This is a genomic window from Klebsiella sp. CN_Kp106 (assembly GCF_040064575.1).
In the GTDB taxonomy this organism is placed as follows: Bacteria; Pseudomonadota; Gammaproteobacteria; order Enterobacterales; family Enterobacteriaceae; genus Klebsiella; species Klebsiella michiganensis.
Genome location: NZ_JBEAIG010000060.1, coordinates 1 through 47913 on the forward strand (window position 1 = coordinate 1; position 47913 = coordinate 47913).

General features: G+C 56.6%; 42 protein-coding genes, 1 tRNA gene and 1 other RNA gene. 18 read left to right on the forward strand and 26 right to left on the reverse strand.

Translation table 11 applies throughout. The features are described 5' to 3' along the window. Positions 1 to 128: 128 nt before the first annotated feature. From araD to yiaK, 8 genes are all read right to left on the reverse strand, one after another. Positions 129 to 827 (reverse strand): L-ribulose-5-phosphate 4-epimerase, encoded by a 699-nt coding sequence (gene araD, locus ABLU96_RS20620; RefSeq protein ID WP_014839773.1) that lies wholly within the window; start codon positions 825 to 827, stop codon positions 129 to 131. Beyond that, on the reverse strand, positions 821 to 1681 hold the full coding sequence (locus tag ABLU96_RS20625) for an L-ribulose-5-phosphate 3-epimerase (RefSeq protein WP_009653713.1): 861 nt from the start codon (positions 1679 to 1681) through the stop codon (positions 821 to 823). Before ABLU96_RS20625 ends, araD begins: the two co-directional genes overlap by 7 nt. Beyond that, positions 1674 to 2336 (reverse strand): 3-keto-L-gulonate-6-phosphate decarboxylase UlaD, encoded by a 663-nt coding sequence (ulaD, locus tag ABLU96_RS20630; RefSeq protein WP_064406454.1) that lies wholly within the window; start codon positions 2334 to 2336, stop codon positions 1674 to 1676. The genes ABLU96_RS20625 and ulaD overlap by 8 nt, the downstream gene beginning before the upstream one ends. Then, positions 2333 to 3838, reverse strand: coding sequence for an FGGY-family carbohydrate kinase (locus ABLU96_RS20635; RefSeq protein WP_064406456.1), 1506 nt, complete (start codon positions 3836 to 3838; stop codon positions 2333 to 2335). Before ABLU96_RS20635 ends, ulaD begins: the two co-directional genes overlap by 4 nt. A gap of 77 nt (positions 3839 to 3915) precedes the next feature. Next, positions 3916 to 5235, reverse strand: coding sequence for an MFS transporter (locus ABLU96_RS20640; protein ID WP_014839769.1), 1320 nt, complete (start codon positions 5233 to 5235; stop codon positions 3916 to 3918). A gap of 52 nt (positions 5236 to 5287) precedes the next feature. Next, positions 5288 to 6217: a DUF4862 family protein gene (locus tag ABLU96_RS20645; RefSeq protein WP_064406457.1), complete on the reverse strand. Its 930-nt coding sequence runs from the start codon at positions 6215 to 6217 to the stop codon at positions 5288 to 5290. A 13-nt stretch (positions 6218 to 6230) separates the two neighbouring features. After that, positions 6231 to 6695, reverse strand: a complete 465-nt coding sequence (locus tag ABLU96_RS20650; protein ID WP_032718798.1) for a YhcH/YjgK/YiaL family protein — start codon at positions 6693 to 6695, stop codon at positions 6231 to 6233. Between the two features lie 11 nt (positions 6696 to 6706). After that, positions 6707 to 7705 (reverse strand): 3-dehydro-L-gulonate 2-dehydrogenase, encoded by a 999-nt coding sequence (yiaK, locus tag ABLU96_RS20655; RefSeq protein ID WP_014839766.1) that lies wholly within the window; start codon positions 7703 to 7705, stop codon positions 6707 to 6709. 218 nt (positions 7706 to 7923) lie between these two features. Here yiaK and yiaJ point away from each other — a divergent pair, with 218 nt between their 5' ends. Then, entirely contained in the window at positions 7924 to 8742 is an 819-nt protein-coding gene (yiaJ, locus tag ABLU96_RS20660) for an IclR family transcriptional regulator YiaJ (RefSeq protein ID WP_014839765.1), read from the forward strand. Between the two features lie 118 nt (positions 8743 to 8860). Next, positions 8861 to 9349 (forward strand): 4Fe-4S dicluster domain-containing protein, encoded by a 489-nt coding sequence (locus ABLU96_RS20665; RefSeq protein ID WP_014227212.1) that lies wholly within the window; start codon positions 8861 to 8863, stop codon positions 9347 to 9349. Between the two features lie 131 nt (positions 9350 to 9480). On the opposite strand, the gene avtA is transcribed toward ABLU96_RS20665, so the two are convergent. Further along, the gene (avtA, locus tag ABLU96_RS20670; RefSeq protein WP_014227211.1) at positions 9481 to 10737 is read right to left on the reverse strand and encodes a valine--pyruvate transaminase; all 1257 of its coding nucleotides are present in this window, start codon (positions 10735 to 10737) and stop codon (positions 9481 to 9483) included. A gap of 174 nt (positions 10738 to 10911) precedes the next feature. Further along, a complete protein-coding gene (locus tag ABLU96_RS20675) occupies positions 10912 to 12942 on the reverse strand; it encodes an alpha-amylase (protein ID WP_233933051.1) in 2031 nt (676 codons plus the stop codon). 315 nt (positions 12943 to 13257) lie between these two features. Between ABLU96_RS20675 and ABLU96_RS20680 the strand changes: the two genes are divergently transcribed. Next, positions 13258 to 14085 carry a protein bax gene (locus ABLU96_RS20680; protein WP_071530269.1) on the forward strand — a complete coding sequence of 276 codons (828 nt, stop codon included), beginning with the start codon at positions 13258 to 13260 and terminating at the stop codon, positions 14083 to 14085. Positions 14086 to 14145: 60 nt separating this feature from the next. Here ABLU96_RS20680 and xylR read toward each other — a convergent pair whose 3' ends face one another. The 4 genes from xylR to xylF form a co-directional block, all read right to left on the reverse strand. Next, positions 14146 to 15324 carry a D-xylose utilization transcriptional activator XylR gene (gene xylR / locus ABLU96_RS20685; protein WP_004126484.1) on the reverse strand — a complete coding sequence of 393 codons (1179 nt, stop codon included), beginning with the start codon at positions 15322 to 15324 and terminating at the stop codon, positions 14146 to 14148. 122 nt (positions 15325 to 15446) lie between these two features. Beyond that, positions 15447 to 16628 (reverse strand): xylose ABC transporter permease XylH, encoded by a 1182-nt coding sequence (gene xylH, locus ABLU96_RS20690; RefSeq protein ID WP_032751665.1) that lies wholly within the window; start codon positions 16626 to 16628, stop codon positions 15447 to 15449. Beyond that, positions 16606 to 18147 (reverse strand): xylose ABC transporter ATP-binding protein, encoded by a 1542-nt coding sequence (locus ABLU96_RS20695; RefSeq protein ID WP_046876786.1) that lies wholly within the window; start codon positions 18145 to 18147, stop codon positions 16606 to 16608. Before ABLU96_RS20695 ends, xylH begins: the two co-directional genes overlap by 23 nt. Before the next feature lie 64 nt (positions 18148 to 18211). Beyond that, on the reverse strand, positions 18212 to 19204 hold the full coding sequence (gene xylF, locus ABLU96_RS20700) for a D-xylose ABC transporter substrate-binding protein (RefSeq protein ID WP_014227205.1): 993 nt from the start codon (positions 19202 to 19204) through the stop codon (positions 18212 to 18214). Between the two features lie 374 nt (positions 19205 to 19578). Here xylF and xylA point away from each other — a divergent pair, with 374 nt between their 5' ends. The 3 genes from xylA (at position 19579) to yiaB (ending at position 22995) form a co-directional block, all read left to right on the forward strand. After that, positions 19579 to 20901, forward strand: coding sequence for a xylose isomerase (xylA, locus tag ABLU96_RS20705; RefSeq protein ID WP_025106783.1), 1323 nt, complete (start codon positions 19579 to 19581; stop codon positions 20899 to 20901). 96 nt (positions 20902 to 20997) lie between these two features. Further along, positions 20998 to 22452 (forward strand): xylulokinase, encoded by a 1455-nt coding sequence (gene xylB, locus ABLU96_RS20710; protein ID WP_014227203.1) that lies wholly within the window; start codon positions 20998 to 21000, stop codon positions 22450 to 22452. 168 nt (positions 22453 to 22620) lie between these two features. Next, entirely contained in the window at positions 22621 to 22995 is a 375-nt protein-coding gene (gene yiaB / locus ABLU96_RS20715; protein ID WP_064374928.1) for an inner membrane protein YiaB, read from the forward strand. Positions 22996 to 23088: 93 nt separating this feature from the next. Here yiaB and ABLU96_RS20720 read toward each other — a convergent pair whose 3' ends face one another. Further along, the gene (locus ABLU96_RS20720; RefSeq protein ID WP_025106787.1) at positions 23089 to 24084 is read right to left on the reverse strand and encodes an acyltransferase; all 996 of its coding nucleotides are present in this window, start codon (positions 24082 to 24084) and stop codon (positions 23089 to 23091) included. A 180-nt stretch (positions 24085 to 24264) separates the two neighbouring features. Between ABLU96_RS20720 and ABLU96_RS20725 the strand changes: the two genes are divergently transcribed. From ABLU96_RS20725 to ABLU96_RS20745, 5 genes are all read left to right on the forward strand, one after another. Then, positions 24265 to 24570: a YsaB family lipoprotein gene (locus tag ABLU96_RS20725; RefSeq protein ID WP_014227200.1), complete on the forward strand. Its 306-nt coding sequence runs from the start codon at positions 24265 to 24267 to the stop codon at positions 24568 to 24570. Between the two features lie 127 nt (positions 24571 to 24697). Continuing rightward, positions 24698 to 25609 (forward strand): glycine--tRNA ligase subunit alpha, encoded by a 912-nt coding sequence (gene glyQ / locus ABLU96_RS20730; RefSeq protein WP_004126458.1) that lies wholly within the window; start codon positions 24698 to 24700, stop codon positions 25607 to 25609. Between the two features lie 9 nt (positions 25610 to 25618). Then, positions 25619 to 27688 carry a glycine--tRNA ligase subunit beta gene (gene glyS, locus ABLU96_RS20735; RefSeq protein WP_025106788.1) on the forward strand — a complete coding sequence of 690 codons (2070 nt, stop codon included), beginning with the start codon at positions 25619 to 25621 and terminating at the stop codon, positions 27686 to 27688. A gap of 327 nt (positions 27689 to 28015) precedes the next feature. Next, the gene (hokA, locus tag ABLU96_RS20740; protein ID WP_004106778.1) at positions 28016 to 28168 is read left to right on the forward strand and encodes a type I toxin-antitoxin system toxin HokA; all 153 of its coding nucleotides are present in this window, start codon (positions 28016 to 28018) and stop codon (positions 28166 to 28168) included. Positions 28169 to 28470: 302 nt separating this feature from the next. Further along, positions 28471 to 30090, forward strand: coding sequence for an ATP-binding cassette domain-containing protein (locus tag ABLU96_RS20745; protein WP_064406165.1), 1620 nt, complete (start codon positions 28471 to 28473; stop codon positions 30088 to 30090). Positions 30091 to 30189: 99 nt separating this feature from the next. Here the strand turns inward: ABLU96_RS20745 and cspA are convergent, their stop codons facing one another. The 3 genes from cspA to ABLU96_RS20760 all read right to left on the reverse strand — a co-directional run bounded on the left by cspA (position 30190) and on the right by ABLU96_RS20760 (position 32551). Beyond that, complete coding sequence (gene cspA, locus ABLU96_RS20750; protein WP_004126446.1) at positions 30190 to 30402, reverse strand: RNA chaperone/antiterminator CspA; 213 nt, start codon at positions 30400 to 30402, stop codon at positions 30190 to 30192. A gap of 260 nt (positions 30403 to 30662) precedes the next feature. Beyond that, entirely contained in the window at positions 30663 to 30956 is a 294-nt protein-coding gene (locus ABLU96_RS20755; protein WP_004106774.1) for an HTH-type transcriptional regulator, read from the reverse strand. Positions 30957 to 31192: 236 nt separating this feature from the next. After that, on the reverse strand, positions 31193 to 32551 hold the full coding sequence (locus ABLU96_RS20760; RefSeq protein ID WP_004855352.1) for an MFS transporter: 1359 nt from the start codon (positions 32549 to 32551) through the stop codon (positions 31193 to 31195). A gap of 441 nt (positions 32552 to 32992) precedes the next feature. Here ABLU96_RS20760 and ABLU96_RS20765 point away from each other — a divergent pair, with 441 nt between their 5' ends. Continuing rightward, positions 32993 to 33703 (forward strand): DUF3053 domain-containing protein, encoded by a 711-nt coding sequence (locus tag ABLU96_RS20765; RefSeq protein WP_004126443.1) that lies wholly within the window; start codon positions 32993 to 32995, stop codon positions 33701 to 33703. Positions 33704 to 33760: 57 nt separating this feature from the next. Here ABLU96_RS20765 and ghrB read toward each other — a convergent pair whose 3' ends face one another. The 6 genes from ghrB to ABLU96_RS20795 all read right to left on the reverse strand — a co-directional run bounded on the left by ghrB (position 33761) and on the right by ABLU96_RS20795 (position 39711). Beyond that, the gene (ghrB, locus tag ABLU96_RS20770) at positions 33761 to 34732 is read right to left on the reverse strand and encodes a glyoxylate/hydroxypyruvate reductase GhrB (protein WP_009652700.1); all 972 of its coding nucleotides are present in this window, start codon (positions 34730 to 34732) and stop codon (positions 33761 to 33763) included. Positions 34733 to 34756: 24 nt separating this feature from the next. Next, a complete protein-coding gene (locus ABLU96_RS20775; RefSeq protein ID WP_004855346.1) occupies positions 34757 to 36037 on the reverse strand; it encodes an MFS transporter in 1281 nt (426 codons plus the stop codon). Positions 36038 to 36138: 101 nt separating this feature from the next. Then, positions 36139 to 37077 (reverse strand): sugar kinase, encoded by a 939-nt coding sequence (locus ABLU96_RS20780; protein WP_004855344.1) that lies wholly within the window; start codon positions 37075 to 37077, stop codon positions 36139 to 36141. Positions 37078 to 37080: 3 nt separating this feature from the next. Then, on the reverse strand, positions 37081 to 37830 hold the full coding sequence (locus ABLU96_RS20785; RefSeq protein ID WP_038423829.1) for a sugar phosphate isomerase/epimerase: 750 nt from the start codon (positions 37828 to 37830) through the stop codon (positions 37081 to 37083). 108 nt (positions 37831 to 37938) lie between these two features. Continuing rightward, entirely contained in the window at positions 37939 to 38955 is a 1017-nt protein-coding gene (locus ABLU96_RS20790; protein ID WP_004855337.1) for a LacI family DNA-binding transcriptional regulator, read from the reverse strand. A 93-nt stretch (positions 38956 to 39048) separates the two neighbouring features. Continuing rightward, positions 39049 to 39711 carry an OmpA family lipoprotein gene (locus tag ABLU96_RS20795; RefSeq protein WP_004855336.1) on the reverse strand — a complete coding sequence of 221 codons (663 nt, stop codon included), beginning with the start codon at positions 39709 to 39711 and terminating at the stop codon, positions 39049 to 39051. A 167-nt stretch (positions 39712 to 39878) separates the two neighbouring features. On the opposite strand from ABLU96_RS20795, the gene ABLU96_RS20800 reads away from it, so the two are divergent. After that, positions 39879 to 42209 carry a molybdopterin guanine dinucleotide-containing S/N-oxide reductase gene (locus tag ABLU96_RS20800; RefSeq protein ID WP_064406161.1) on the forward strand — a complete coding sequence of 777 codons (2331 nt, stop codon included), beginning with the start codon at positions 39879 to 39881 and terminating at the stop codon, positions 42207 to 42209. On the opposite strand, the gene ABLU96_RS20805 is transcribed toward ABLU96_RS20800, so the two are convergent. Both ABLU96_RS20805 and tag read right to left on the reverse strand, forming a co-directional pair. After that, entirely contained in the window at positions 42172 to 42618 is a 447-nt protein-coding gene (locus ABLU96_RS20805; protein ID WP_004137819.1) for an N-acetyltransferase, read from the reverse strand. The two genes, ABLU96_RS20800 and ABLU96_RS20805, sit on opposite strands and share 38 nt — an antisense overlap. Beyond that, positions 42608 to 43177 carry a DNA-3-methyladenine glycosylase I gene (gene tag / locus ABLU96_RS20810; protein WP_025106795.1) on the reverse strand — a complete coding sequence of 190 codons (570 nt, stop codon included), beginning with the start codon at positions 43175 to 43177 and terminating at the stop codon, positions 42608 to 42610. Before tag ends, ABLU96_RS20805 begins: the two co-directional genes overlap by 11 nt. A 160-nt stretch (positions 43178 to 43337) precedes the next feature. Between tag and ABLU96_RS20815 the strand changes: the two genes are divergently transcribed. The 5 genes from ABLU96_RS20815 to ABLU96_RS20835 all read left to right on the forward strand — a co-directional run bounded on the left by ABLU96_RS20815 (position 43338) and on the right by ABLU96_RS20835 (position 47789). Continuing rightward, positions 43338 to 43982 (forward strand): hypothetical protein, encoded by a 645-nt coding sequence (locus tag ABLU96_RS20815; RefSeq protein WP_064406158.1) that lies wholly within the window; start codon positions 43338 to 43340, stop codon positions 43980 to 43982. Positions 43983 to 44324: 342 nt separating this feature from the next. Further along, complete coding sequence (locus ABLU96_RS20820; RefSeq protein ID WP_064406156.1) at positions 44325 to 45527, forward strand: MFS transporter; 1203 nt, start codon at positions 44325 to 44327, stop codon at positions 45525 to 45527. Between the two features lie 241 nt (positions 45528 to 45768). Then, the gene (gene eptB, locus ABLU96_RS20825; RefSeq protein ID WP_004855325.1) at positions 45769 to 47457 is read left to right on the forward strand and encodes a kdo(2)-lipid A phosphoethanolamine 7''-transferase; all 1689 of its coding nucleotides are present in this window, start codon (positions 45769 to 45771) and stop codon (positions 47455 to 47457) included. 89 nt (positions 47458 to 47546) lie between these two features. Beyond that, positions 47547 to 47623: transfer RNA gene (locus tag ABLU96_RS20830), tRNA-Pro, on the forward strand. Between the two features lie 34 nt (positions 47624 to 47657). Next, positions 47658 to 47789: non-coding RNA, RtT sRNA (locus ABLU96_RS20835), on the forward strand. Positions 47790 to 47913: the final 124 nt, after the last annotated feature.

The following is a 47913-nucleotide window of genomic DNA, read 5'->3' on the forward strand; positions in this document are numbered from 1 at the left end:
CGGGAAAATTCTGCAACATCCTGCACGCTTCCCCCGGGGGCGGCGCAAAGCGCCTTGCCCGGGCTACGGGACCGCAGACCGCCGGTAGCCCGGATAAGGCGTTAGCCGCCATCCGGGAGTCCGCGGTGTTAGTTTTGCCCGTAATAGGCATTCGCGCCGTGTTTACGCAGGTAGTGTTTATCGAGCAGTTCAGACTGCATATCCGGCAGCTGTGGCGCCAGCTGGCGCGAGAACAGGCCCATATAGGCGCACTCTTCAAGTACCACGGCGTTATGTACGGCGTCGGCCGCATCTTTACCCCAGGCAAACGGGCCGTGCGAATGGACTAATACCGCCGGGATTTGCGCAGGATCCAGACCGCGCTGTTCAAAGGTTTTGATAATCACTTCGCCGGTCTGATACTCATACTCCCCGTTAATCTCCTCAACGGTCATCGGCCGGGTGCAGGGGATGGCGCCATAAAAATAGTCGGCGTGGGTGGTGCCCCAGGCGGGGAGATCGAGACCGGCCTGCGACCAGATCGTCGCATGGCGGGAGTGGGTATGCACGATCCCGCCGATCTGCGGATAGCGACGATAAAGGGCCAGATGCGTTGGCGTATCCGAAGAGGGTTTTTTAGCGCCTTCAACGATCTTACCGCTGGCGATCTCTACGACCACCATATCGTCGGCGGTCATCACCTCATATTCGACGCCGGAGGGCTTAATGACCATCAGACGGCGCGTTTCATCCACCGCGCTGACGTTGCCCCAGGTAAAGGTGACCAGCCGGTGCGCCGGGAGCGCCAGGTTTGCCGCCAGCACCTCGGCTTTCAGTTGCTCTAACATGTGAAACCTCCTTCCTGCATCCGTGATTCAATCCAGCGCCGGGCCTGGATAATCTCCAGCACCGGTTCGCTGGCCTTCTCCGTCCACATCTCAATCAGAAACGAACCGCGGTAGTTCAGCTCATGCAGCGTCTTAAAGATGCCGACAAAATCAACGCATCCTTCACCGAACGGCACGTCGCGGAACTGGCCCGGGCTATCGTCGGTCACGGGCAGCGTGTCCTTCAGGTGGATGGCGGCGATACGATCGATACCCAGTTTCAGCTCGGCGGTGACGTCGTTCCCCCAGGCGCTGAGGTTGCCGACGTCCGGATAGACGGTAAACCACGGTGACGAAAGCCTCTCGTCCCACTTTTTCCATTTGCTGATGGAGTTCATAAAGGCGGTGTCCATGATCTCCACCGCCAGCATCACCTGCGCGGCGGCGGCCTGTTCTACCGCCCAGGCCAGCCCTTCGGCAAAACGCTGCCGGGTGCCTTCATCGTGCTCTTCGTAATAGACGTCGTAACCCGCCAGCTGAATAGTACGAATCCCCAGATCGCGCGCCAGGCGGATGGCTTTGGTCATAATCTCCCGCGCCCGCTCGCGTACCGCCTCGTCGCGGCTGCCAAAGGGGAAACGGCGATGGGCGGACAGGCACATTGAGGGAATAGCGACGCCGGTTTCCAGCATCGCGCTCACCAGCGATGCCCGCTGGGCCGATGTCCACTCCAGGCGCGAAAGGCGTTCGTCGGTCTCGTCCACCGACATTTCGACAAAATCAAAACCGCAGCTTTTGGCCAGCACCAGCCGTTCAGGCCAGCTGAGATCCTTCGCCAGCGCTTTTTCATAAATACCTAACGGGTGGTTACGCATGCTGTTCTCCCCAGATAGCGTCGATTTGCGCGTGGAATTCGGCGGCAACCCGTGCCGGATGGGCAGCGCCTGCCAGCGCGCGCCCGGCAATAAACGCTTTGACGTTGATATCCTTGAACAGCGGCAGATCGGCCGGGGTAATCCCGCCGGTGATCGATAGCTCAAGGCCAATGTCGGAGAGCGCTTTCATGCGCGCCAGATCCGCCTCCCCCCACTGCTGCCCGCTGGCCTGGGCATCGCGTCCGCGATGGTAAATCGCCTGATAGACGCCGGTACGGTACCAGGCGCGGGCGTCATCCAGCGTCCAGTTGCCGAACAGCTCCATCTGAATTTCACCGCCGCAGGCCTGGGCCACGGCGTGGCCTTTCTCGACCGTAGCGAGCGGCGCAGCGCAGATGATGGTCATCCAGTTGGCGCCAGCGCCAAAGGCCTGCTGCGCCAGGGTTTCACCGGCGTCGGCGACTTTCCAGTCGGCGACGATGATCTTCTGCGGACACTGGGTGCGCAGGGCTGTAACTGCGTTAAGCCCCTCGGTCAAACAGAGGATGGTCCCCGCCTCCACGATATCAACGTGATCCTGTAGCAGGGCGACATCGCGCTGCGCAGCCTGAAGGCTGGTGTGGTCCAGCGCCAGCTGCAGTAATGGTCGGCTCATAATGCGTGCTCCTTAATACGGGCGTGATAGCCCTGTAGTGCCTCAATCAAATCCTGGTAGTGGCGGTATTTGCGCTGATAGCGTGCGTGGGCGGTCATATCGGGCAGCAGCGTGCGTACCGGGTGCTGCCGGGCGCGCCGGGCTTCGCTAAAGCTGCGGTATACGTCGGTGCCGACGCGCGCCGCGAGGGCAGCGCCAAAGCAGCCGGTCTCTTCCACCTGCGGCAGTTCAACGCGTAAGCCGCTGACGTCCGCCAGCATTTGCATCCAGACGTCGGAGTGCGCCGGGCCGCCGGTGACGCGCAGGGCCTGAACGCTTGTAAAGCGTTCGCGCATACGGTTGAGATGGGTCATATGGCTGAATACCACGCCTTCATAAACCGCCTGCAGCAGGTGCGCGCGGGTATGCAGCGCCTGCATGCCGTAAAAGCCGCAGGTCATCTCCAGCCCGGCGTTGCTGCCGTAGAGAAACGGCAGAAAAAACAGCTCGCTCCCGGCTTTCGGCAAACTGGCTACGGCCTGATTGATCTCATCAAACGAGAGATCGCCCCACTGGGCGGTAAACCACTCGAGGTTGCCGGATGAGGTCGGGCTGGCTTCGTGAACGATATACTGGCCGTCATTGACGTAGCGGCCATAGACGTAAGGGTGAGCCTCATGTTCGCGCAGACCGTGAGCGATACCGCTGGTGACGGCCCAGGTCCCCATCACCGCATTGAGGGTCGACTCATCCTCAATCCCGGCGCAAAGGGCGGTGGAGACCACGTCAAACAGGCCGCCAACGACGGGAGTACCCGCCGCCAGACCGGTTAAAGCGGCTGCCTGAGCGGTGATCTCCCCGCATATTTCGGCTGACCCTATAACGGGGGGCAGCGCGCTATCCACTTCGCCGATCCCCAGCCATTGGGTCAGACACGGGTCGTACTGGCCCGTGGACATGTTGTAGAGGTTGGACTCGGAGATGTTGCTCTCCTCGCAGCCTTTCACGCCGGTTAAGCACCAGCGCAGATAGTCATGCCCCATCATCACGCAGCCAATTTGCGCGTAGCGCTGGGGGTCATTCTCTTTGACCCAGCGCAGCAGAGAAGCCGGATGCCCGGTCCATAGCGTCTGGCGGGTAACGGGATAGAGCCGTTCGGGAATTCGGTCTCGCTGCCAGCGCTGAACGATATTCAGCGCCCGACGATCGGACGAGAGGATGGCGTTACCCAGCGGCCGATCCTGCTTATCGAGGAGAAAGAGACCCTTACCCTGAGCGGAGATGCCCACGCCTTTAATCTGTTCACCGGATACCCCTGCCTGTTGTAATAGTCCGGCAATGGTTGCCGCGCAGTGTTGCCAGAGCTGATGCATGTCGCGTTCGGCGTAACCCGGCAGGGGCGACATCGTCTGTAGCGCTTGCCGCACAATGCCATGTTCATGACCTTCGGCATCATATAAACCGGCTTTCAGATACGTGCCGCCACAATCAATACCCAGCCAGAAGGCCTGTTTCTTGCTCATCTTTCGCATCTCATTCTTGCCGGGAGGACCCGGCATATTTCGCAGACCCGGCAGGCGCAGCGCCGCCGGGCTCGATTTTACGCAGTGCGTTTGTGTGGGTTTATCGTCTTTACCGGCGCAGCACCGGCATCGCATTTCGCCGGCAGCAGTAGCGCCATCAGCGCGGCCAGCGCCAGGGAGATCGCCAGGCAATAAACGCCGGCGTCTTTGCTGTACAGCGTGATCAGAACCCCGACCGCATAAGGGCCACAAAATCCGCCGAGGTTGCCAAGCGCGTTGATAACCCCGCGCGCGCCGCCCGCCATTTCAGCGCTGAACAGACGTGCCGGGATGGTCCAGAACACGCCAGCCGCCGATTGCAGGAAGAATCCGCAGCCGACCAGCGCGGCATAGGAGAGCCATATTTGATTTTTCAGCGCCACCGACAGGAACATGCACAGAGCGAAGCCAATCAGCGGCAGGCAGACGAACAGCTTGCGTTTACCGGTTCGGTCTGAAAGAGAAGAGAACAGGAACATCCCGGCAATGGCGCCGACGTACGGCAGAATGGCGAGCATCCCGACCTGCCCCATGCTGCTGTGGGTTAATTCTTTCAGAATGGTGGGCAGCCACAGGGTGTAGCCGTAAATGCCGGTCTGGTAGAAGAAGTTCAGGGCGATAAGCTGCCACATGGTTTTGTCGGAGAGAACGGCGCTCAGAGAGGCGTTTTTCACCTCGGTGCCGGCAATGGCCCGTTGCTCTGCGGCCAGCGTCTCGACCAGATAGTTCTGCTCTGCTTTAGAGATCCAGCGCGCTTCCTGCGGCCGGTCATAGATGGTGTAGGTCCACAGAACCAAAACAACCAGCGAGAGCAAACCTTCGATAATAAACAGCCAGCGCCAGTCGAGAACCGTGATAATCCAGCCTGAGAGCGGGGCGGTGATAATCCCGGCAATCGGCACGAACATAATGACAATCGCGTTGGCGCGACCGCGTTCCGCATCAGGGAACCAGTTACTGATCATGGTGAGAACGACCGGCAGCATGCCGCCTTCCGCCACGCCTAGTAAGAAGCGCAGGGCCAGAAGCTGGTACTGATTGGTAATTAACCCCGTCAGCACGGAGATAACCGCCCAGGCGACCAGCGACCAGCCGATAAATTTCTTACCGCTGCCGTGAACGGCAATTTTCCCGCCGGGAACCTGTAAAAATAGATAACCGATAAAGAAAATACCGCCCGCCAGCCCCGCCATGGTGGCGGAAATACCTAAGTCGGCATCCATGCCGCCGGGCATGGCAAAGGCAATATTGACCCGGTCCATATAAGAAATAATACAGGTGATCAGTATTGGGGGAATAATTCTTAACCAGCGCTGGCGCGGTATATCTTTGGGTGTAGAGTTAGAGGTTATATTCATCTTTATAGTCTCGTAATATTAAAAAATATTCTGGCGATGAAGGTGGCTATTATTATTGTGCTTGTTTTAGCGCTGAGATGCCGTCGCGTAATATCGCGATGCGATGGTCAACGTTTGCGCTGGCAGTGATTTCCAGTAATTTGATACCTGAGAATTGCAGGGGATCGTCTCCTGCGCAGGCAAATAATTCACGAGCGTGGTCGGTGGTCATCAGGCCCTGCGGGCAGAAAGGCGCGAACGGCGCGTGTAAATCCTGCCATTCGCCGTACTCGCCGGTTTGCGTCGTGCCGGAAAACATCAGCGCGCCGAGCTTCCCTGCCCGTTTTGCCTGCTGCGTATGGGTGAGCGGTAGAACGGTATTCCGCCCTTCAATGGCAGAGCGCGCCCAGTTGATACAGATGCTGATGTCGTAGTCGGCAATGGCTTCCAGCACGTTTTCTAACGGCAAAAATCCTTTGCGCGGCGCGGTGCCGGTCATCGCGTCGCAGTGCTCCAGCACCAGCTCGCAGGACCAGTCCCAGCGGGTAATCTCTTTTAATGAACGGGCAAAGGCATCGGTAGCCTGATCCACGTTGGCATTGCCCGCCAGCGGGGCGGCGTGAAGCTCAAGGGCAATGACCTTTCCGGCGGTCTTACCATTGATTTTAGCGATCTTCTGCTGCAGGTGACGATAGTACTCCACGCAGGCTTTGCGCTGCTCTTCGTCGCTGGATGCCAGCCCAAAGCCGCCGTTTTCACCGCGGCGGCGCATGGTTTCCATGATGGCGGTAACGACAATCTGCCAGTGTCCCGGGGTATGGCGCAATAACCACTCGTCGCCGAGCGGATGAAGATGTTCAAGGCAGGGTTGCTCCAGCCCGCGAATATCCGGGGTGTCGGAGAGCTGCCGCCAGAATTCCGTCTCTTCCTCTTCACTCTTTTGGTGAAATGAGGGTGCACAGGGGTACGCACCGATAATGTAACCGGTATTATTCGAATTCATTTTGTGCTCCTTATTATAAAACTGAAATAGCGACCTTAACGACTATTTTGCGGATCGGGGTGGCTACAGTTTTATTACATCCAGGACGATGCACATCTTGCGGGAAAAATATCGCATAGTTGCCTGGCGTCATTTCAAAGAACGATTCATGTTCGCTGTCGTGATAGAAAATAATATCGCGCTGTTCTAACAACGATTCGCTGATTTGATTATTGCCGGTATCAATGGCGATACCGATTTTTTCTTCACCCCACGCCAGAAACTGGATATCCAGATAGCGACGGTGAACCTCCGGACGATTGTCAGCGGCATCGCGGGTGGTTAAGTCAATAACCTGCGCGAAGATGTTCTTGCCGTCGATTTCCACGACGCCGGGTTCCAGCGCGTGAAAATCCGTCGTGCGCAGGAAATCAAGCGCCTGTTCAATGGCCGCGGGCAGACGACACGGATTCGGTTGAGCAATATGGCCAAAAATCATGGGTGAGCTCCTTACAGCGCCTGAATTTTGGCCCATACGCTGTCATCGACGGTAATACCGTTGCGGCGGTTTTCATCCAGCAGTCGGGTAAATTCATGGCCGGGCAGGCGGACCGCCACATTTTCATCGGCGCGTTCGGCGGTGGTGATGAAATCCATAATTCGCTGCAGCTTGGCGTCGCGGGTTGCGCCATCGATCAGCTTATCCACTTCTATGGCGATGAAGATCTGCGAAACGCCATATTCATCGCTGTTTTCCTGAGTCACTTCGGCAACGGAAGAGCCGTTGGAAAGCAGGGTGGCAATCATATCCAGCACGATCGACAGGCCGGAACCTTTCCAGTAGCCCATCGGCAAAATACGGCGGTTTTTCTCGATAACCCCCGGTTCTTTGGTCAAATGACCTTCATCGTCGAATCCGCCGTCCACGGGCAGCTCGCGGCCGGCAAGGCGGTTAACTTCCAGCATGCCGTAGGAGAACATCGACATCGACATATCCACCATGGTGATCGGCGTTGACGGAATGGCGACGATCAGCGGATTGGTACCGATACGGCACTCCTTAGCGCCCCACGGCGGCATAACGGCGATAGAGTTGGTCCAGCAGATGCCGATGTAGCCTTTTTCCGCCGCCTGCCAGCCATAGCTGCCGCCGCGCATCCAGTGGTTGGCGTTACGTAACGCCACCAGGCCGATACCGTGATCGGAAGCCAGTTCGATGGCCCGGTCCATCATCTTTTTCGCCGTCAGGTTGCCGATGGAGCGCTGGGCATCCCACTGCTCGATGGCGCCGAGGCTGGTTACCCGCTGCGGTTTAGCCTCGGGGATGATGTCGCCGTTGTCCAGCTGCTGGATGAAGCGAGGAAAGCGGTTCACGCCGTGAGAATAGACGCCGGATTCGGTGGTGCGGGCAAACATTTCTGCGCAGGCATCGGCGGTTTCTGCGGCGATACCCCGCGCCAGCAGTACTCGATTGAATGCCTCTTTTAACTGCTCAAACGTTACTTTCATTCCTGTTTCCCTGGTCAGAGTTGATCGCTTTTTTATCTCTAAATTTCACTATGCGAAATCTGATTTCAAATATAGCGATCAATTTTTATCAGATCAACGGGCAGCGTTATTTTTAAAAATCATAAAAATCATAAAGTTGTGTTTTTTCGGTTCAGATCGTGAACTGAAACACACTTTGCGCTACCATCTGAACGCGACAAAAACGGGGAGCGGAAACGATGGGCACAAAAGAGAGCGATGTAACGCAAGACAAAGAGAGGCCTGCCGGAAGCCAGAGCCTTTTTCGTGGGTTGATGCTGATTGAGATCCTGAGTAATTACCCAAACGGATGCCCGCTGGCGCATCTGTCGGAACTGGCGGGCCTGAACAAAAGCACCGTTCATCGCTTATTGCAGGGGCTGCAATCCTGCGGCTACGTGACGCCAGCCCCGGCGGCGGGGAGCTATCGTCTGACGACAAAGTTTATCGCCGTTGGCCAAAAGGCTTTGTCGTCGCTCAATATCATCCACGTCGCGGCGCCGCATCTTGAGGCGCTCAACCTGGCCACCGGCGAGACGGTGAACTTCTCCAGCCGTGAAGATGACCACGCTATCCTGATTTATAAGCTGGAGCCGACCACCGGCATGCTGCGTACGCGCGCCTATATTGGCCAGCATATGCCGCTGTACTGCTCGGCAATGGGCAAGATTTATATGGCGTTTGGCCATCCTGACTACGTTGAGAGCTACTGGAATTCACACCAGGATATTATTCAGCCGCTGACCCGGAATACCATTACCGGCTTACCTGCGATGCATGATGAGCTGGCGCAGATCCGCGAGCGTAATATGGCGATGGACAGGGAAGAGAACGAGTTGGGCGTGTCCTGCCTGGCGGTCCCGGTTTTCGATATTCATGGACGCGTGCCTTATGCCATTTCTATCTCCTTATCAACATCGCGCCTCAAGCAGGTAGGAGAGAAGAATTTACTCAAGCCGCTGCGCGATACGGCAGAGGCGATTTCCCGCGAACTGGGCTTTTCCGTGCGGGAAGGGTAAGGCAGATGACCAAATTGTCCCGGGCATCTGAGAGAAAACGCCGCTGACTCCATTCAGGATCAAGGCGCGGAAGCGGTTTTTTCTGGCACTCTGCGTTTTTATCCCCAGTGGAGCAAGGATGAACCGGTTTATTATCGCGGATGCGCAAAAGTGCATCGGCTGTCGTACCTGTGAAGTCGCCTGCGTGGTATCCCATCAGCGGGACCAGGACTGTTCTGGCGTTTCCGCCATGCGCTTTGCGCCGCGGATCCGCGTGGTGAAAAATGACGAACTCTCGACGGCGACGCTTTGCCGCCAGTGTGAAGATGCGCCCTGCGCCAACGTCTGCCCCGAGGGCGCTATCCGCCGGGAAAATTCGGTCTGGCGCGTGGATCAGCGCCGCTGCATCGGCTGCAAAAGCTGCATGGTGGCGTGCCCCTATGGCGCGATGACGGTGATGCGGGTGGAGGAGGGCGTACAGGCGCTGAAGTGCGATTTGTGCAGCCATCGGGAAGAAGGCCCGGCCTGCGTGGCGGCATGCCCGACGCAGGCGCTGCGCTGCATGGAACCGATGGAGCTGGAGAGAATAGCCGCTGAACGTCGCCAGCGGATGGCGCTGGCGATGTAGCGATGATGCCTTCTTACGGCGTGTTCCCGGAGGCGGCGCTGCCTGTCCGCAGAACGCTGGAAGCCTGTAGCCCGGCTGAGCGCAGCGCGAGCCGGGAATATATCTGGATTATTCAGGATTCTGGCGCTCGTTTACGCGTCCTGTTCACCCCATGCGCGTTCAACTTCTTCGGCGAGAATCTTCACGCCTGCTTCAATCTTCTCCGGGTCCGGCACATAGTTCATGCGCATGCACTGATGCGTGTGCGGCCACGGTTTATCCAGGCCAGGGAAGAAATAGTCGCCCGGTACCATCAGGACGCCGCGCTTTTTCAGGCGCTGGTACAGCAGCTCGGTAGAAATCGGCAGATCCTTAAACCATAGCCAGAGAAAAATCGCGCCTTCCGGTTTATGAATCAGGCAGCGATCTTCCGGCAAATAGCGGCGAATAATGGCAATAGTCTCCTGAACGCGCTGGTAGTAGAACGGCTTAATCACCGTTTCCGACAGGCGCAGAAGATCGTTGCGTTTAATCATCTCGCACATCATGGCCGGCCCCATTCCGCCGGGGGCGAGGCTGATAATGCCGTTCATATTGCTGATGGCGGTGATGATTTTTTCGTTAGCGATGATAATCCCGCAGCGGCTACCCGGCAGGCCCAGCTTGGAGAGGCTCATGCACAGCACGATATTCGGATTCCACAGCGGCCTGGCGTCGCTGAAAATAATCCCCGGGAACGGAACGCCGTAGGCGTTATCAATCACCAACGGGATGCCGTGCTGGTTGGCCAGCGCATCCAGCTTGATCAGCTCATCGTCGGTGATCACGTTGCCCGTTGGGTTGGTGGGGCGGGAAACGCAGATCATTCCCGTCTCGTCCGTGACCTGCAAATGTTCGAAATCCACGTGGTATTTAAACTGGCCTTCCGGCAGTAGTTCAATGTTCGGGCGGGTGGCGACAAACAGATCTTCTTCGAGGCCGGCATCGGCGTAGCCGATGTACTCGGGCGTCAACGGAAACAGCACTTTACGGGTGGTTCCATCCGCGCGACGGCCTGCGAAGAGGTTAAACAAGTAGAAAAACGCGCTCTGACTGCCGTTTGTCAGTGCAATATTCTGTGGTTCGATCTCCCAACCCAGTTCATCACGCAGCATCTGCGCCAGCAGGGCCAGCAGCTCGCTTTTACCCTGCGGACCGTCATAATTACAAAGCGCATCAAGGGCTTTGCCGCTGTTCAGCATGTCGGCCAGCAGGCTATGGAAGTAATCATTCATTTCCGGAATCTGCGCGGGATTGCCGCCGCCCAGCATGATGGCGCCCGGGGTACGCAGGCCGTCATTGAGGTCTTCCATCAAGCGGGTGATGCCCGAATGACGGGTAAATTTGTCGCCAAAAAGTGAAAATGTCATCGCGATTAGTCTGTCGGTATTCCAGGAAAGTGGGTAACCATAACGCCAGCGCAGACAGGGTGCAAATCGAGGTATCAGTGAGATATTTTGTTTTTATGCTGCTAAAGGAAGATATTTTGGATTTTTGTTCTGAAGCAGCTCCCCCGAGTGTCAGGGGAGCCTTGGGTCAGAAGACTACTGCTGACCTGCCCATACCACCATCACTTTGTCATCGCCGTTCTCGCGAATAAAGCCGTAGCCTTTCGCCATCGATAGGGTGGTTTGTTTACCCATGCCAATCGCCGGATGACGGGCGCGGAACTGGCCCAGTTTCTCCCAGTGGGTCACGCTGCGCGCGGCTTTGCCGTTGACGTCCTGCCAGTTCATATCTGAGCGCGTCCCCTGTAGCGGATCGGAGCCGGTCGGGCCGAACGGCCGCGAGGATTCATCGCCGTAGAAGATCTGCACTGCGCCAGGCGCGAGCAGCAGCAATTCCGCCGCCGTGCTGCCGCCTTCGCGGAACAGGCTGGTATCGTGCGAGGAAAGATAGCTTAACACATTGAAATCCTGAAGCTTCTCTGCCATATGTTGCCAGGTCAGGTCGATATTCGCCAGGCAGCTTGTCGCTTTCGCCGCCTGATCCTGATAATCAAAATTCAGCATTGCGTCAAAACCGTGGCGATAGTAGTCGCTCTGCATCACGCCGTGGCCCCAGGCCTCGCCGGTCATCCAGAACGGCGCGTTATCCAGCGCTTTATCCGGATTGGCTTTTTTCCATTCCGCCAGCGCTTCAGTGGCCTGGGTTTTTAACTGCAGCCAGGCGGCCTGCTCGACGTGCTTGGCGGTATCGACGCGGAAGCCGTCGATGCCGTAGTCGCGCACCCATTGGCTCAGCCAGTGGGTCAGATAATCGCGCGGCGTATAGCCGGGGATCGCTTTGGCCGCGGTATCCGGCTTATGGCGATAGAAGTTTGGCAGGCCGGATGGCGCCGTGGATTCGGTTTTCAGATCCGGAAGGAAGGCCAGCGACATCGTCAGGTCATCAAATCCGGGGTTGTCGTAATCGCCAATATCGGTGCGGATCCACTTTTTACCCCACCATTTTTCCCAACCGGCTTTGTCGCTGAAGTTAATGTAGTCGTTAAAGCTGTGCCAGCTTTGTCCCGCGCGGGGCTTCCAGTCGGTCCAGCGCTCTCCGAGGGTCTTTTTCAGCTCATCGCCCTGGATGTACAGCGAGCCAAACTGAAACTCCTGCATATCGGCCAGGGTCGCGTAGCCGGTATGGTTCATCACCACGTCGAACAGAATGCGGATCCCGCGCTTGTGGGCCTCATCGACGAGGCGGCGCAGATCGTCTTCCGTTCCCATATTGGCATCCAGCTTCGTCCAGTCCTGGGTGTAATAGCCGTGATAGGCGTAGTGCGGGAAATCGCCTTTCGTACCGCCGCCGACCCAGCCGTGGATTTGTTCCAGCGGCGAACTGATCCAGAGCGCGTTAACGCCGAGCTGCTGGATGTAATCCAGTTTGCTGGTCAGGCCCTGCAGGTCGCCGCCGTGGAAGGTGCCAATTTCCTGCATGCCGTCTTTGTGGCGGCCATAGCTATTGTCGTTGGCCGGGTTGCCGTTGACAAAGCGATCGGTCAGCACGAAATAGACGGTGGCGTTATGCCAGTTGAACGGCGCGGCGGCTTCCGTTTCCGCGCGTTCAAGCAGCAGCAGACCATTGCTGTTAAACGCCGGCTGGAGGGTAACTTTACCGCCGCTGACGGTCGCGATATTACCGCTGTAGAAATCGCGAACTTTACTGCCTTCGGCGAAGGACTTGCTGACGTCAATGGTGAGCGGCTTGCCATCCCATTTCGGACACTGCTTCATCTGCGGCGCGGCGGCGGCGGTCTGTTTCTCCTCCAGAGAGACCATCATGGTTGGCGTACCTGAACGGGTATCGACTTCCAGGGTATAGCGGCCATCGCGGAATACGCGCCACTGCGGCGCCGGATCGCGGCAAGGTTCCATAGACAGCATCTGGTTGAGCTTGATCGCGCCGGCAGGCTGCCAGCACTGTTGGTCAAAATTAATCCGCAGAGGGCGCGTACCCTTTGCTACCTCGTTTTGACTGATAAATCTGCTGGTGCCTTCTTCGGTAAAGGCGGGGAAATCTGCGGTAGTCCAGGCGGCGAAGGCCATCCCAGGCAACAGCAGCGACGCAAGCGCAGCGAGTTTCATTCCGGAGTCCTGTGTGCGGTTTTTTGTTCAGTTTGCGCGTCTGGCTGTCTAATGAACTCATCCCACCGGCGCTTTTCCAGGGAGGATGAAAAAGGGTGAGTGATCGCGTTCAAAAAACAAGCAAAAAATGCGAGGGTTGTCGCATTTTTGTACTGTTGTCATGGGGCGGAAACCGATTTCAGATGACAGCTTTTCGGAATTGGACTATTTCTGTGGGTGCGTCATCTGGGTATTTTTGATACTATTCGCGATTCAACTATCGATTTTTTGTGAAAAACAAGGCGTTGGAATGATTGCATCCGACCAGGAGACCTAATGATATCGACTCCCATTCGACGATATGGGGCCGCGATACTCATGTTACTTACCTGCATATTTTCAGGTAGTGTGCTGGCAACAACACACACAGCAACAACGAGTCATAAAGCCCCAATAGTTAAGAAGAAAAGCACCGTTAAAGTAAGCAAGGTAAGCAGTAAACAAGAGTATTCTCGCAATAGTGTAAAGAGCAGTTCACTTCCTGATTTGCGAAAATACCCTTCCGGGACACCAAGGAAAAAAGCGTTTCTCCGGACGGTAATGCCTTACATTACGAAACAGAATCAGGTGATTACCGCCGATCGTAACTGGCTTGTTTCCAAGCAGTACGATGCGCGCTGGTCGCCGAGCGAGCGTACGCGGCTGAAAGAGATCGCCTCTCGCTATAAAGTGAAGTGGTCCGGCAATACTCGCCATATTCCATGGAACTCGCTGCTTGAGCGCGTCGACATTATCCCGAATAGCATGGTCGCTACCATGGCAGCGGCGGAAAGCGGCTGGGGAACGTCAAAGCTGGCGCGGGTGAACAACAATTTATTTGGTATGAAGTGTGGCGGTGGAAACTGCCGCGGTGCGGTGAAGGGCTACTCCCAGTTTGATTCGGTGGAAGAGTCCGTTCAGGCCTATGTCCGAAATCTGAATACGCATCCGGCCTACTCGTCGTTCCGTAAATCGCGTGCGCAGCTGCGTAAAGCCGATCAGGAAGTGACCGCCAGCACGATGATTCATAAGCTGAAGGGCTATTCGACCAAAGGGTCGAGCTATAACAACTATCTCTTCGCGATGTATCAGGATAACCAGCGGTTGATAGCCGCGCACATGTAATTGCTCTTACATGTCATCATTGATGCCCGGTGCGTAAGCCCGGGCATTTTTCTTTGCGCGCTACATCATGACTTCGCTGTGCCGGTCGCGGTACTCCTTCGGCGTCACGTCGTACTCTTTCTTAAACACCGAATAGAAATACTGCAGCGATGGATAGCCGCACATCTGGGAGATTTCGTTAATCGATAGGGTGGTTGATACCAGCAGACTGCGCGCTTTTTCCAGCTTCTCGCTGTGGATCACCGTATGAATGGTTTCGCCGACTTCCTCTTTGAAGCGCTTTTCCAGATTCGAGCGGGAAATACCCACGGCGTCCAGCACCTGCTCAACTTTAATCCCTTTACAGGCGTGGTTACGGATATAGTGCATCGCCTGAATGACCGAAGGATCAGTGAGCGAACGGTAGTCGGTGGAGCGGCGTTCTACCACGCGCATCGGCGGGATAAGCTGACGCTGAAGCGGCAGCTCTTCATTCTCCAGCAGGCGATGCAGCAGCTTTGCCGCCTGGTAGCCCATCTGACGGGTGCCCTGCGCAACGGAGGAGAGCGCCACGCGCGACAGGTAGCGGGTAAGCTCTTCGTTATCTATGCCGATAACGCACAGCTTTTCCGGGACGGGGATATGCAGCCGCTCGCAGGCCTGTAATACGTGGCGCGCGCGGGCGTCGGTAACGGCGATGATGCCGGTTTGCGGCGGTAGGGTTTGCAGCCAGTCGGCGAGGCGGTTTTGCGCATGCTGCCAGTTTTCCGGCGCCGTCTCGAGCCCCTGATAGACCACGCCGCGATATTTCTCTCTGGCGACCAGCTGGCAAAACGCGTGCTCGCGCTCGGCGGCCCAGCCTTTACAGCTGGAAGCGGGCAGGCCGTAAAAGGCAAAGCGGTTAATGCCCTTTTCCTTCAGATGCAGGAAGGCGCTCTCGACCAGCGCGGCGTTGTCGGTGGCGATATAGTGAACCGGCGGATAGCACTCCGGGCGGTGGAAGGAGCCGCCGACGCCGACAATCGGAACATTCACGTCGATCAGCAGGTTTTCAATTTCCGGATCGTCGTAATCGGCAATAACGCCGTCGCCTAACCACTCCTTGATGTTTTCAATTCGTGCCCGAAAATCTTCCTCAATGAAGATATCCCATTCCAGTTGCGATGCTTGTAAATATTCGCCGACGCCCTCAACGACCTGGCGATCGTAGGCTTTGTTGGCATTGAATAACAGCGTAATACGGTGACGCTTTTCAAACATAGTGTTGTTCCTGGTCTCTCTTGCAGGCCATACAATACCGGCCAATGCCCGGATTTTTTCAAGCTACTTGTGCCTAAGTTTGGCGGTAGCGCAAATAATTCGGGCATTTTTTTTCACAGCCCTCAGCTTCGGCGTTTCGTGGCGGAATCCATCCATACAGCGAGCAATAAAATGACCCCTTTAACGATGTACTGCCAGAAGGTGGCGACGTCCATCATGCTCATGCCGTTGTCCAGCGCGGACATGATAAAAGCGCCCATGACCGCGCCCGCGACGCTGCCGACGCCGCCGGCGAGGCTGGTACCGCCGATCACGCAGGCGGCGATGGCGTCCAGTTCGGCGATGTTGCCGGCGGAAGGGGAACCGGCGCCAAGACGCGAGCTGAGAATCAACCCGGCAATCGCCACCATCAGGCCATTAATGGCGAACACCGCCAGCTTGGTGCGTTCCACGCTAATGCCGGATAGACGCGCGGCCTCCAGGTTGCCGCCGATGGCGTAGATGCGGCGCCCAAACGCGGTACGGGTGGCCATAAACATGCCCGCCAGCAGCAGCGCGGCGAGAATCAGTACCGGCGTCGGGACGCCGCGATAGTCGTTTAACAGCCAGATGGCGCCCAGTACAATAACGGCGGTAATCGTCTGGCGGCCAACGGCTGAAGCGGAGGCGGGCGTGGAGAGGCCGAGAGCCTGACGTCGCATACGGCCGCGCCACTGCCAGATGATAAAGGCCGCCATGCCCGCCACGCCGATACCAAAGCCAATGCCATCAGGCAGATAGCTCTGGCCGATTTGCGACATCGCCGGGCTGGTGGGAGAGACGGTGGTCCCGTTGGTAATGCCTATCAAAATACCGCGAAATGCCAGCATGCCGGCGAGCGTCACGATAAACGAGGGGACTTTACGATAGGCAACCCACCAACCGTTCCAGGCCCCCAGCAGCAGGCCAAGCGCCAGGGTGACCACAATGGTCAGCGGTAGCGGCCAGCCCAGCCAGACATCAAATATTGCCGCTGCGCCGCCGAGCAGCCCCATCATTGAGCCGACGGAGAGATCGATCTCGGCGGAAATAATCACAAACACCATGCCGACCGCGAGAATGCCGGTAATGGCGGTCTGGCGCAGCAGGTTGGAGATATTACGCGCGCTCAGATAAGCGCCTTCGGTGGTCCAGGTGAAAAACAGCATAATGGCCACGATAGCGGCGATCATCACGAATACCTGGAGGTTCATCCCCTTCAGCCCCGATAGCGCGCCAGCGGCAGGCGGGGTGAGTTTCATTTCAGACGACGTGTTCTTCGACATGGCGTTCGCTCCTCAGTGCGGCTTCCATCACCTGTTCCTGGGTCAGGCCCTGGTTGATCAAATTAGCCTTCAATTTACCTTCATGCATCACCAGCACCCGGTCGCTTAGCCCCAGCACTTCGGGTAGTTCGGATGAAATGACAATGACGGCGATCCCCTGCTGCACCAGCTGATTAATCAGCTTGTAGATTTCGTACTTGGCGCCGATGTCGATGCCGCGGGTGGGCTCATCGAGTATCAGAATGCGCGGGTTCAGCAGCAGGCAGCGGGCGAGGATCGCCTTTTGCTGATTGCCGCCGCTCAGGCGACCGATCGCCAGCTCCGGCGATGAGGTTTTGATCTTCAAACGCTGGATGGATTGCTGAATACAGTGCTGCTCTCCGGCATCGTCAAGGCTGCTCAGCGGACCGGTAAACTGGTTTAACGCGGCGAGGGTGATGTTTTTACCCACTGCCATGACCGGCACAATACCGTCTTTCTTTCTGTCTTCCGGTACCATGGCGATGCCCTGCGCAATAGCCTGCTGACAGCTGTGAATCGTCACCTGCTGGCCATCAATAAAGATTTTTCCCTGCCAGCGGCCCGGCCAGACGCCGAACAGGCACTGGACCGCTTCGGTACGGCCCGCGCCGACCAGCCCGGCGATCCCCAGTATTTCCCCGCGCCGCAGCGAAAAGGAGACGTCATTAACCCGCTTAATATGGCGATTCACCGGGTGCCAGGCCGTCAGGTTTTCCACCCGCAGGATTTCCTCGCCGCAGCTGTGGGCTTCGCTCGGATAGAGGGCGGTAAGCTCGCGGCCGACCATCATGGTGATAATGTCATCTTCGTTCATGCCGTCAGCGTTACGGGTACCGATATGCTGCCCATCGCGGATCACGCAGATGGTGTCGGAGATGGCTTTGACTTCATTGAGCTTGTGGGAAATGTAAATACAGGCAATACCGTGATTTTGCAGATCGCGAATAATATTCAGCAGAACTGCCGTCTCCTGTTCCGTTAGCGAGGCGGTGGGTTCGTCGAGAATTAACAACCGTACCTGTTTATTCAGCGCTTTTGCTATTTCGACCAGCTGCTGCTGGCCAAGGCCCAAATCGCCGACGCGGGTATCGGGTGATATGGCTAAATTGACCTGGGCCAGCAGCTTTTCGCAGCGTAAGGTCATGGTTTCGTAATCCAGCAGACCGTGGCGGGAGATCTCCGCGCCGAGAAAAATATTCTCCAGAACGGTCAGATGTTTTACCAGCGCCAGCTCCTGATGAATGATGGCAATCCCTTTGCGCTCGGTATCGCGTATATGGCCCGGCCGCAACGTTTCCCCGGAAAAAATAATCTCTCCCTCATAGCTACCGTGCGGATATATTCCGCAAAGGACCTTCATGAGCGTGGATTTACCGGAGCCGTTTTCGCCGCACAGCGAGACCACTTCTCCGGCGTTAAGCCGCAGACTGACATTATCAATCGCCTTCACCGTACCGAAGGTTTTAGTAATGTTTTTCATTTCGAGTAACCAGGACATAGAGACTCCACATAAGCGATATCCGGCTGGATGGGGCAACGCCCCCGGGAGAGGGCGTCAGAGATTACAGCTCGCTTTTTTTGTGGAAACCGTCTTTGATCACCGTCTGGTCAATGTTGTCTTTATTGACCTCAATGGGCGTCAGCAGCCGGGACGGCACATCTTTGAGGCCGTTGTTGAGCGTGGCGTCGGCCTTCGGCTGCTTATCGTTGCCCAGTTCGACGGCGATCTCTGCTGCGGTGGTGGCAAGGTCAGCGATCGGTTTGTAAACGGTCATCGTCTGAGTGCCAGCGATAATGCGCTTCACGCCGGCGAGGTCGGCATCCTGGCCGGAAATCGCCACTTTGCCTGCGAGCCCCTGGGCGCTTAACGCCTGAATGGCGCCGCCGGCGGTGGCATCGTTAGAGGCGACGACCGCATCAATTTTGTTATTATTGGCGGTCAGGGCGTTTTCCATAATCTTCAACGCATTTTCTGGCAGCCATCCGTCGACCCACTGATCGCCGACGACCTTAATTTTTCCTTCATCAATATAGGGCTTAAGAACTTTCATTTGGCCGGCGCGGAAAAGCTTGGCGTTATTGTCTACCGGCGAGCCGCCCATTAAGAAATAGTTGCCCTGAGGCACTTTATTGACCAGGCTTTGCGCCTGCATTTCGCCAACTTTCTCATTATTAAACGAAATATAGAAATCAATGTCGGCGTTATTGATGAGACGATCGTAGGCGAGAACTTTAATTCCCTCCTGTTTAGCCTCTTTTATCACATTACTCAGCACCTGACCGTTATAGGGAATAATAACCAGAACGTCGACGCCGCGATTAATCATATTTTCGATTTGCGACATTTGCGTTTCTTCGTTGCCATTGGCTGACTGGACGAATACTTTTGCACCTAATGATTCAGCTTTATTGACAAAAATATCGCGATCTTTTTGCCAGCGCTCAAGGCGCAGGTCGTCAATCGCCATGCCAATTTTGACTTCTTTCGCAATGCCCGACAGGCTGGTGAGGAGGAGTGAAGCACAGAGCGTTAGGCAAAGGTTCTTTATCTTCATAATAATAACACCTTTTTTGTAAAGTGCAGGATAAGACGAACGATAAAAATAAACGGCCTGATACGTAGCAGATTTTTAACGCGGAAAGGAGCGCTGGCAATTATCTATGCTTATTTTGCCGTTATGAAATTTTGTTTATTTGTTAAATTATGACCGCGATCGTACTTTAATAATTAGTTCTCATCGTATTTCATTGATCTCTCGTGGCGTAAGCAGCGAAGTGAGGGCGTTGTTCTATTGTTTTTGCGACCTGGCGCACGTTTGTGGATTCTCTCAATCACAGTGTGAAATAACGTAATTGAGGAAACTAAAAAGAGAATTCTATATTGGCTTATGACTTATTACTCGCCGCATCCCTGAATATGGAGTTCATTATGCAGACCTATTTTGATCAGCTCGATCGCGTTCGTTATGAAGGCCCGAAATCCGCTAACCCACTGGCTTTCCGTCATTACAATCCGGATGAGCTGGTCCTGGGCAAACGGATGGAAGAGCACCTGCGCTTTGCGGCCTGCTACTGGCACACCTTCTGCTGGAACGGCGCTGATATGTTCGGCGTGGGCTCCTTTAACCGCCCGTGGCAGCAGCCGGGCGAAGCGCTGGAAATGGCGAAACGCAAAGCCGATGTCGCGTTTGAGTTTTTCCACAAACTGAACGTACCGTACTACTGCTTCCACGACGTTGACGTTTCTCCGGAAGGGGCGTCGTTGAAAGAGTATGCCAATAACTTCGCGCAGATGGTGGATGTGCTGGCGGAAAAACAGCAGCAGAGCGGCGTCAAGCTGCTGTGGGGTACGGCAAACTGCTTTACGAACCCGCGTTACGGTGCCGGTGCGGCAACCAACCCGGATCCGGAAGTGTTCAGCTGGGCGGCCACTCAGGTGGTGACCGCGATGGATGCGACCCACAAACTGGGCGGGGAAAACTACGTCCTGTGGGGCGGCCGCGAAGGCTATGAAACTCTGCTCAATACCGACCTGCGCCAGGAGCGCGAGCAGATTGGCCGCTTTATGCAGCTGGTCGTGGAGCATAAACATAAAATCGGCTTCCAGGGCACGCTGCTGATTGAACCTAAACCGCAGGAGCCAACCAAGCATCAGTACGATTACGACGCGTCTACCGTCTATGGCTTCCTGAAACAGTTCGGCCTGGAAAAAGAGATCAAACTGAACATCGAAGCGAACCACGCGACGCTGGCCGGCCACACTTTCCACCACGAAATTGCGACCGCCATTGCTCTGGGTCTGTTTGGCTCCGTTGATGCTAACCGCGGCGACCCGCAGCTGGGCTGGGATACCGACCAGTTCCCGAACAGCGTTGAAGAGAATGCGCTGGTGATGTACGAAATCCTGAAAGCGGGCGGCTTCACCACCGGCGGCCTGAACTTTGATGCTAAAGTGCGTCGTCAGAGCACCGACAAATACGACCTGTTCTACGGCCACATTGGCGCGATGGACACCATGGCGCTGGCGTTAAAAGTCGCTGCTCGTATGATTGAAGACGGCGAGCTGGATAAACGCGTCGCCAGGCGCTATGCCGGCTGGAACGGCGAGCTGGGTCAGCAGATCCTGAAAGGCCAGATGAACCTGGCGGACATTGCCCAGTATGCCACTCAGCATAACCTGGCGCCGGAGCACCAGAGCGGCCATCAGGAACTGCTGGAAAACGTGGTTAACCGTTACCTCTTTGATCGCTAATGAGGGCGATGATGCCCGGCGAGCCCGGGCATTGGCGATAACCGATGCTTTATTCGCGCCACGCTTAGCCGTGGCGCGTCAGTAAGGAGAGGCTGTATGTATATCGGGATTGATCTGGGCACCTCGGGCGTCAAGGCTATTCTGCTCAACGAGCAGGGCGAGGTCGTGGCTTCGCATACCGAAAAGCTCAACGTGTCGCGTCCGCACCCTTTATGGTCTGAACAAGATCCTGAGCACTGGTGGCTGGCGACGGACCGCGCGATGAAAGCGCTGGGCGCGCAGCACTCGCTGCGCGAAGTCAAAGCGTTAGGTATTGCGGGCCAGATGCACGGCGCGACGCTGCTGGATAAGCAACAGCGCGTCCTGCGCCCGGCAATTTTATGGAATGATGGCCGCTGCGGTGAAGAGTGCGCGCTGCTGGAAGAGAACGTCAGCCGTTCGCGGCAGATAACCGGCAACCTGATGATGCCGGGATTTACCGCGCCGAAGCTGCTGTGGGTACAACGTCACGAGCCTGAGATCTTCAAACAGGTCGATAAAGTCCTGCTGCCAAAAGATTATTTACGTTTGCGCATGACCGGTGAGTTTGCCAGCGATATGTCCGATGCCGCCGGAACGATGTGGATGGACGTGGCGCGCCGCGACTGGAGCGATGAGATGCTCGCCGCCTGCGGTCTGAGCCGCGATAACATGCCGGCGCTGTTCGAAGGATGTGAAGTGACGGGTTCGCTGCGCCCGGCCGTCGCGCAGTCGTGGAATATGCCGGAAGCGCTGGTGGTAGCCGGCGGCGGCGACAACGCGGCGGGGGCGGTGGGTGTTGGCATGGCGGATGCGGGCCAGGCGATGCTGTCGCTGGGGACCTCCGGCGTCTACTTTGCCGTCAGCGACGGCTTTCTGAGCAAGCCGGAAAGCGCCGTACACAGTTTTTGCCACGCGCTGCCCGGGCGCTGGCATCTGATGTCGGTCATGCTGAGCGCGGCTTCCTGCCTCGATTGGGCGGCGACATTAACCGGCCTCGGCACGGTTCCGGCGCTGATTGCGGCGGCGGAAGCGGCGAATGACGATGCCGATCCGGTCTGGTTCCTGCCCTACCTCTCCGGTGAACGTACGCCGCACAATAATCCGCAGGCCAAAGGCGTCTTTTTCGGCCTGACTCATCAACATGGTCCGGCGGAACTGGCGCGGGCGGTGCTGGAGGGCGTCGGTTATGCGCTGGCGGACGGTATGGATGTGGTTCACGCCTGCGGCGTGAAGCCCGAGAGCGTCACGCTTATCGGCGGCGGCGCGCGCAGCGCCTACTGGCGGCAAATGCTGGCGGATATTAGCGGCCAGCAGCTGGATTTCCGCACCGGCGGTGACGTCGGCCCGGCGCTTGGCGCGGCGCGGCTGGCCCAGCTGGCGTTGCATCAAAATATCGCGTTTTCCGATCTACTTCCTCAGCTCCCGCTGGAACAGGCTCATCGTCCTGATGCCGAGCGCTTTGCTCGTTACGCCCCTCGCCGGGAAACCTTCCGCCAGATTTATCAGCAGCTTTTACCGCTGATGTCCTGATTCTTTCGCCCCTGTCGATGGGGCGAATTCATCTCTTGAATGTTTTTAAATTCATGTAGTTATCGAGTGTATTTATATATTCCGAATTTGTCGTTTCAGGGACGAAAAGTACGGATAAACGCATCCTGCCAGTCCACAATGGGGCCTGTCTTATGCCAGGGAGGCACCATGAAAAACAATCTTATTGCAAGGCTGTTGATGTCTATTGGCGCACTGGTTTATCTGGTGGGAATCTGGCGAACCTGCCCATTATTTAGCGGTAAAGGCTATTTTCTGGGCGTTCTGGTCATGGGGATGTTTGCTGTGCTCACGCATCAGCGAACGGCGCAGGAAGCACAGCGAGACGGCGATTTTATCTCGCTGTGCCGGCTGGTGGTGCTGTTGTCGGCGGGATTGCTGCTGGTCGGCGCCTGCTTTGTCCCGGCTCCGTGGCGTGAAAAAAGTATTTACGTGATGGCGTGGTTTGTCTGTATGTACGGTGCGTCGGCAACGCCTTATCCCGCTAAAGTCACGGATAAAGCTCGCAATAACTCAGTGGAATAAGCTGTCAGCGGACAGCGAAGAGAGGTCGGCGCAGTCACGGAAGAGCCCGCTGAGTAAACGACGGCGCCGGCGTTGAACCGCAGGCGCCGTTTTTCAGCTCACCAGCCGGCGGCTGTCAATGCGCTGTACCAACATTGATAGCGCCAGGCTACCCAGCAGCGCAGCGCTGAATATCCAGGCAATATCCAACATTGGCCAGCGGGTCAGCTCCAGTCCGCTGGCGCGCAGCGCGTGAATAATCAGCGCATGAAATCCGTAAATGCCTAACGAATGGCGCGCAATAAGCGCAATAAACGGCAACTGACGCGTATTGAGCGTATTTTTTACCAGCGTCAGCAGGGCGAGCGCGCAGACAAAAACCGCGGGGCCGCAGTATAAATACCAGGTATCACCAAAATCGCCGCGCCAGCGCAGTTCGTGCAGCGTGCCGCGTGATATTACCCATACTCCCGTGATGAATAGCCCAGCGCAGAGCGCAGTCAGCCATTTTTTATCGGTATCCAGCGTGCCGATTGCCCGCCCTAATACGCCGTACATCACGTAGTAGAACGTATCGCCGTTGATATAGAGATTGAGCGGCAGCCATTCAACGCCTGCGGCTTTCACCGGGACCATATTGGGGTTTGCCAGAATACCCAGCACCAGCATCAGCGCCAGCAGCATCCTGCCGCTCACCTGCTTAACCTGCACCAGCGGAGAAAGCAGGTAAATGACCACGATAGCGAAGAAGAACCACAGATGGTAGAACACCGGTTTCTGCAGCAAATTTCTCAGCGACAGTTCAACGTTGATGTGGGTAAACAAGGTGATATAGAGCAGCGACAGCGCACTATAAAAGAGAATGCATAGTGCGATACGCCGAAAATGGCGGGGCTGGGCGCTGCGCTCGCCGAAAAACAGATAGCCTGAAATCATGAAAAACAGGGGGACGCTGACGCGAGATGCCGAGTTGAGGATATTGGCGAGATCCCACTCCAGCAGGCTGATGGTGTGCGGATGCGTGATATACCAGGTGGTACTATGAATCATGACCACCATCATGCAGGCAATGCCGCGCAAATGGGTAATCCAGTGAATTTTTTCCTGCATCAGTACCTCTGTTTCTCCTTCTCAGAAAGGGTCTGACCGCCCTTATACGCTGGTATCGCAGTGGAATAATCCGAGTTTTTCGGCATAGACTTGTCGAGGTGTGGCCCAATTCGCACAATGTGCCGATTATTTAACGTAACCTGCACGATAACAATTTACTAACAAGGCGGTCGAGAAAAAATGGTGATGAAATATGTGTTTTCTGGACTACTGCTGTGCCTGCTGGCGGGCTGTAGCGCGACGCCGTCTCCGCCAGTGCAGAAGGCGCAGAAAGCACGGATAACGCCGCAGGCTACCCTCAATATGGCGCAGCTTTGCAAGGATAATGCCGCCGTTCGTTATAGTACAGGCGTGCGCCAGGTTGACATCAGCCATTTCGAGCAGTTTCAGGGGAGCTACGAGCTTTCGGGCAAGACTGCGCGGAATGAACGTTTTATCTGTTCTTTTGACCCGGACGGACAGTTTTTGCATCTTTCCATGCGCTAAACGCGCCCACGGTGGCGCTTATTTCCGCAATTTTCCCTAAACAATCCCGTTTCATACTGTATATCTCGCAGCCAGCGGGTATACTGGCTCCTTCCTTTAAATCCACACGTATCTAGCACGAAATCATATGCAAAAGTTTGATACCAGGACCTTCCAGGGCCTGATCCTGACCTTACAGGATTACTGGGCTCGCCAGGGCTGCACCATTGTTCAACCACTGGACATGGAAGTCGGCGCAGGCACCTCTCACCCGATGACCTGCTTACGCGCATTGGGTCCCGAGCCGATGGCGACCGCCTACGTGCAGCCTTCCCGCCGTCCGACCGATGGTCGCTACGGTGAAAACCCGAACCGTTTACAGCACTACTATCAGTTCCAGGTGGTGATAAAACCCTCTCCGGATAATATCCAGGAGCTGTACCTTGGGTCTCTGAAAGAGCTGGGTATGGATCCGACCATCCACGACATTCGCTTCGTCGAAGACAACTGGGAAAACCCGACGCTGGGCGCCTGGGGGCTGGGTTGGGAAGTGTGGCTGAACGGTATGGAAGTCACGCAGTTCACCTACTTCCAGCAGGTTGGCGGTCTGGAGTGTAAGCCGGTCACCGGCGAGATCACCTACGGTCTGGAACGTCTGGCGATGTATATCCAGGGTGTCGACAGCGTTTACGATCTGGTCTGGAGCGATGGCCCGCTGGGTAAAACGACCTACGGCGACGTGTTCCATCAGAACGAAGTGGAGCAATCCACCTATAACTTCGAATATGCCGATGTGGACTTCCTGTTCTCCTGCTTCGAGCAGTATGAGAAAGAAGCCCAGCAGCTGCTGGCGCTGGAAAACCCGCTGCCGCTGCCTGCCTACGAGCGCATTCTGAAAGCCGCCCATAGCTTTAACCTGCTGGACGCGCGTAAAGCCATCTCCGTCACCGAGCGTCAGCGCTATATCCTGCGCATTCGCACCCTGACCAAAGCAGTGGCTGAAGCTTACTATGCTTCCCGTGAAGCCCTGGGCTTCCCGATGTGCAACAAGAATAAATAAGAGGCGGCCATGTCTGAGAAAACTTTCCTGGTGGAAATCGGCACTGAAGAGCTGCCACCAAAAGCACTGCGCAGCCTGGCTGAATCCTTTGCTGCGAACGTGACCGCAGAGCTGGATAACGCTGGCCTCGCGCACGGTAAAGTTGAATGGTTTGCCGCACCGCGCCGTCTGGCGCTGAAAGTGGCGAATCTGGCGGCTGCGCAGGCAGACCGTGAAGTTGAAAAACGCGGCCCGGCGATTGCCCAGGCGTTTGACGCCAGCGGCCACCCGAGCAAAGCGGCCGAAGGCTGGGCGCGCGGCTGCGGTATCACCGTCGATCAGGCTGAACGTCTGACGACCGATAAAGGCGAATGGCTGCTGTATCGTGCCCACGTGAAAGGCGAGAGCACCGAAGCGCTGCTGCCGAACATGATCGCGACCTCGCTGGCGAAGCTGCCGATCCCGAAACTGATGCGCTGGGGCGCGTCCGACGTCCACTTCGTGCGTCCGGTTCATACCGTGACCCTGCTGCTGGGCGACAAAGTGATCCCGGCCACCATTCTGGGCGTGCAGTCCGATCGCGTTATTCGCGGCCACCGCTTTATGGGTGAGGCGGAGTTCACTATCGACAATGCCGATCAGTATCCGCAGATCCTGCTGGAGCGCGGTAAAGTCATCGCCGATTACGAACAGCGTAAAGCCAAAATTAAAGCCGATGCGGAAGAAGCGGCGCGTAAAATTGGCGGCAACGCCGATCTGAGCGAAAGCCTGCTGGAAGAGGTGACTTCACTGGTTGAATGGCCGGTGGTCCTCACCGCGAAGTTCGAAGAAAAATTCCTTGCGGTGCCTGCCGAAGCGCTGGTTTACACCATGAAAGGGGACCAGAAGTACTTCCCGGTTTACGACAACGCGGGCAAGCTGCTGCCGAATTTTATCTTCGTCGCCAACATCGAATCGAAAGATCCGACCCAGATTATTTCCGGTAACGAAAAAGTGGTGCGTCCGCGTCTGGCGGACGCTGAGTTCTTCTTCAATACCGACCGTAAAAAACGTCTGGAAGATAACCTTCCGCGTCTGCAAACCGTGCTGTTCCAGCAGCAGCTGGGTACGCTGCGCGATAAGACCGATCGTATTCAGGCGCTGGCCGGCTGGATCGCTGAGCAGATTGGCGCGGACGTCAATCATGCTACCCGCGCGGGCCTGCTCTCCAAGTGCGATCTGATGACCAACATGGTCTTCGAGTTCACCGACACGCAGGGCGTGATGGGGATGCACTACGCGCGCCATGATGGCGAAGCGGAAGACGTTGCCGTTGCCCTGAACGAGCAGTATCAGCCGCGCTTTGCCGGCGATGACCTGCCGTCTAACCCGGTGGCCTGCGCCGTGGCGATTGCCGATAAGATGGACACCCTGGCGGGTATCTTCGGTATCGGCCAGCACCCGAAAGGCGATAAAGACCCGTTTGCGCTGCGTCGTGCCGCACTGGGCGTGCTGCGTATCATCGTTGAGAAGAACCTGAATCTGGATCTGCAAACGCTGACTGAAGAAGCGGTGCGTCTGTACGGCGACAAGCTGACGAATGGCAACGTGGTCGACGATGTTATCGACTTCATGCTGGGACGCTTCCGCGCCTGGTATCAGGATGAAGGCTATACCGTCGACACGATTCAGGCGGTACTGGCGCGTCGTCCAACCCGTCCGGCAGACTTCGATGCGCGTATGAAGGCGGTTTCCCACTTCCGTACCCTCGAAGAGTCCTCCGCCCTGGCGGCGGCGAACAAGCGTGTATCCAACATTCTGGCGAAATCAGACGTGACGCTGAACGATATCGTTCACGCCTCCGTACTGAAAGAAGCGGCTGAAATCAAGCTGGCAGGCAATTTAGTCGTGCTGCGCGATAAGCTGCAGCCGTACTTCGCCGAAGGGCGTTACCAGGATGCGCTGATTGAGCTGGCGTCCCTGCGCGAGCCGGTGGATGAGTTCTTCGAGAACGTGATGGTGAACGCAGAAGACCAGGATGTGCGCGTAAACCGACTGACGCTGCTGTCCAAGCTGCGCGATCTGTTCCTGCAGGTAGCGGATATTTCCCTGCTGCAGTAAGTGAATGGGTAATAATAAAAAACCTGCCTGCGGGCAGGTTTTTTTATACTAAAAATATAAGTAAGTGAACCATTAATAATTCGCTGATTGATATTTTCGCTATTTTCATTGATTGCCGGGAATTATTTTAGGAATATGCCAACGTAGTCTGGTCAGATATTTACGGTAGAATGCTGACGGGTGCTTGAGACTGTTTGTCTCAGGCGTTCAGCGGGAGACAAACAGAGAAAAGCCCCACCTGATGATAAATCAAAGTGAGGCTCCCCTATGCATGAACACCATAAGAGTAGCCTCTTACCTGTTGAAAATCAACACGGGAGGCGAGGAATGCCGCAAAAGTATCTGTTGTTTAGCTTAATAGTGATTTGCTTCACTATTTTATTATTTACCTGGATGGTGCGTGATTCGCTGTGTGAATTACAGCTCAGGCAGGGGAATATTGAGCTGGTGGCGTTCTTAGCCTGTGGGATTAAAACGTAAGAGACGGTGGCGGAGAGCGATCTCCGCCATTCTTACGGCGTTAAGCATTCTTATAGCACCCTGTTTTTTTCATGAAATCATTATTTCGCCTCCTGAAAGCAGGAGGCTTTTTTTCCGGATTCACGGCCTGTCGAAAAAACAGGCTTGAAATGTATACCGGGGTATGGCTATCCTATGGCCCGACGAATCCCTCGTCTCACCGGAGAGCACGCGCCAAATGAACAAACACGACTGATGAATTTCACGCCTTGCTTCGCGCTATTTGCGAGCAGGGGAGGTATTGATTTCATTCAGGAGTGCTTATGGCTCATTGTGCCCGGTCCCCCTCTTTTCTTTTGCATCAGGTCACCTGTCAGTTAGCGACGGGAGATACGCTTTTTGGTCCGCTGAATTTATCGCTGGAAGGCACCCTCTGCGGGCTTGTCGGGCGCAATGGCGTCGGTAAAACCCGATTATTGCGTTTGCTGGCGGGCCTGGACTCGCCGTCGAGCGGCCATATCGAACGTGTGGCTTCGGTGAGCTACGTTGCTCAGCAGCATGTCATGTTTCCTGATACGACGCTGGCGGAATGGTTTGGCGTCGAATTCGTTTTTTCTGCTCTGGCTCGTCTTGAACGGGGCGAAGGGCGAGCCGACGATCTTGAACGTCTTGATGGCTTTTGGGATCTCCCGGAGCGCCTGAATGCAGGATTCCAGGCCGCTGGCTTAGGAGAATTTTCCCCCGGACGGCTCGCCTCTTCGCTGAGCGGCGGGGAAAGAGTGAAGGCGCAGCTGTGCGGAGCGTTCCTGTCCGACGCGGATTTCCTCCTGCTTGACGAACCCACCAACCATCTCGACCGACAAGGCCGCGCGTGGCTATATCAGCAGCTTGAGCAATGGCGCGGAGGGGCGTTGATCGCCAGCCACGATCGGGAGCTACTGACCCAAATGCCGCGTATCCTCGAGCTGGCATCCGCGGCTTTGCGCAGCTACGGCGGCAATTATGTGGATTATCAGCAGCAGCGTGAGCTGGAGCAGCAGGCGGCTCGCGCCGCGCTGGAGCATGCGGTTACTGAACGGCGACGAACCCGGGCGCGGATGCAAAAAGAGCACGATGCCTGCCGGCGCCGCTCGGCGCAGACGTTGCGCACTATCGACACGCTCAATATCGCTTCATTTGAGCGTGTTGCCTGGAAAGGGGCGGCAAAAGAGCGTCCCGGCACCCTTAAGCGCCAGCATCGTGAACAAAGCAGCATCCTCAACGATGCGATAGAGCAGGCGCGTGAGCGGGTAGAGGAAGACAACCCGGTGATGTTTACTCTGCCCGGTAGCCAGGTCGCTGCGGGAAAGCAGGTGCTGGAGCTGGACGCGTTGCGGCTGACCCATTCACCGATGGCAGCGCTGGACTGGCGTATAGATGGGCCGATGCGCGTGGCGCTGCGCGGCCCTAACGGCTGCGGTAAAACAACGTTGCTTAAAACGCTGCTGGGCCTGCAGCCGCCGCTCTCAGGAAGCTGCCGCTTATCGGTTAACGCGGCGTATCTGGATCAGCATCTGAGCCAGCTGGACCTGTCATTGTCCATCATGGCGCACCTGAATCTCGGTGATACGCCCTTAGAAGAAGGTGTGCTGCGCAGCCAGCTGGCGCAGCTACAGCTGGGGGCGGACAAAGTCCATCTACCGCTATCGGTTCTGAGCGGAGGCGAAAGATTAAAAGCGGCGCTGGCCTGCGTGCTCTGGCGACGGGAGGCTACGCAGCTGCTGCTGTTGGATGAGCCCACTAACCATCTGGACCTGGCGTCCACTCTGGCGATTGAAAAAGCGCTGGCACAGTTTCCCGGCGCGATGCTGGTGGTGTCGCATGATGAAGCTTTTTTACGGGCGCTGAAGCTGACCCATTGCCTGGCATGGCGGGAAGAGGGCTGGAGCGTTGAGAGGCTATAAATGCAAAAAACCGCCATCGATGGATGGCGGTGACTTAAGGCGCAAATAAAAAAATCCCCGCCGTTTGGCAGGGACTTAATAATTTTGAGCTTTTTAAGCTTACAGGCTGGTTACGTTGCCAGCTGCCGGGCCTTTAGCGCCGCTTTCGATGGTGAAGGAAACTTTCTGACCTTCGTCCAGAGATTTGTAGCCTTCGTTCTGGATAGCAGAGAAGTGTACGAACACGTCTTTAGAACCATCGTCAGGAGTGATGAAGCCAAAGCCTTTGTCAGCGTTGAACCATTTTACGATACCAGTCATTTTACCGGACATAGTGAATTACCTTTAAAAAAATAAATGAGCCTTGCGGCGTTACGGTCTGGACTACAGATTTAAAGCGATAAAGGGAAAGTTCACTACCGGGGTATCAACGGATAACCTTTGAAGGACTGCTCTATTCGAATGCTCTGTGGTCTTTACTTCAAACCTGCGAGCATTAACGCATGTTCACGTTGTGATAGCAAACTTTTTTTTCGTTGGCATGAAAACGGTCCTTTGGCAGGACCGCTAGCCGAAACCCATAAACGCTAAAATTATGAATCAATAAGCTGTCTTGAAAGCTGCGGATTCGCCTGGATCAGGCGCATCAGCTTAAGCTCTGTGGGAGAAGGCCTTACGCGTCTCGATTCCCACTCTTGTACCATTGCTACGCTGACGCCCATGGCGTTGGCAAAATCATCTATTTTCAGCCCGGTACCTTTGCGTAGCTGGTCAAATTCAATGCATGCGGCGGGCTTACGCGTCAGCGAGGCCGCCTGAGCCTGATCTTTAAAAATAATTTGTTCAAGGTTGCTCAGCAGTTCAAATGCAGGATCTTTATATTCCATTGAGAACTCCTCTCTTTCATACGGCGGAGGGTGAATTATGTAGAGCCTCTTAAGAATAGTCGGAAAAAAAGGCCAGGAATGCTTACCCTGGTAATTATTTATCACCCGAGGTTCTTTCGCGCCGCGTCGGGCGATATAACATGCTGAAAAGTAATAGAGAGAGCCGATAAGCAAATTATTGTAAACAGATAAGAAGAAAAGCGGAAAAGGCCAGCGCGCGCCCGCTGGCCGGTGAGTTACGCCTTTTGGAGCTTCTCCACTTCACCCTGGGCCGCCGGAGGTTGCCGTTGGCCAAGCTTATATTTGACCAGCAGCGCGGTGGCCGACAGGAAGGCCGGGATTGCCAGCAAGGAGAAAATTGTTTCGAAAGAGAGCTGGGCCTGCATCAGGAACGCACCGCTAAAGGCGCCGAGAATGCCGCCAAATCGACCAATCCCTAACATCCAGGCCACGCCGGTCGCGCGTCCCTGGGTGGGATAGAAACCGGCGGCCAGCGCAGGCATTGATGATTGCGCGCCGTTCATAATGCTGCCGGCGATAAATACCATTATCCCCATCAGCAGCAGGTTATGGGTCGAGAAACCAACCAGACAAACGAACACGCCGGTCAGCAGCCAGCCCACGGCCACCACTTTGTTTGGGTTGAGCTTATCCATCAGCGCGCCGAGGATAAGCACGCCAATCCCGCCACCCAGCGGGAACAGCGCGGTGATAATAGAGGCCTGGCTCATCGTCGCGCCGGTTTCGCGGATGAGCAGCGGCAGCCAGCTGGTCAGCAAATAGAAGATCAGCAGGCCCATAAAGTAGGTCAGGCACAGCATGACGGTGCCGACGGCGTAGCGCGGTGAGAAAATCACGCCGATGGACGATTTCTCCTTTACCTGGCCCGCTTCGCGTAGTTCAAATTCCGCCTGCTCGGGAACAGGCGCGATGCGGCGCAGGATCGCGGCGATACGCTGGGCAGGCTGGCGTTTGACCACCATATAGCGCGCGGATTCCGGCAGAAGAAAGATCAGCACTACCGCCAGCAGCAGCGGCATCACGCCGCCAAGCACCAGCACGCTTTGCCAGCCGTAATGGGGGATCATCCAGGCGGAGAGGAAGCCGCCCAGCGAGGAGCCCATCGGAAAGCCGACGAACATCAGGTTAACCATCAGAGCCCTACGCCGCTCTGGGGCGTATTCGCTCATCAGCGTCGCGGCGTTCGGCATGGCGGCGCCCAGGCCAAGGCCGGTAAGAAAACGCAGCAACGTCAGCTGGTTAAGGCTGGTAGCAAAGGCGGTCAGCAGGCTGAAGCCACCGAAAACCACGATGGACATAATCAGAACTTTTTTCCGCCCAACGCGGTCGGCGAGCGGTCCGGCGGTCAGCGCACCGACCGCGAGCCCGACTAAGGCGGCGCTCATGACCGGGCCTAACGCCGATTTTTCGACGCCCCATTCCTGCACCAGGTCAGAGGCGATAAAGCCGATTATCGCGGTATCGAATCCGTCCATCGCGACGGTGATAAAACATAAGGCCAGAATCATCCACTGGTATTTCGTGAAGGGATGTTCATTGATAAAAGCCTGAATATCGATGGTTGTTTTCTTCATGCGGCATTCCTGGCAGGCAGAGCGGGGGACAGAGATAGATTATTGTTATCTCCCTCGCGGTCGTTGATGTTGTTTGTGCGATTATCGAACAAAAAGCCGTTAATCGCTCATTTAATAAAATCATCGAACGGCGGTTCAGGCAATGCAGGCGAAAAGGGAAGCGTGCGATTATCGTCCACTTTGCGACCCGTGCAGAAGAGAGAATAGATTAATAATAACAAAATCAATTTGTTAAGCGTTTCAGCCGAATACTGGATGATAGCGGTAATTGTGATGAACTTAACAGCCGACGCGACTGGCCGCTAAAACGCTAAAAAACCGGCTTTCAGGGAGGAAGATTGTCAGGAAAAGGTATCCTGCAAGGCCGACCTGGACTATCCTTGTCAGCGTCTGGCACGTGTGTGTCTGTTTGCGCTTTTTTTGGCTGAAAGGAGTAAAAAAATGGCGACAGGAAAGTCCTGCTCTCGCTGGTTTGCGGCTATTGCGGCCCTGTTAATGGTGGTTAGCCTGAGTGGGTGTTTTGATAAAGAAGGCGATCAGCGCAAAGCGTTTATCGACTTCCTGCAAAATACGGCAATGCGTAGCGGCGAACGTCTGCCGACGCTGACCGCCGATCAGAAAAAACAGTTCGGGCCTTTCGTTTCCGATTACGCGGTGATTTACGGCTATTCACAGCAGGTAAGCCAGGCGATGGATGCGGGTTTGCGTCCGGTGGTTGATAGCGTGAACGCGATCCGCGTACCGCAGGATTATGTTACCCAGCGCGAACCGCTGCGTCAGGCAAACGGCGCTTTGGGCGTACTGAGCCAGCAGCTGGAGAACGCAAAAATACAGGCGGATGCCGCCCACGGCGCGCTGAAACAGGGCGACGATCTCAAGCCGGTCTTCGACCAGGTCTATAACAAAGTCGTGACGGCGCCGGCGAATGCGCTACAGCCGTTAATTCCGGCAGCGCAGGTATTTACCCAACAGCTGGTGCAGGTGGGTGATTTTATCGCTCAGCAAGAAACCCAGGTCAGCTTTGTGGCGAACGGTATTCAGTTCCCGACTTCGCAGCAGGCCAGTCAGTACAATACGCTGATTGGGCCGCTGGCCGCTCAGCACCAGGCCTTTAATCAGGCGTGGACCGCGGCAGTTAACGCGACGCGTTAACGGCTCTGACAGCCCGGGCAAGGCTTCACCTTAGCCCGGGTTTTCTTTTTTCACTTCTCACTTCACCTGCGGATTCACGCAGTTCTTCTCAACGTTGCCGTTCAGGGCATCAATCAGATTATCCACCGCGCAGGCCGCCATGTTATAGCGGGTTTCATGCGTGGCCGAGCCAATATGCGGCACGGCGACCACGTTTGGCATATTCAGCAGCGGGGAGTCTTTCGCCAGCGGCTCTTGTTCGAAAACGTCGAGGCCGGCGGCATGAATTTCACCTTCCTGCAGTGCGGCAATCAGCGCTTTCTCATCCACCACCGGGCCGCGCCCGGCGTTAATAAAGATGGCCGAGGGCTTCATTTTGGCAAACTGCGCTTTGCCGAACAGATGATGAGTCTCGTCGGTCAGCGGCAGGATCAGACAGACAAAATCCGCTTCCTCCAGCAGGGTATCGAGATCGCAGTAGCGGGCGTTGAAGCGCTCTTCTGCCTGAGGGTGCTGGCGGCGGGCGTTGTAGAGGATCGGCATACCAAAGCCCGCGTGGGCGCGCTGGGCAAGCGCCATCCCGATACGCCCCATACCGACGATACCGAGGGTTTTATGGTGCACATCGTTGCCAAACCAGTCCGGACCGATGCTTTTGGTCCACTCGCCGGCCTTCACGCGGTTAGCCACCTCAACCACCCGACGCGCGGTGCTCAATACCAGCGCCATCACGGTATCGGCGACGGTCTCGGTCAGTACCGTCGGGGTGTGCATCAGCAGCACTTTACGCGCATTCAGCGCATCGACGTCGAAGTTGTCATAGCCGACGGAGATGGTCGAGGTCGCACGAAGCTTGGGCATTTTCTCCAGTAACGCGGTATCGACTTTTTCGCTGGAACCCAGCAGACCTACCGCTTCAGCGAACGCGTCGGCGTGCTGTGAAACGGTCTCCGGACGCAGGTTTTTCACCTGGGTGACGGTAAAGTGTTGTTCCAGACGCTGTTGCAGGTCGTCGGGAAGCGTTTTGTAGAGAATGACTGACGGCTTCATGCGGTTCTCCGTTGCGTTAAGGTTTCAGGCGTGACGTGCGCCGAGCGGAAGTTTTTGATTATTAGCAGGCTTAACAATCAAAGTAAGCCATACCGAGACGAAAAGCGCCACTCCCATGAAAATGTACGAGGCTGCGGGGCTGCCGGTGGTGCCGTTCAGGTAACCGACAAACCATGAGCCGAAGAACGAACCCAGCGCGCCCATGCTGTTAATCAGGGCCATGGCGCCTCCGGCGACGTTGCGCGGCAGCATCTCAGGAATGATGGCGAAGAACGGTCCGTAGGGGGCGTACATCGCCGCGCCGGCAATCACCAGCAGGGTATAAGAGACCCAGAAATGGTTGGCGCCAACGGCCCAGGAACCAATAAAGGCGAAGGCGGCAATCAGCAGCAGCGGCCAGACAAACAGCTTGCGGTTCTGCATTTTATCGGAGGCCCAGGAGACCACGATCATCGCGATGGTCGCCGCCAGATAGGGGACGGATGAGAGCCAGCCGACCTCGACCATGCCCATATTCTCGCCGCCGCTGCGGATAATTGACGGCAGCCACAGAACGAAACCGTAAACCCCGATGCTCCAGGCGAAATACTGCATGCACAGCAGGACAACGTTGCGCGAGCGGAAGGCTTCGCCGTAGTTGCGCACCGGTTTGATTCCCTGCTGTTCACGCTCCAGCTGCTCCTGCAACGCGGCTTTTTCGCTTTCCGCCAGCCAGTTGACCTGCGAAGGTTTGTCTTTTACCAGCACCCACCAGCAGAAGGCCCAAATCACCGCCGGAACGCCTTCGATAATAAACATTTCCCGCCAGCCGAAGGCCTGAATCAGGTAACCGGACACCACCGACATCCACAGCACCGTCACCGGGTTGCCGAGGATCAGGAAGGTATTGGCGCGAGAGCGTTCAGATTTAGTAAACCAGTTGCTGATGTAAATCAGCATCGCCGGCATGACCGCGGCCTCGACGACGCCGAGAATAAAGCGAATCGCCGCCAGCGCGGGAATATTGTGCACCATCCCGGTCAGCGAGGCGCAGGCGCCCCACAGGATCAGGCAGATAAAAATGAGTTTGCGTACGCTGCGGCGTTCGGCGTAAATCGCGCCGGGGATCTGAAAGAAGAAGTAGCCGAGGAAGAACAGCGCCCCCAGCAGGGAGGAGATACCTTTGGTGATCCCCAGATCTTCAGTAATACCGGCCGCCGAAGCGAAGCTGAAGTTAGCGCGGTCAAGATATGCCAGGCTATACGTGATAAACACGATAGGCATGATGTACCACCAGCGTTTTGTTGCATTCGTCGAACTATTCATAGGTTTGCCTCTGTGAGTGAGGTGACGCTCATCATAGAAAAGATCCGTTACGCCGCGCTGCATGTAGGGTACAGAACGGCCTGACGTTGTGCTGAATCTGCTTACTCGCCCAGCGCCTCACGCGTGGGTAAGCCTTCGCTATCGCCCTGGACCTGAATGGCCAGTGAGCCGATTTTGTTTCCGCGTTTCACCGCCTGCGGCAGCGGTTTTCCTTCTAGCAGGGCGCTAATCACCCCGACGGCAAAGCCATCGCCGGCGCCAACGGTATCGACGACGTTATCCACTTTTATCGCCGCAACGGCCCCCTGTTCGCCATCGGCGGTTTTATACCAGGCGCCGTCGGAGCCGGTTTTTATGATGACCGCGCGAACGCCGTGGCTGAGATAAAAGTCCGCAATGGCTTCCGGCGTTTGCTGGCCGGTCAGAATCATGCCTTCTTTCAACCCCGGCAGAACCCAGTCGGCCTGAAACGCAAGGCGGTTAAGCTTCTCGACCATCTCGGCTTCGCTTTTCCACAGCGTGGGCCGCAGGTTGGGGTCGAACGAAATCGTTTTTCCCTGCGCTTTCATGGTGCGCGCCGCGCGGTCCAGCAGGGCGTATGAGCTTTCCGACAGCGCGGCGGCCACGCCGCTTAAGTGCAGGTGACGGGCGCTGGCGAAGTATGATTCGTTAAAATCATCCGGCGACAGATGGCTGGCGGCAGAGCCTTTGCGAAAATATTCCACGATGGGATCGGTTCCATTTTCGACTTTAGATTTCAGCTGAAAGCCGGTAGCGTAGCGGCCATCGGTGCTCACGCCGCGGGCGTCGATCCCCTCTTTCGCCAGCGCGGTGAGGACGAAGCGGCCAAAGCTGTCCGCGCCGACGCGGCTTACCCAGCCGACGCTTAAGCCGAGGCGGGCCAGCCCGGTCGCGACGTTCAGTTCCGCGCCCGCCACGCGCTTCATAAAATGTTCTACTTCAGCCAGTTCGCCGGTTTCGGTGGCGACAAACATCGCCATGGCTTCGCCTATCGTGATGACATCTAACGCTTTTTGCATAACTTAATCCTCGCGTAACAGGTTGACGTAGCGGCGGGTCACGGCCGTCAGGTCATGGCCAGTCAGCGGAAATTCGATCCCGCGCGGGGCGTCTGCGGGCAGATTGTCGAGCAGCGCCAGCCAGCGCCCGGACGCTTCATCCGGCGGTACGGCGCGAAACTGCGAATGGTGCGGCTCAGCCGCCTTTACATGAATATAGCTGACGGCAGGCGCCAGGTGGCGCGCGGCCTCTTCCGGCGAGTCGCCAACCCACAGCCAGTTGCCCATATCAAAGGTGAGGGTGATCGGCAGCTGGTTAACCCGACAGGCGGCCTTGAAGCGCTGCATCGGCGCCAGCTGGCCGCAGTCGGTTTGATCGTTTTCCACCACCAGCGCCATGCCGCTCTCGCGCAGGATATCGCGCAGGGTGTCCAGATCGTTTTGGTGGGTAAAGCGGCCCAGCGAGAGCTTCAGCCACAGCGCGTTAAGGGTTTGCGCTTCCTGCAAAAAGTCGGCGAGGCGCGGGTTGAGCGAGCCGTCAGCGGTAAACAGGGCTTCCGGTGCGGAATAGCAAACCAGCAGGCCGCGGCGCTCAATATCGGCGGCCAGTTCCGGCAGGTGGTTCAGCTCATCCGCGCTGAACAGTTCCCGGCGGATCTCTACGCCGTCGGCGCCGGAGCCGGCGATAAATGGCAGGACGGCGGACTGCCCGCCCAGCGCTTTAACATGGTCATTCCCGTACGCGGCGGTAACGACAATAATCTTTCTGGCCATCCCAATACTCCCGACGATAATCTGATGCGTTGTTTATTACGCTAGATGGTATCGGTTCCAAAGCAAAGGCCAGGATGTCTAATTTATGATCGCCATCACGAAGGATCGTTAGCGGGAGGTGGAGCCTCTGACGATCAGCTCGCCGGAAAACACCCGTTCGCAGACCGGGTCGTTGCTGCCTTCAATCCGACGCACCACCTGCTCGACGGCGGCGAAGCCAATCTGCCAGGTCGGCTGTTTGAGCGTGGTGATCCCCACGCCCGCCAGCTCGGCCCACTCCAGTTCATCGAAGCCCAGCAGGCCGATATCGCTGCCCCAAATCAGGCCAACGCGTTTAAGGGAGCGTGCCACTTGCAGGGTCAGCGCGCCGTTGGCGGAAATCACCGCCTTGCGCATGCCGCGATGGTGGGAGTGGAAGTGACGCAGGACGTTATCCAGCATCGCGCCATCGTTCAACGGTACTTCGGCGTTTTCCGCGACAATACCGGTATGGCGCAGGAGGGTCTGGCGAAACGCGCTCAGGCGCTCGCGGCGGGTATTGACCGAGCCGAGGGGTTCGCTAAGGAACAGCAGGGCTTCGAAGCCTTTTTCTACCAGGTGTTCGGTGGCGGTGGTGGCGGCCTGGGTATTATCGAGGCCGACGACATCGCAGGCGAATTCCGGAATTTTGCGGTCGATAAGCACCATCGGCAGCGCCGACTGCTGCAGGCGGTTGAGGCCGTCCTCGCGCATCCCGACCGCGTTGACCACGATCCCCTCCACCTGATAGCTGCGCAGCAGGTCGAGATAGTGCAGCTCCTGGTCCAGCTCATTGTTGGTATTACATACCAGCAGGGTAAATCCTTTTTCGCGACAGGCGGCTTCAATGCCGCTGAGCACGTTGACGGAGTAGGGGTTGGTGATATCGGCGATGATCAGGCCGATCAGCCGGGTGCGGCCATGCTTCAGGCCGCGGGCCATCAGGCTGGGACGATAGTCGAGCTCGGCAATGGCTTTTTCAATGCGCCCCAGCAGATCGTCGGAAAGCAGATGCTTCTCGCCGTTCAGATAGCGTGAAATGCTGGTTTTACCGGTCTTTGCGGCTTTCGCCACATCGCTAATGGTTGCTCGCGCCGCTTTCGCCATGGTGGCTTCCTTTGCTGAAATCTGCACACACCTTAGCGCGAAAATTCGCTATATCAAGCATTTTGCCCGGCGAGTCGCCGGGCAAAGAGGGCATTACTGCAGCGGGCTGAGGGTAATTTCAACGCGGCGGTTCTGCGCTTTGCCTTCCGCCGTGCTGTTGCTGGCGATCGGGTTCGCCGGGCCCATACCGGTTGTGCGGATGCGATTAGCCGCCACGCCCTGGGTAATAAGCGCGCTGGCGACGCTCTCCGCGCGCTGCTGAGAGAGGCGCATGTTCAGATCCTGGCTGCCGGTGCTGTCGGTATAACCCACTACGTTAACGGCGGTTTTCTCATACTCTTTCAGCACCATCGCCACGCCGGTGAGGGTATTGGCGCCCGCGGGTTTCAGGTTGGCGCTGCTGCTGTCGAAGGTCACATTGTTCGGCATGTTCAGCACGATATTGTCGCCGTTTCGCGTCACGCTTACGCCGGTTCCCTGCATTTTCTCGCGCAGCTTCGCTTCCTGCACGTCCATATAGTAACCGATGCCGCCGCCCAGCGCCGCGCCGGCCGCTGCGCCGATCAGCGCGCCTTTGCCGCGGTCATGTTTGGAAGAGGAGAGCGCCCCAACGCCTGCGCCGACTAACGAACCAATGCCCGCGCCGATCCCGGATTTACCCGCTTCGCGCTCCCCGGTATAGGGATTGGTGGTACAGCCAGAAATGGCCAGTGCGCCGCTAACGACAGCCGCAATCATGAGTACGCGTTTTTTCATCTTATTTCCTTAATCCTTTTTATTCTTTGCCACAGCGACCGTGACGGTTGATTATGACGCCCGAAACCGGAGAAAATTCCGCAGAGAGCATCTCAATTTGTAAATAACATTGAACGGCTGAATAACGTGCCGTCACCACACCTGCTATCGCTGACCAGGAGCCCGCATTGCCAACCTCATCTGCTACCAAAACTATCCTGACCGCAGCCCATTGGGGGCCAATGCTGGTCGAAACCGATGGCGAGAACGTCATCTCTTCGCGCGGGGCGCTTGATACCCCTTTCCCCAACTCGCTGCAAACCGCAGTGCGCGATCAGGTGCATAGCAAAACCCGCGTACGTTATCCGATGGTGCGTAAGGGATTTCTCGCCTCGCCAGAAAGCCCACAAGGCGTGCGCGGGCAGGATGAGTTTGTGCGGGTGAGCTGGGAGCAGGCGCTGGATCTGATTCACGCCCAGCACCGGCGCATTCGCGAAAGCTACGGCCCGGCGTCGATTTTTGCGGGCTCCTACGGCTGGCGCTCAAATGGCGTGTTGCACAAAGCGGCGACGCTGCTCCAGCGCTATATGAGCCTGGCGGGCGGCTATACCGGGCATCTGGGCGATTATTCCACCGGCGCGGCCCAGGCGATCATGCCGTACGTGGTTGGCGGTAATGAGGTTTATCAGCAGCAGACCAGCTGGCCAATGGTGTTGGAACATAGCGATGTCGTGGTGCTGTGGAGCGCTAACCCATTAAATACGCTAAAAATTGCCTGGAACGCTTCCGATGAGCAGGGCATCCCGTGGTTCGATCGTCTGCGTCAGAGTGGGAAGCGGGTGATCTGCATCGATCCCATGCGATCGGAAACGGCGGAATTCTTTGGCGACGCGGCGGAGTGGATCGCCCCGCATATGGGCACCGACGTGGCGCTGATGCTCGGTATCGCCCATACGCTGGTGGAAAACGGCTGGCAGGATGACGCGTTTTTGGCCCGCTGCACCAGCGGCTATGACGTTTTCGCCCGCTATCTGACCGGGGAGAGCGACGGAACGGCAAAAACGGCGGAATGGGCGGCGGCGATCTGCGGCATTAGCGCGGAGAAAATTCGCGAACTGGCACAACTTTTCCACGAAAACACCACCATGTTGATGTCCGGCTGGGGAATGCAGCGCCAGCAGTTTGGCGAACAAAAACACTGGATGCTGGTGACCCTCGCCGCCATGCTCGGCCAGATAGGCACCCGGGGCGGGGGCTTTGGCCTTTCCTATCACTTTGCCAACGGCGGCAACCCTACGCGCCGCGCGGCGGTGCTGGCCTCAATGCAGGGCAGCGTGGCGGGCGGGACCGATGCAGTGGAAAAAATCCCGGTCGCGCGTATCGTTGAAGCGCTGGAAAATCCCGGAGCGTCTTATCAACATAACGGTATGGAACGCCGCTTCCCGGATATCCGCTTTATCTGGTGGGCGGGCGGCGCCAACTTTACCCACCATCAGGATACCAACCGGCTGATCCGCGCCTGGCAAAAACCGGAGCTTATCGTCATTTCCGAATGCTTCTGGACCGCCGCGGCGCGCCATGCCGATATCGTGCTGCCCGCGACGACCTCATTTGAACGCAACGATATGACCATGACCGGCGACTACAGCAACCAGCATCTGGTGCCGATGAAGCGGGTGGTCGCGCCGCGCGATGAAGCGCGCGATGATTTCGAGGTCTTCGCCGACCTCAGCGAGCGCTGGGAAGCGGGCGGGCGGGAGCGCTTCACCGAGGGTAAAAACGATCTGCAGTGGCTGGAGACGTTTTACCAGATTGCCGCCCAGCGCGGGGCGGCGCAGCAGGTTACGCTGCCGCCGTTCGCCCAGTTCTGGCAGGATAATCAGCTGATTGAAATGCCGGAGAACCCTGAAAACGCGCGCTTCGCCCGCTTTGCCGCCTTCAGGGCCGATCCGCAGGCGAATCCGCTGAAAACCGCCAGCGGTAAAATTGAAATTCACTCGCCGACCATCGCCGGGTTTGCTTATCCGGATTGCCCGCCGCACCCTATGTGGCTGGAGCCGGACGAATGGCACGGCAATGCGCAGGAAGGCCAGCTCCAGGTGCTGTCAGCGCATCCGGCGCACCGCCTCCACAGCCAGCTCAACCATACGTCGCTGCGCGAACAGTACGCGGTGGCGGGTCGTGAACCGTTAACCCTTCATCCGCGCGATGCGCAGGCGCGCAATATCGCCGATGGCGATCTGGTGCGGGTATGGAATTCACGCGGCCAGGTGCTGGCCGGCGCGGTAGTGACCGACGGCATTCGTCCCGGGGTTATCTGCTTGCACGAAGGAGCATGGCCCGATCTCGACCCTCAGGCGGGGATCTGCAAAAACGGTGCGGTGAACGTGCTGACCAAAGATATTCCGACATCGCGGCTGGGTAACGGCTGCGCCGGAAATACGGCGCTGGCCTGGCTGGAAAAGTATACCGGGCCCGAGCTTACGCTGACGGCATTTGATCCGCCGACCAATGCATAATCCAGGTCGGATGCTGGGTTTCATCCTGCCATGCGCAGTCTTCAATGCGGAAGCCCTGCGCATGGTAGAAATTCACCGCCTGAACGTTTTTCTGGTATACCTCAAGGGTTAGCCAACCGTAGTGTTTTTTGACTTCGCCGATCAGCGCGCTGCCGATACCCTGCCTGGCGGCATCCGGCGCGACGAACAGCGCGCCGATGAAGCGTGACTCCATCACGCTGATAAAACCCTTCAGCACGCCGTCCTGCTCCCATACCCAGGTTTGCGCGGAGGGCAGGTAAACGTCGCGCACTATCGCCAGGCTGTCATGCCAGTAGCTTTCGGCGATAAACGGATGCGCGTGGATCGTACTCTCTAGCCACAGCTCGAGCAGTGGGCCGGTTTCGTTAGCGTCCCAGTTACGAATCATCCTGGCCTCCTGAGCGACAGAAACAGTCGATGACGTGGTCGTTGACCAGACCGCAGGCCTGCATAAAGGAGTAGCAGATAGTGGAGCCGACAAACTTAAAGCCCCGTTTTTTCAGCGCTTTCGACAATGCGTCAGAAGCCGGGGTGGTTGTCGGGATCTCCGCCAGCGTGGCGGCGGCCGTCACCTGGGGGTGATTATCGACGAATGACCAGACGAAATCTGCGAAAGGTTCGCCATTTTTTTCCATCGCCAGGAAGGCGCGGGCGTTGCCGATGATGGCCTGAATTTTACCGCGATGGCGAATAATACCGGCGTCGAGAACCAGACGTTCAATGTCTTCTTCGTCCATTGCCGCGACGCGAACCGGATCAAACTGGTGAAAAGCGCGGCGGTAGTTTTCACGCTTTTTCAGCACGGTGATCCACGACAGTCCGGCCTGCTGGCCTTCGAGACAAATCATCTCAAACAGCTTGCGGGGATTCTTTTCAGCAACGCCCCACTCCTTATCGTGGTACTCAATGTATAAAGGATCCTGACTGACCCATCCGCAACGTTGCATCTGTCTCTCCCTTTTGTGATAAAAACTCAGTCGTTCAACTTGACGGCTGAAAGATAAAGATAATAGTTAATACAGGGTTATTATTCCCCAAGCAGGGATAGGACACCCATAAAAAAAACACAGCAACCTTGCCGTTTCGGCTCTTTTTGGAGTCGCATTAATGATAATAAAGAAATGCAATGGCCTCCGGGTATTCCTGGTCCCGGCGTGCGTATCCCTCTGGGCGTCGTGTGTTGCCGGGGCGAATGCCTGGCAACAGGAATATATCGCTATCGATACAAAAAGTAATACTGCGGAACGCTATACATGGGACAGCGATCACCAACCGCGCTATGAAGATATTCTCGCGGAGCGGATAAATGCGTCCGACGATCCTTCCGGGCTGGCGTTTAATCAGGCGGTCTCCCCGGTGGATAGCGCACGCGGTATGAGCGTCGGCTGGAATTTCTCTCTGACCGAGGGGATGACGTCCGGCCCGGTCGCCAGTTTACATTCCGATCTGACGTCGCCGCCGCTTACCCGCAATACGGCCGGAACCGGCTACGTGAATACGCTGGGCTGGCGGGTCGATTATCAGAAGCTATGGGGCGTACATCCGTGGGCTCAGGTGAGCTATAACCAGGAGTTGACGACGGATTTCGGCGGGGCGAACCGCGCGCAGGACGGTGCCTGGCGGGACGTGACGCTGGGCGCAGATATGTCGCTCAACTCTCATCTTGCCGCCTGGGCGGCGCTATCCCAGGCGGACAATTTACCCACCGGGGCAAACTATCTCTATTTAATGGGCGTGAGCGCCAATTTTTAATTTATTGCGGATACGCTGGCGGCGCTTGTGATTCGGCTCATCCCTGAGCCTCACCCGGATGGGGCTGCGGCATGCCGCCATTTGCCACTCGAGTTATTCAGGCTAAATATGTAGCATAGTTGATACGTTTAATTTACTTTATCATTACAGTAATGACGCATCTTCCAGCGGTAGCGGGCACTAACTTTCCGATAAATCGTTAAGGCGGGAATGTTTTGCAATGTCATTCATTCCGCCTTTAATGCATTTCATTCCGCGGTAGCGGCAGCTCATGCCTTTTTTCCCCAGACTTACAGGGGACTTCGTTATGGTGGCGGCAGTTAATTATTCAGGACAACTGCTATGAACGCTGCAAACCGTCAATACACCCGCTGGCTTACGCTGCTCGGCACTATCATTACGCAATTTGCGCTGGGATCGGTTTATACATGGAGTTTGTTCAATAGTTCGCTTTCCGCCAAGCTGGACGAACCGGTAAGCCAGGTGGCGTTTTCATTCGGCCTGTTAAGCCTCGGCCTGGCGCTCTCTTCATCCGTGGCAGGTAAATTACAGGAACGTTTCGGCGTTAAACGCGTCACCGTGGCTTCCGGCGTCCTGCTGGGCCTCGGATTCTTCCTTACCGCGCATTCAAACAGCCTGATGATGCTGTGGCTGAGCGCGGGTCTGCTGGTTGGGCTGGCCGACGGTGCTGGCTATTTGCTGACGCTGTCGAACTGCGTCAAATGGTTCCCGGAACGTAAGGGACTGATTTCGGCTTTTTCCATCGGTGCTTACGGGCTTGGCAGCCTGGGTTTTAAATTTATTGACTCCCATCTGCTGGCGACGGTCGGCCTGGAAAAAACCTTTATTATCTGGGGCACTATCGTGCTGGTGATGATCGTTTTTGGCGCGACGCTGATGACAGACGCGCCGAACCACACCGCTACCGCCAACAACGGCGTCGTCGAAAACGACTTCACCCTCGCCGAATCGATGCGTAAACCTCAGTACTGGATGCTGGCGGTGATGTTCCTGACCGCCTGCATGAGCGGCCTGTACGTGATTGGCGTGGCGAAAGACATCGCCCAGGGGATGGTGCACCTCGATGTTGCGACGGCCGCCAACGCGGTGACGGTGATCTCTATCGCTAACCTGAGCGGGCGCCTGGTTCTGGGCATTCTGTCCGATAAAATGTCCCGCATCCGGGTGATTACCATCGGACAGGTTGTCTCGCTTATCGGTATGGCGGCGCTGCTGTTCGCTCCGCTGAACGCCATGACGTTCTTCGCCGCTATCGCCTGCGTGGCCTTTAACTTCGGCGGTACGATTACCGTCTTCCCGTCGCTGGTCAGCGAGTTCTTTGGCCTCAATAACCTGGCGAAAAACTACGGCGTGATTTATCTCGGCTTTGGTATCGGCAGCATCTGCGGTTCGCTGATTGCTTCCCTGTTCGGCGGTTTCTACGTGACCTTCTGCGTCATCTTTGCGCTGCTGATTCTCTCTCTGGCGCTTTCGACAACGATTCGTCAGCCGAAAAGTGAAATTTACCACCAGGCTCACGCCTGAAACCGGGTGTTATCCCGGCCCCGATGATTAATTCCCTAAGCTAATAGTGCCAATCCAACCAAATGTTTTGTAAATGTTTGGTTGGATCACATTCCCTCCTGATACTTTTTCCTTCCGCTGTGGTCTACTTATCGCGCTTTGTAGAGGTTTCTTATAACCAAGCTAAACGCACTTTATTAACCTGCTTACTTATATCGCTTAAGTCGGGCGGTTTTATCTCTTCGTTTTCCAGGTTTTTTGCATGAAATACATTAAAACGATGACGCAGCTGAAGCTCAGTATCTGGCTGGCGCTGTACATCGGCTGGTTTATGAACGCCGCCGTATTCTTCCGCCGCTTCGAGGGGTACGCTCAGGAGTTTACCATCTGGAAAGGACTCTCAGGTGCAGTTGAGCTGATAGGGACCTTTCTGGTCACCTTCTTTCTGCTGCGTATTTTGTCGCTGTTTGGCCGCCGGGTCTGGCGTATTCTCGCGACCATCGTCGTACTCTTCTCCGCCGCCGCCAGCTATTACATGACCTTCCTGAACGTGGTGATCGGCTACGGGATTATTGCCTCGGTGATGACCACTGACATCGACTTGTCCAGAGAGGTTATCGGCTGGCACCTGATTCTCTGGCTGGTGCTGATGAGCGCGCTGCCGCTGGTGCTTATCTGGAGCAACCGCTGTCGCTTCACCCTGCTGCGTCAAATTCGTACGCCCGGCCAGCGGATGAAGAATATTACTATCGTGCTGCTGGCTGGCCTGATGGTCTGGGGCCCTATTCGCTTGCTGGAGGTTCGTCAGAAGAACTTTGAGCGCAGTTCCGAAGTCGATCTGCCAAGCTATGGCGGGGTGGTGGCTAACTCCTATCTGCCGTCTAACTGGCTATCAGCGCTGGGGCTTTACGCGTGGGCGCAGGTGGACGAGTCTTCCGATAATAAATCCCTGATCAATCCGGCGAAAAAATTCACCTACGTTGAGCCGCAAGGGCTGGATGATACTTACGTGGTGTTTATCATCGGTGAAACCACCCGCTGGGACCATATGGGCATCCTGGGCTATAGCCGCAATACCACGCCTAAGCTGGCGCAGGAGAAAAACCTGGTCGCTTTCCGCGGATACTCCTGCGATACCGCTACTAAGCTGTCGCTGCGCTGTATGTTCGTTCGTCAGGGCGGGGCGGATGATAACCCGCAGCGGACGCTGAAAGAACAGAACGTCTTTGCCGTTCTGCACCAGCTCGGCTTTACCGGCAACCTGTACGCCATGCAGAGCGAGATGTGGTTCTACAGCAACACGATGGCGAACAATATCGCCTATCGCGAGCAGATTGGCGCTGAGCCGAGTAACCGCGGCAAGAGCGTTGACGATATGCTGCTGGTGGATGAGATGAAGCGCGGTCTGGCGAAGAATCCCAATGGTAAGCACCTGATTATTCTGCATACCAAAGGATCGCACTTTAACTATACCCAGCGCTATCCGCGCAGCTTTGCGCAGTGGAAGCCGGAGTGCGTCGGCGTCGATAATAAATGCTCGAAGGCTGAGCTGATTAACTCGTACGATAACAGCGTGACCTACGTCGATCACTTTATCGTCAGCGTGCTGGATCAGCTGCGGGACAAGAAGGCGATTGTTTTCTATGCGGCCGACCACGGCGAGTCCATCAACGAGCGTGAACACCTGCACGGTACGCCGCGCAAGATGGCGCCGCCGGAGCAGTTCCGCGTGCCGATGCTGGTGTGGATGTCGGATAAATATCTGGCGTCGCCCGACCACGCCGCTTCTTTTGCGCGCCTGAAGCAGCAGGCGGCCATGAAGGTGCCGCGTCGTCACGTAGAGCTGTATGACACCATTATGGGCTGTCTTGGCTATACTTCGCCGGACGGCGGGATTAACCAATATAACAACTGGTGCCACGTTCCTGACGCTGCGGCGAAGAAGGAGTAGCAGAGTGGCGAGTTTCTCGCCGCTTGAGCGACTTTTTCATAATAAGGCATTGACGGGTGTGTATCGCAGCAGTAAGATGCGCCCGCATTCGGTGATTGGCGCAGCCTGGTAGCGCACTTCGTTCGGGACGAAGGGGTCGGAGGTTCGAATCCTCTATCACCGACCAAATTCGAAAAGCCTGCTCAACGAGCAGGCTTTTTTGCATCTGAAGTTTGTGAGGATGAGAACCTCCGGGGGTAGAGGTTCGACTCGAGCGGAGCGAGAGAACGTTGCGACAGCAACGGCCCGCAGGGCGAGTCACGTAGTGGCGAGTTATCCTCTATCACCGACCAAATTCAAAAAGCCTGCTCAACGAGCAGGCTTTTTTGTTTCTGTCGTCCTTACTGATATGCAGCATCGTTTCCGGGAAATCCAGCCGCACCGCACACCGCTCCCGGGGGCGGCGCAAAGCGCCTT

Bases quoted from the DNA above. Each gene is read 5' to 3' on its own strand.
- eptB (WP_004855325.1), top strand. From the start codon at position 45,769: ATGAAATACATTAAAACGATGACGCAGCTGAAGCTCAGTATCTGGCTG.
- araD (WP_014839773.1), bottom strand. From the start codon at position 827: ATGTTAGAGCAACTGAAAGCCGAGGTGCTGGCGGCAAACCTGGCGCTC.
- ABLU96_RS20695 (WP_046876786.1), bottom strand. From the start codon at position 18,147: ATGTCCTGGTTACTCGAAATGAAAAACATTACTAAAACCTTCGGTACG.
- ABLU96_RS20765 (WP_004126443.1), top strand. From the start codon at position 32,993: ATGGCGACAGGAAAGTCCTGCTCTCGCTGGTTTGCGGCTATTGCGGCC.
- cspA (WP_004126446.1), bottom strand. From the start codon at position 30,402: ATGTCCGGTAAAATGACTGGTATCGTAAAATGGTTCAACGCTGACAAA.
- ghrB (WP_009652700.1), bottom strand. From the start codon at position 34,732: ATGAAGCCGTCAGTCATTCTCTACAAAACGCTTCCCGACGACCTGCAA.
- ABLU96_RS20755 (WP_004106774.1), bottom strand. From the start codon at position 30,956: ATGGAATATAAAGATCCTGCATTTGAACTGCTGAGCAACCTTGAACAA.
- ABLU96_RS20780 (WP_004855344.1), bottom strand. From the start codon at position 37,077: ATGCAAAAAGCGTTAGATGTCATCACGATAGGCGAAGCCATGGCGATG.
- ABLU96_RS20675 (WP_233933051.1), bottom strand. From the start codon at position 12,942: ATGAAACTCGCTGCGCTTGCGTCGCTGCTGTTGCCTGGGATGGCCTTC.
- ABLU96_RS20725 (WP_014227200.1), top strand. From the start codon at position 24,265: ATGGTGATGAAATATGTGTTTTCTGGACTACTGCTGTGCCTGCTGGCG.
- avtA (WP_014227211.1), bottom strand. From the start codon at position 10,737: ATGACATTTTCACTTTTTGGCGACAAATTTACCCGTCATTCGGGCATC.
- ABLU96_RS20640 (WP_014839769.1), bottom strand. From the start codon at position 5,235: ATGAATATAACCTCTAACTCTACACCCAAAGATATACCGCGCCAGCGC.
- ABLU96_RS20665 (WP_014227212.1), top strand. From the start codon at position 8,861: ATGAACCGGTTTATTATCGCGGATGCGCAAAAGTGCATCGGCTGTCGT.
- xylA (WP_025106783.1), top strand. From the start codon at position 19,579: ATGCAGACCTATTTTGATCAGCTCGATCGCGTTCGTTATGAAGGCCCG.
- ABLU96_RS20820 (WP_064406156.1), top strand. From the start codon at position 44,325: ATGAACGCTGCAAACCGTCAATACACCCGCTGGCTTACGCTGCTCGGC.
- xylH (WP_032751665.1), bottom strand. From the start codon at position 16,628: ATGTCGAAGAACACGTCGTCTGAAATGAAACTCACCCCGCCTGCCGCT.
- ABLU96_RS20795 (WP_004855336.1), bottom strand. From the start codon at position 39,711: ATGAAAAAACGCGTACTCATGATTGCGGCTGTCGTTAGCGGCGCACTG.
- ABLU96_RS20650 (WP_032718798.1), bottom strand. From the start codon at position 6,695: ATGATTTTTGGCCATATTGCTCAACCGAATCCGTGTCGTCTGCCCGCG.
- ABLU96_RS20625 (WP_009653713.1), bottom strand. From the start codon at position 1,681: ATGCGTAACCACCCGTTAGGTATTTATGAAAAAGCGCTGGCGAAGGAT.
- ABLU96_RS20635 (WP_064406456.1), bottom strand. From the start codon at position 3,838: ATGAGCAAGAAACAGGCCTTCTGGCTGGGTATTGATTGTGGCGGCACG.
- ABLU96_RS20680 (WP_071530269.1), top strand. From the start codon at position 13,258: ATGATATCGACTCCCATTCGACGATATGGGGCCGCGATACTCATGTTA.
- glyQ (WP_004126458.1), top strand. From the start codon at position 24,698: ATGCAAAAGTTTGATACCAGGACCTTCCAGGGCCTGATCCTGACCTTA.
- hokA (WP_004106778.1), top strand. From the start codon at position 28,016: ATGCCGCAAAAGTATCTGTTGTTTAGCTTAATAGTGATTTGCTTCACT.
- ABLU96_RS20790 (WP_004855337.1), bottom strand. From the start codon at position 38,955: ATGGCGAAAGCGGCGCGAGCAACCATTAGCGATGTGGCGAAAGCCGCA.
- tag (WP_025106795.1), bottom strand. From the start codon at position 43,177: ATGCAACGTTGCGGATGGGTCAGTCAGGATCCTTTATACATTGAGTAC.
- ABLU96_RS20720 (WP_025106787.1), bottom strand. From the start codon at position 24,084: ATGCAGGAAAAAATTCACTGGATTACCCATTTGCGCGGCATTGCCTGC.
- xylR (WP_004126484.1), bottom strand. From the start codon at position 15,324: ATGTTTGAAAAGCGTCACCGTATTACGCTGTTATTCAATGCCAACAAA.
- yiaB (WP_064374928.1), top strand. From the start codon at position 22,621: ATGAAAAACAATCTTATTGCAAGGCTGTTGATGTCTATTGGCGCACTG.
- yiaK (WP_014839766.1), bottom strand. From the start codon at position 7,705: ATGAAAGTAACGTTTGAGCAGTTAAAAGAGGCATTCAATCGAGTACTG.
- ABLU96_RS20785 (WP_038423829.1), bottom strand. From the start codon at position 37,830: ATGGCCAGAAAGATTATTGTCGTTACCGCCGCGTACGGGAATGACCAT.
- ulaD (WP_064406454.1), bottom strand. From the start codon at position 2,336: ATGAGCCGACCATTACTGCAGCTGGCGCTGGACCACACCAGCCTTCAG.
- ABLU96_RS20645 (WP_064406457.1), bottom strand. From the start codon at position 6,217: ATGAATTCGAATAATACCGGTTACATTATCGGTGCGTACCCCTGTGCA.
- ABLU96_RS20745 (WP_064406165.1), top strand. From the start codon at position 28,471: ATGGCTCATTGTGCCCGGTCCCCCTCTTTTCTTTTGCATCAGGTCACC.
- xylF (WP_014227205.1), bottom strand. From the start codon at position 19,204: ATGAAGATAAAGAACCTTTGCCTAACGCTCTGTGCTTCACTCCTCCTC.
- ABLU96_RS20805 (WP_004137819.1), bottom strand. From the start codon at position 42,618: ATGATTCGTAACTGGGACGCTAACGAAACCGGCCCACTGCTCGAGCTG.
- ABLU96_RS20815 (WP_064406158.1), top strand. From the start codon at position 43,338: ATGATAATAAAGAAATGCAATGGCCTCCGGGTATTCCTGGTCCCGGCG.
- ABLU96_RS20775 (WP_004855346.1), bottom strand. From the start codon at position 36,037: ATGAATAGTTCGACGAATGCAACAAAACGCTGGTGGTACATCATGCCT.
- xylB (WP_014227203.1), top strand. From the start codon at position 20,998: ATGTATATCGGGATTGATCTGGGCACCTCGGGCGTCAAGGCTATTCTG.
- ABLU96_RS20760 (WP_004855352.1), bottom strand. From the start codon at position 32,551: ATGAAGAAAACAACCATCGATATTCAGGCTTTTATCAATGAACATCCC.
- glyS (WP_025106788.1), top strand. From the start codon at position 25,619: ATGTCTGAGAAAACTTTCCTGGTGGAAATCGGCACTGAAGAGCTGCCA.
- yiaJ (WP_014839765.1), top strand. From the start codon at position 7,924: ATGGGCACAAAAGAGAGCGATGTAACGCAAGACAAAGAGAGGCCTGCC.